General features: G+C 66.1%; 53 protein-coding genes and 1 pseudogene. 20 read left to right on the top strand and 34 right to left on the bottom strand.

Translation table 11 applies throughout. The features are described from left to right. The first annotated feature begins 207 nt into the window (after positions 1-207). Positions 208-549, top strand: a complete 342-nt coding sequence (locus ACSQ27_RS10685; protein WP_436155486.1) for a collagen-like protein — start codon at positions 208-210, stop codon at positions 547-549. 74 nt (positions 550-623) lie between these two features. Here ACSQ27_RS10685 and ACSQ27_RS10680 read toward each other — a convergent pair whose 3' ends face one another. Genes ACSQ27_RS10680 through ACSQ27_RS10660 form a run of 5 tightly spaced genes read right to left on the bottom strand, consistent with a single transcriptional unit; the run spans position 624 to position 3,057 of the window. After that, positions 624-1,253 carry a glutathione S-transferase family protein gene (locus ACSQ27_RS10680; protein WP_436155485.1) on the bottom strand — a complete coding sequence of 210 codons (630 nt, stop codon included), beginning with the start codon at positions 1,251-1,253 and terminating at the stop codon, positions 624-626. Between the two features lie 25 nt (positions 1,254-1,278). Then, entirely contained in the window at positions 1,279-1,626 is a 348-nt protein-coding gene (locus ACSQ27_RS10675) for a YciI family protein (protein WP_436155484.1), read from the bottom strand. Positions 1,627-1,651: 25 nt separating this feature from the next. Next, positions 1,652-2,086, bottom strand: a complete 435-nt coding sequence (locus ACSQ27_RS10670; protein ID WP_436155483.1) for a VOC family protein — start codon at positions 2,084-2,086, stop codon at positions 1,652-1,654. 47 nt (positions 2,087-2,133) lie between these two features. Beyond that, entirely contained in the window at positions 2,134-2,550 is a 417-nt protein-coding gene (locus ACSQ27_RS10665; protein WP_436155482.1) for a nuclear transport factor 2 family protein, read from the bottom strand. 33 nt (positions 2,551-2,583) lie between these two features. Continuing rightward, on the bottom strand, positions 2,584-3,057 hold the full coding sequence (locus tag ACSQ27_RS10660; RefSeq protein WP_436155481.1) for a VOC family protein: 474 nt from the start codon (positions 3,055-3,057) through the stop codon (positions 2,584-2,586). 145 nt (positions 3,058-3,202) lie between these two features. On the opposite strand from ACSQ27_RS10660, the gene ACSQ27_RS10655 reads away from it, so the two are divergent. Next, complete coding sequence (locus ACSQ27_RS10655) at positions 3,203-3,871, top strand: TetR/AcrR family transcriptional regulator (protein WP_436155480.1); 669 nt, start codon at positions 3,203-3,205, stop codon at positions 3,869-3,871. An 8-nt stretch (positions 3,872-3,879) separates the two neighbouring features. On the opposite strand, the gene ACSQ27_RS10650 is transcribed toward ACSQ27_RS10655, so the two are convergent. After that, a complete protein-coding gene (locus tag ACSQ27_RS10650) occupies positions 3,880-4,833 on the bottom strand; it encodes a LysR family transcriptional regulator (RefSeq protein WP_436155479.1) in 954 nt (317 codons plus the stop codon). A 121-nt stretch (positions 4,834-4,954) separates the two neighbouring features. On the opposite strand from ACSQ27_RS10650, the gene ACSQ27_RS10645 reads away from it, so the two are divergent. Further along, positions 4,955-6,163, top strand: a complete 1,209-nt coding sequence (locus tag ACSQ27_RS10645; protein WP_436155478.1) for an MFS transporter — start codon at positions 4,955-4,957, stop codon at positions 6,161-6,163. A 67-nt stretch (positions 6,164-6,230) separates the two neighbouring features. On the opposite strand, the gene ACSQ27_RS10640 is transcribed toward ACSQ27_RS10645, so the two are convergent. Then, positions 6,231-7,097: an oxidoreductase gene (locus ACSQ27_RS10640; RefSeq protein ID WP_436155477.1), complete on the bottom strand. Its 867-nt coding sequence runs from the start codon at positions 7,095-7,097 to the stop codon at positions 6,231-6,233. A gap of 131 nt (positions 7,098-7,228) precedes the next feature. Here ACSQ27_RS10640 and ACSQ27_RS10635 point away from each other — a divergent pair, with 131 nt between their 5' ends. Then, complete coding sequence (locus tag ACSQ27_RS10635; RefSeq protein WP_436155476.1) at positions 7,229-8,203, top strand: LysR family transcriptional regulator; 975 nt, start codon at positions 7,229-7,231, stop codon at positions 8,201-8,203. A 43-nt stretch (positions 8,204-8,246) separates the two neighbouring features. Here the strand turns inward: ACSQ27_RS10635 and ACSQ27_RS10630 are convergent, their stop codons facing one another. Together ACSQ27_RS10630 and ACSQ27_RS10625 are read right to left on the bottom strand one after the other, a co-directional pair. Next, the gene (locus ACSQ27_RS10630) at positions 8,247-9,221 is read right to left on the bottom strand and encodes an alpha/beta fold hydrolase (RefSeq protein ID WP_436155475.1); all 975 of its coding nucleotides are present in this window, start codon (positions 9,219-9,221) and stop codon (positions 8,247-8,249) included. 160 nt (positions 9,222-9,381) lie between these two features. Next, positions 9,382-10,419 carry a zinc-dependent alcohol dehydrogenase family protein gene (locus tag ACSQ27_RS10625; protein ID WP_436155474.1) on the bottom strand — a complete coding sequence of 346 codons (1,038 nt, stop codon included), beginning with the start codon at positions 10,417-10,419 and terminating at the stop codon, positions 9,382-9,384. 274 nt (positions 10,420-10,693) lie between these two features. Between ACSQ27_RS10625 and ACSQ27_RS10620 the strand changes: the two genes are divergently transcribed. Next, positions 10,694-13,162 carry a glucose/quinate/shikimate family membrane-bound PQQ-dependent dehydrogenase gene (locus tag ACSQ27_RS10620; protein ID WP_436155473.1) on the top strand — a complete coding sequence of 823 codons (2,469 nt, stop codon included), beginning with the start codon at positions 10,694-10,696 and terminating at the stop codon, positions 13,160-13,162. A gap of 83 nt (positions 13,163-13,245) precedes the next feature. On the opposite strand, the gene ACSQ27_RS10615 is transcribed toward ACSQ27_RS10620, so the two are convergent. Further along, positions 13,246-14,175 carry a LysR family transcriptional regulator gene (locus tag ACSQ27_RS10615; protein ID WP_436155472.1) on the bottom strand — a complete coding sequence of 310 codons (930 nt, stop codon included), beginning with the start codon at positions 14,173-14,175 and terminating at the stop codon, positions 13,246-13,248. A gap of 142 nt (positions 14,176-14,317) precedes the next feature. On the opposite strand from ACSQ27_RS10615, the gene ACSQ27_RS10610 reads away from it, so the two are divergent. Beyond that, positions 14,318-15,328, top strand: coding sequence for an aldo/keto reductase (locus ACSQ27_RS10610; RefSeq protein ID WP_436155471.1), 1,011 nt, complete (start codon positions 14,318-14,320; stop codon positions 15,326-15,328). 18 nt (positions 15,329-15,346) lie between these two features. Here the strand turns inward: ACSQ27_RS10610 and ACSQ27_RS10605 are convergent, their stop codons facing one another. Further along, positions 15,347-16,543: a Fic family protein gene (locus ACSQ27_RS10605; protein ID WP_436155470.1), complete on the bottom strand. Its 1,197-nt coding sequence runs from the start codon at positions 16,541-16,543 to the stop codon at positions 15,347-15,349. Positions 16,544-16,646: 103 nt separating this feature from the next. After that, a complete protein-coding gene (locus ACSQ27_RS10600; protein ID WP_436155469.1) occupies positions 16,647-17,624 on the bottom strand; it encodes a GlxA family transcriptional regulator in 978 nt (325 codons plus the stop codon). 111 nt (positions 17,625-17,735) lie between these two features. Between ACSQ27_RS10600 and ACSQ27_RS10595 the strand changes: the two genes are divergently transcribed. Beyond that, positions 17,736-18,734, top strand: a complete 999-nt coding sequence (locus ACSQ27_RS10595; protein ID WP_436155468.1) for an SLAC1 anion channel family protein — start codon at positions 17,736-17,738, stop codon at positions 18,732-18,734. Positions 18,735-18,741: 7 nt separating this feature from the next. Here the strand turns inward: ACSQ27_RS10595 and ACSQ27_RS10590 are convergent, their stop codons facing one another. Next, positions 18,742-19,926, bottom strand: a complete 1,185-nt coding sequence (locus ACSQ27_RS10590) for an NAD(P)/FAD-dependent oxidoreductase (protein WP_436155467.1) — start codon at positions 19,924-19,926, stop codon at positions 18,742-18,744. 205 nt (positions 19,927-20,131) lie between these two features. On the opposite strand from ACSQ27_RS10590, the gene ACSQ27_RS10585 reads away from it, so the two are divergent. Next, the gene (locus ACSQ27_RS10585) at positions 20,132-20,641 is read left to right on the top strand and encodes a hypothetical protein (protein ID WP_436155466.1); all 510 of its coding nucleotides are present in this window, start codon (positions 20,132-20,134) and stop codon (positions 20,639-20,641) included. Positions 20,642-20,745: 104 nt separating this feature from the next. Here ACSQ27_RS10585 and ACSQ27_RS10580 read toward each other — a convergent pair whose 3' ends face one another. Then, positions 20,746-23,502: a polysaccharide deacetylase family protein gene (locus tag ACSQ27_RS10580; protein ID WP_436155465.1), complete on the bottom strand. Its 2,757-nt coding sequence runs from the start codon at positions 23,500-23,502 to the stop codon at positions 20,746-20,748. A gap of 395 nt (positions 23,503-23,897) precedes the next feature. Between ACSQ27_RS10580 and ACSQ27_RS10575 the strand changes: the two genes are divergently transcribed. The 4 genes from ACSQ27_RS10575 to ACSQ27_RS10560 all read left to right on the top strand — a co-directional run bounded on the left by ACSQ27_RS10575 (position 23,898) and on the right by ACSQ27_RS10560 (position 26,946). Continuing rightward, on the top strand, positions 23,898-24,254 hold the full coding sequence (locus ACSQ27_RS10575; RefSeq protein ID WP_436155464.1) for a hypothetical protein: 357 nt from the start codon (positions 23,898-23,900) through the stop codon (positions 24,252-24,254). Between the two features lie 114 nt (positions 24,255-24,368). Further along, positions 24,369-25,250 (top strand): NmrA family NAD(P)-binding protein, encoded by an 882-nt coding sequence (locus tag ACSQ27_RS10570; protein ID WP_436155463.1) that lies wholly within the window; start codon positions 24,369-24,371, stop codon positions 25,248-25,250. 53 nt (positions 25,251-25,303) lie between these two features. Next, complete coding sequence (locus ACSQ27_RS10565) at positions 25,304-26,179, top strand: helix-turn-helix domain-containing protein (RefSeq protein WP_436155462.1); 876 nt, start codon at positions 25,304-25,306, stop codon at positions 26,177-26,179. 68 nt (positions 26,180-26,247) lie between these two features. Beyond that, complete coding sequence (locus tag ACSQ27_RS10560; protein ID WP_436155461.1) at positions 26,248-26,946, top strand: B3/B4 domain-containing protein; 699 nt, start codon at positions 26,248-26,250, stop codon at positions 26,944-26,946. Positions 26,947-27,261: 315 nt separating this feature from the next. On the opposite strand, the gene ACSQ27_RS10555 is transcribed toward ACSQ27_RS10560, so the two are convergent. Next, positions 27,262-27,831 (bottom strand): DUF1439 domain-containing protein, encoded by a 570-nt coding sequence (locus ACSQ27_RS10555; protein ID WP_436156222.1) that lies wholly within the window; start codon positions 27,829-27,831, stop codon positions 27,262-27,264. A 129-nt stretch (positions 27,832-27,960) separates the two neighbouring features. Then, entirely contained in the window at positions 27,961-28,212 is a 252-nt protein-coding gene (locus ACSQ27_RS10550) for a hypothetical protein (RefSeq protein ID WP_436155460.1), read from the bottom strand. Positions 28,213-28,380: 168 nt separating this feature from the next. On the opposite strand from ACSQ27_RS10550, the gene ACSQ27_RS10545 reads away from it, so the two are divergent. The 3 genes from ACSQ27_RS10545 to ACSQ27_RS10535 all read left to right on the top strand — a co-directional run bounded on the left by ACSQ27_RS10545 (position 28,381) and on the right by ACSQ27_RS10535 (position 30,470). Next, complete coding sequence (locus tag ACSQ27_RS10545; protein ID WP_436155459.1) at positions 28,381-28,818, top strand: universal stress protein; 438 nt, start codon at positions 28,381-28,383, stop codon at positions 28,816-28,818. Between the two features lie 208 nt (positions 28,819-29,026). Continuing rightward, complete coding sequence (locus ACSQ27_RS10540) at positions 29,027-29,422, top strand: MerR family transcriptional regulator (protein WP_436155458.1); 396 nt, start codon at positions 29,027-29,029, stop codon at positions 29,420-29,422. A gap of 49 nt (positions 29,423-29,471) precedes the next feature. Continuing rightward, a complete protein-coding gene (locus ACSQ27_RS10535) occupies positions 29,472-30,470 on the top strand; it encodes an aldo/keto reductase (protein WP_436155457.1) in 999 nt (332 codons plus the stop codon). Positions 30,471-30,484: 14 nt separating this feature from the next. Here the strand turns inward: ACSQ27_RS10535 and ACSQ27_RS10530 are convergent, their stop codons facing one another. The 7 genes from ACSQ27_RS10530 to ACSQ27_RS10500 form a co-directional block, all read right to left on the bottom strand. Continuing rightward, entirely contained in the window at positions 30,485-31,753 is a 1,269-nt protein-coding gene (locus tag ACSQ27_RS10530) for a sensor histidine kinase (RefSeq protein WP_436155456.1), read from the bottom strand. A 7-nt stretch (positions 31,754-31,760) separates the two neighbouring features. Further along, entirely contained in the window at positions 31,761-32,468 is a 708-nt protein-coding gene (locus tag ACSQ27_RS10525) for a response regulator transcription factor (RefSeq protein WP_436155455.1), read from the bottom strand. 31 nt (positions 32,469-32,499) lie between these two features. Then, entirely contained in the window at positions 32,500-33,297 is a 798-nt protein-coding gene (locus tag ACSQ27_RS10520; protein WP_436155454.1) for a MipA/OmpV family protein, read from the bottom strand. Positions 33,298-33,735: 438 nt separating this feature from the next. Beyond that, on the bottom strand, positions 33,736-34,629 hold the full coding sequence (locus tag ACSQ27_RS10515; protein WP_436155453.1) for a hypothetical protein: 894 nt from the start codon (positions 34,627-34,629) through the stop codon (positions 33,736-33,738). A 111-nt stretch (positions 34,630-34,740) separates the two neighbouring features. Next, positions 34,741-35,100: a hypothetical protein gene (locus ACSQ27_RS10510; protein ID WP_436155452.1), complete on the bottom strand. Its 360-nt coding sequence runs from the start codon at positions 35,098-35,100 to the stop codon at positions 34,741-34,743. Then, the gene (locus tag ACSQ27_RS10505; RefSeq protein ID WP_436155451.1) at positions 35,100-35,873 is read right to left on the bottom strand and encodes a tRNA-uridine aminocarboxypropyltransferase; all 774 of its coding nucleotides are present in this window, start codon (positions 35,871-35,873) and stop codon (positions 35,100-35,102) included. The genes ACSQ27_RS10510 and ACSQ27_RS10505 overlap by 1 nt, the downstream gene beginning before the upstream one ends. 80 nt (positions 35,874-35,953) lie before the next feature. After that, positions 35,954-36,355, bottom strand: a complete 402-nt coding sequence (locus ACSQ27_RS10500) for a hypothetical protein (RefSeq protein ID WP_436155450.1) — start codon at positions 36,353-36,355, stop codon at positions 35,954-35,956. Between the two features lie 159 nt (positions 36,356-36,514). Between ACSQ27_RS10500 and ACSQ27_RS10495 the strand changes: the two are divergent. Continuing rightward, positions 36,515-36,772 (top strand): annotated as a pseudogene (locus tag ACSQ27_RS10495) (IS21 family transposase); the annotation flags it as partial. A gap of 5 nt (positions 36,773-36,777) precedes the next feature. Continuing rightward, positions 36,778-37,194, top strand: a complete 417-nt coding sequence (locus ACSQ27_RS10490) for a YybH family protein (RefSeq protein WP_436155449.1) — start codon at positions 36,778-36,780, stop codon at positions 37,192-37,194. 29 nt (positions 37,195-37,223) lie between these two features. Here ACSQ27_RS10490 and ACSQ27_RS10485 read toward each other — a convergent pair whose 3' ends face one another. The 6 genes from ACSQ27_RS10485 to ACSQ27_RS10460 form a co-directional block, all read right to left on the bottom strand. Next, entirely contained in the window at positions 37,224-37,718 is a 495-nt protein-coding gene (locus tag ACSQ27_RS10485) for a YegJ family protein (RefSeq protein ID WP_436155448.1), read from the bottom strand. Between the two features lie 234 nt (positions 37,719-37,952). Further along, positions 37,953-38,198 (bottom strand): GlsB/YeaQ/YmgE family stress response membrane protein, encoded by a 246-nt coding sequence (locus tag ACSQ27_RS10480; RefSeq protein ID WP_436155447.1) that lies wholly within the window; start codon positions 38,196-38,198, stop codon positions 37,953-37,955. Between the two features lie 452 nt (positions 38,199-38,650). Next, positions 38,651-39,130, bottom strand: coding sequence for an Hsp20/alpha crystallin family protein (locus ACSQ27_RS10475; protein ID WP_436155446.1), 480 nt, complete (start codon positions 39,128-39,130; stop codon positions 38,651-38,653). A gap of 34 nt (positions 39,131-39,164) precedes the next feature. Further along, positions 39,165-39,602 (bottom strand): Hsp20/alpha crystallin family protein, encoded by a 438-nt coding sequence (locus tag ACSQ27_RS10470; protein ID WP_436155445.1) that lies wholly within the window; start codon positions 39,600-39,602, stop codon positions 39,165-39,167. A 518-nt stretch (positions 39,603-40,120) separates the two neighbouring features. After that, entirely contained in the window at positions 40,121-40,951 is an 831-nt protein-coding gene (locus ACSQ27_RS10465) for a DUF4189 domain-containing protein (RefSeq protein WP_436155444.1), read from the bottom strand. A 275-nt stretch (positions 40,952-41,226) separates the two neighbouring features. After that, on the bottom strand, positions 41,227-42,354 hold the full coding sequence (locus tag ACSQ27_RS10460) for a threonine synthase (protein WP_436155443.1): 1,128 nt from the start codon (positions 42,352-42,354) through the stop codon (positions 41,227-41,229). A gap of 188 nt (positions 42,355-42,542) precedes the next feature. Here ACSQ27_RS10460 and ACSQ27_RS10455 point away from each other — a divergent pair, with 188 nt between their 5' ends. Beyond that, the gene (locus ACSQ27_RS10455) at positions 42,543-43,187 is read left to right on the top strand and encodes a helix-turn-helix transcriptional regulator (RefSeq protein ID WP_436155442.1); all 645 of its coding nucleotides are present in this window, start codon (positions 42,543-42,545) and stop codon (positions 43,185-43,187) included. 110 nt (positions 43,188-43,297) lie between these two features. Here the strand turns inward: ACSQ27_RS10455 and ACSQ27_RS10450 are convergent, their stop codons facing one another. The 5 genes from ACSQ27_RS10450 to ACSQ27_RS10430 all read right to left on the bottom strand — a co-directional run bounded on the left by ACSQ27_RS10450 (position 43,298) and on the right by ACSQ27_RS10430 (position 49,933). Then, complete coding sequence (locus ACSQ27_RS10450) at positions 43,298-44,620, bottom strand: TRAP transporter large permease (protein WP_436155441.1); 1,323 nt, start codon at positions 44,618-44,620, stop codon at positions 43,298-43,300. Then, positions 44,617-45,147 (bottom strand): TRAP transporter small permease, encoded by a 531-nt coding sequence (locus ACSQ27_RS10445; protein WP_436155440.1) that lies wholly within the window; start codon positions 45,145-45,147, stop codon positions 44,617-44,619. The genes ACSQ27_RS10450 and ACSQ27_RS10445 overlap by 4 nt, the downstream gene beginning before the upstream one ends. A gap of 3 nt (positions 45,148-45,150) precedes the next feature. Next, positions 45,151-46,128 (bottom strand): TRAP transporter substrate-binding protein DctP, encoded by a 978-nt coding sequence (gene dctP, locus ACSQ27_RS10440; RefSeq protein ID WP_436155439.1) that lies wholly within the window; start codon positions 46,126-46,128, stop codon positions 45,151-45,153. A 68-nt stretch (positions 46,129-46,196) separates the two neighbouring features. Next, complete coding sequence (locus ACSQ27_RS10435) at positions 46,197-47,750, bottom strand: indolepyruvate oxidoreductase subunit beta family protein (RefSeq protein ID WP_436155438.1); 1,554 nt, start codon at positions 47,748-47,750, stop codon at positions 46,197-46,199. Then, on the bottom strand, positions 47,747-49,933 hold the full coding sequence (locus ACSQ27_RS10430) for a thiamine pyrophosphate-dependent enzyme (RefSeq protein WP_436155437.1): 2,187 nt from the start codon (positions 49,931-49,933) through the stop codon (positions 47,747-47,749). The genes ACSQ27_RS10435 and ACSQ27_RS10430 overlap by 4 nt, the downstream gene beginning before the upstream one ends. Before the next feature lie 217 nt (positions 49,934-50,150). Between ACSQ27_RS10430 and ACSQ27_RS10425 the strand changes: the two genes are divergently transcribed. Both ACSQ27_RS10425 and ACSQ27_RS10420 read left to right on the top strand, forming a co-directional pair. Next, positions 50,151-51,083 (top strand): LysR family transcriptional regulator, encoded by a 933-nt coding sequence (locus ACSQ27_RS10425; RefSeq protein WP_436155436.1) that lies wholly within the window; start codon positions 50,151-50,153, stop codon positions 51,081-51,083. 116 nt (positions 51,084-51,199) lie between these two features. Beyond that, positions 51,200-53,302: a D-(-)-3-hydroxybutyrate oligomer hydrolase gene (locus ACSQ27_RS10420; protein WP_436155435.1), complete on the top strand. Its 2,103-nt coding sequence runs from the start codon at positions 51,200-51,202 to the stop codon at positions 53,300-53,302. The last annotated feature ends 147 nt before the right edge of the window (positions 53,303-53,449 follow it).

The raw sequence follows: 53,449 nt of genomic DNA, 5'->3' as shown, positions 1-53,449 counted from the left end.
CTCATCCTGTTGTCTGCATCAGAAATGATGCTTTCAAGGCAGCCAGGTATCCGGCAACCGTTCGCGGCCCCGGGTATTTGTCTTCCGGCAAAGCGTTGTGGCTGGTATCGGTTTCATGCACATGATCCGTAAAAAAACAGTTCCCGGTCAAGGCAGGAACGAACTGTTGGCGCACATCTTCGTGCGAATTTTCCCCAAAGGATCCCTATGAAATACCCCCTGCTTTTAGCCGCACTTGCCGGCACCTTGGTCCTGAGCGCCTGTGAGCGCACCGTTGTCGCGCCGCCCGCGGCGGTTGTCACGGTTCCCGGCCCCGCCGGTCCCGCAGGCGCGACCGGTGCGACCGGTACCGATGGCGCCAAAGGCGCCACCGGCGCTGGCGTGGGCATTCCCGGCCCGACCGGCGCCACGGGTGCCACGGGCGCGACCGGTTCCACAGGCTACGAAGGCGCCACGGGTGCCACGGGCGCGACCGGTGCCACCGGCAACACCGGAAGAACCGGCCAGACCGGCGATACGGTCGTGATTGTTCCCGCGCCGGCCCGTTAAGGTCGCAAGGTTCTGAGTCACCCGGGCCGGCGGATGCGCAAGCATCCACCGGCCTTTGTTTTTTCAGCGGTGAATTACGCCGCCTCGGCGGCCTGCAATGCGGGGAAAGGCTCGCGCCAGGCCGGCAGTTCATTGAGCTGCGCATGCCAGCGCCGGATTTCCGGGAAGGCCTGCACTGGCAGCCCGGTCTTCTCCGCGTAGGGCAGCGTGATCGCCACCGCAAAATCCGCGATGCTCAGCGCGTCGCCCAGCAGATAGCGGCGCCCCTTCAGGTGCGCATCCAGCACCTTGGCATAGCGTTGAAAGCCCGGGGTTGCCTTGTCGGTCTCCGCGGCGTCGGGCTCGCCGATGCCAAAGCGCGGCTTGATGATGTGCTCGAAATAAAACACACTGGCCAGCGGCGCGAACTCGGTCGCATCCCACATCAGCCAGCGCATCACATCGATGCGGCGAGCGTCCCGGGGCCAGAGGTCCGACCCGGCCTTTTCCGCCAGGTGGCACATGATGGCGTTGGACTCCCACAGCACCAGGTCGCCGTCCACCAGCACGGGCACCTTGGCGTTCGGGTTCATCGCGCGAAAAGCCGGCGTCAGGTGCTCGCCCTTGCCGAGCTCGACCCGGATGAACTCCACCGGCGACGCCAGGTGCCGCGCCAGGGCGCAGACCTTTCGCGGGTTCAGGGTGTCTGAGTAATACAGCTTCATGCCTTGCCTTTCAATTCTTGAATTCTCATGCCGCCATGCGCGGCAGGTCGGACCACACCGGCCGCACTTCGATCGTCGCCGCGCGGGCCATGGGGTGGCTGGCCGCCACGTCAATGGCTTCCTGGGGGCTTGCGCATTCAATCAGCCCGTAGGCGGCCATCTTTTCACGGCTCTGTGAAAACGGCCCCTTGCTCACAAGGCGCCGGCCTTCCCGCACCCGCACGGTCATGGCTTCGCCCGGCGGGCGCAGCGGGTTGCCGTGCTGGAGGATGCCGCGGCCCTCCATCTTCCGGACCCAGGCGCCTATGTCGGCGACCAGGGCCGGGGTGGGCGCGAAGGCCGCGTCGTGGCAGATGATCAGCAGGTACTGCATGTGATGTGATCTGCAATCTGCCGCATCACGGCATGGGCAGCGGATTGATCACCATCCATGACACGCCGAAGCGGTCGGCCACCACGCCGAAGGCCGAGGCGAAAAAGGTCTTGCCCATCGGCATTTCAACTTTGCCGCCTTCGCCCAGCAGCTTGAACACGCGTTGCGCTTCGGCGTCGGTGGCCACGGACACCGACAGCGAAAAGCCCTTGAACTCCGCCTTGCCGCCGCCCATGCCGTCGGACGCCATCACTTCCGTCTCACCGATCTTGAAGCTGGCGTGCATGACGCTGTTGGGATCGGGGGCGGGGCCGCCGTCGGGGCCGCAGCCGTCCGTCATGGGGTCGGGGTTGTCCTTGAAGCGCATCATCATCGTGACCTGCGCGCCAAGTGCCTTGCGGTAGAACTCGAGGGCCTCTTCGCAGCGGCCGTTAAAAAAGAGGTAGGACTGAACTAGCATGGGAATCTCCTTTGCGGGTGGGTTGGCAGGGAGCCAGGTGTGCGTGCCTAGCGTGGAAACAATGCGGCGGTGGCCGGCCAGTCGGCCATCCGCACGGTGGGAACAAGGGCAGGAACAGGCGTGGCCGGCCGCGTGTCGCGGCCGAAATACACCTGCACCTCGATGAGCTTGCCGCCCTGAAAGCGCAGCCACTCGGTGTTGCAGAATTTCTTGCCCGTGCTGCTTTCGGCCTCGTAGCGTATGAAGGCCTCGTCGCCCTGGTCAAAAATCTTCTCCACCGTGAAGCGGCGCAGCGTGCGGCTGTTGGGCCAGCAGCGCGCGAAGTAGGCAGCGCGGTTGATGCGGTCGTCCAGCGGGCTGCTGAAAGTGAAGCGCTCGTCCAGCAGGTCTTCAAGGACTGTCCGGTCCTGCGTCTCGTACGCCGAAAAATACCGGCGCACCAGGGTGGCGATGGGGCTGTTCATGGCGGCGGCCTTTCTTGCAAATGCTGTCCGGCTTCAGGCCCTGTCGTAGGCCTCTTTGAGGTCCTTGATGCTGATCTTGTGCATCTTCAGCATCGCGCCCATGGCGGCGCCGGCCTTGGCCGGGTTCTTGTCGCCCAGCATTTCGCCGAGCGCCGTCGGGATGATCTGCCAGGACAGGCCGAACTTGTCCTGCACCCAGCCGCACTGGTTGGGCGCGCCGCCGGCCGAGAGCTTGTCCCAGAGATCGTCCACCTCCTCCTGCGTCTTGCAGCTCACGAACAGCGAGATCGCCGGCGTGAAGCTGAAATGCGGGCCGCCGTTGAGCGCCATGAACTCCTGGCCTTCGAGTTCGAAGCTGCCGGTCATGACCGAGCCTTCCGGTCCCGGGCCTTCCTTGCCGTAGCGCCGCAGCAGGGTGATCTTCGAGTTCTTGAAGATCGAAACATAGAAGTTCATGGCTTCTTCGGCCTGGTCGTTGAACCACAGGAAGGGGGTGATTTTCTGCATGGTCGTCCTTGAAAAAAGCGCTTGTCAGAGGGGAAATCCAGGATCCGGGGGCTTGCGCGGTGGCCCAATCAGCAGTATTGTGTACAGCGTCCACAAAAGAATAGCAAAGATAATGAACGCTGTCCACATAAATACGTAACAAGCCATGTCGAGCGCGCCGCAGCCCCCACCACCCCGCAGCACCTACCGCCACGGGGACTTGCGGCGTGCGCTGCTGGAAGCCGCTGTCGAGCTGGCGCGCGCGGGCGGCCCCGGGGCCGTGGTGCTGCGCGAAACCACGCGCCGCGCGGGCGTCGCACCGAATGCCGCCTACCGCCATTTCGAAAGCCGCCAGGCCCTGCTCTATGCGGTGCGCTCCGCCGCGCTGGCGGCCGTGGCCCGCGCCATGGAGGCCGAACTGGCCGCCGTGCCCCCCGATTTACCGCCGGCCGAATTCGCCCGCGCCAACCTGCGCGCGGTCGGCACCGGCTACCTGCGTTTTGCGCAGGCGGAGAGCGGGCTGTTCCGCACGGCCTTCGGGCCCTCGGATGATTTGAAGGAAAGAGCCCAGGGTGCGCCGGGCGATAGCGAGCGCAAGGGGCAAAGCGGGCTGGACCCGTTCGAGCTGCTGGGCGCCGCGATCGACAAACTCGTGGGCGCCGGCGTGATGTCGCCCGAACGCCGCCCCGGCGCCGAGTTCCTCGCCTGGTCGGCCGTGCACGGCCTGGCCATGCTGGTCATCGACGGCCCGCTGGGCCCTGTGCTGGGCCCGCAGATGCTGCAGATCGGCGGGCGCCTGATCGACATGGTCGAAAAAGGCCTGTGCGAGAAGTAGCGGGTTGCTCAGGCCGCGCCGGCCGCTTCCGCCGGGCGCGGCGCCAAGCCCATGCCCGTGGGCAGCCCCTCGCGCAGCGCCTCGATAAAGCGGCGCAGCTTGGCCGGGTAGAAATTCGAATAGGGATAGATCAGGTAGACCGGCAGCGGCGCGGCGCACCACTGGGGCGCCAGGTGCAGCAGCCGGCCTTCGGCCACGTCCTCGGCCACCAGCCAGGTTGAGGCGATGCTCGCGCCCAGGCCCAGCAGCGTGGCATTGCGCAGGGCGAACAGGCTGTCCGTGCCCAGGCGCGGCTGTATCGCGAAGCGGACCTCCTCGATGTCGCGGCCGGCATGGCGGCGGGTCAGCGCCACCTCGTTGCGGTAAAAAGTCTGCAGCGCCAGCCAGGGCAGGGCCTGAAGCTCGGCCGGCTGCAGCGGCGGCGGTTTTCCCTGCAGCAAGGAAGGCGCGGCCACCACGATGCGCCTGACTTCGGCGATCTTCACGGCCACCAGCGAGGGGTCTTCCACCGCGCCCACGTGCACCGCGCAATCAATGCCCTGGGCGATGAAGTCGGGCGTGCCGTCGTGCAGCAGCCATTCCACCGTGACCCGCTCGTGGCGCCGTAAATAATCGACCAGCGGCCCGACCAGCCGCTGCTGGCCCAGCGCATGTGGCACCACCACGCGCAGCGTGCCCTCCGGCACCTCCTGGGTGCCGCGCAGGTCGGCCTCGAAAGCGTCCCAGCTGCCCAGCAACTCCTTGGCGCGGGTGAAACAGCGCTCGCCGTCCTCGGTCAGCTTCATCGCGTGGGTGGAGCGCTGCAGCAGCTTCAGGCCCAGTGAACGCTCCAGCGCCTGCAGGCGCCGGCTCACCGTGGGCTGCGTGGCATTCATCTGCGCGGCGGCGGCCGACAGGCTGCCCGCCTCCACGATGCGCACAAAGGTCTGCATCAGTTCAATCCGGTCCGGCGCGGTTTTCATGGGGTATCCGTTCTTCGATCTTGCATGCGTATTGCGTATGACCATTGTGCCCAATAGCCGCCTTTACAGCGCAAAACCGGGCCCGCATACTCGCATCCTGCCTCAAATCGGGATCTCCAACATGACCACCACCACCAATACGCATGACCAAGCCGCCCCCGGGCTGCCGCTTTCGCTGATTCTCCTGCTCGCCACCGGCGCCGGCCTGGGCGCGGCCTCGCTCTATTACAGCCAGCCCATGCTGGCCCTGCTGGTCGCCGAGTTCAAGGCCACACCCGCCGCCATCGGCCTGGTGCCCACGCTGACCACCCTGGGTTACGCGCTGGGAATCGGCCTGCTCGCGCCGCTGGGCGACCGTTATGACCGGCGCCGCATCATCGTGGGCAAGGCCGCCGCCCTGGTGCTGGCGCTGCTGCTGGCCGCCTGCGCGCATTCGCTGGCGGTGCTTGTGCTGGCCAGCCTCGCCATCGGCCTGGCGGCCACGCTGGCGCAGGACATCGTGCCGGCCGCCGCCACACTCGCGCCCGAGGCGCAACGCGGCAAGACCGTGGGCACCGTGATGACCGGCCTGCTGCTGGGTATCTTGCTCTCGCGCGTGGTGGCCGGCGTGGTCGCCGAGCAGTTCGGCTGGCGCAGCATGTTTGTGGTCGCCGCCCTGGGCATCGCGCTGCTGGGCGCGGCCATGTGGCGCCTGCTGCCGCGCTTTGTGCCGACCACGCAGCTGCCCTACCTGGCGCTGCTGGGCTCGCTGGCCACGCTGTGGAAGCGCCACCCCGCGCTGCGCCGCGCGGCCATCGCCCAGGGACTGGTCAGCATAGGCTTCAGCGCCTTCTGGTCGACGCTGGCCATCATGCTGCACGCCGCGCCCTTCAACCTGGGCAGCGGCGCGGCCGGCGCCTTCGGCCTGGCCGGCGCCGCCGGTGCATTGGCCGCGCCGCTGGCCGGCCGCCTCGCCGACCGCAAGGGCCCGGAAGTCGTCACGCGCCTGGGCGCGGCGCTGGTGGCCGCCGCCTTCATCGCCATGGCGTTCGGCCCCGACCAGCTGTGGCTGATCGCCGTGGGCGCCGTGGTCTTCGACCTGGGCGCGCAGGCGACGCTGATCGCACACCAGACCCTGATCTACGGCATAGAGCCCGCCGCGCGCAGCCGCCTTAACGCCGTGTTGTTCATCGGCATGTTCAGCGGCATGGCCAGCGGCGCCTGGCTGGGCAGCGTGGTGCTGGCCCAGGCCGGCTGGCAGGGCGTGTGCGTGATGGCTGCGGTGTCGGGCGTGGCCGCGCTGGCGGTGCGCATGTGGCCCGCGAAGAAGCTCGCGCCCTGCCCGGCCTGATGCGGACATTGCTGCATCCATAAAAAAGGCCTCTCGCGAGGCCTTTTTTTTCATCGAAACACCCAACTCAGGTGGCCTGCGCTTCCTTCGGGAAATCCGTCGAAGCGGCCAGCGCCTTCCAGGCCTTCACCTCGGCTTCCACAAATGCGTGTTTGTCCGCAATCACTTTCAGCGTGTCGGTGCCCATTGGCAGGCGCAGCGGCGGCGCGGCCGAATCCACCAGCGCCAGCATGGCCTGTGCCAGCCGCAGCGGGTCGCCGGCCTGCTTGTGGTTGATCTCTTTGGCGGCTTCGCGCACCTTGCCTGCGCTTTGGGCGTAGTCGTCCAGGATGCGCGGCGATACCGACAGCGAGGCCTTGTCCAGGAAGTCGGTGCGGAAGTAGCCCGGCTCCACCACCGTCACGTGGATGCCCAGCGGCGCCAGTTCGCCGTGCAGCGCTTCGCTCAGGCCTTCCACCGCGAACTTGGTCGAGCAGTACACGCCAAAGCCCGGGCCCGACTGGTAGCCGCCCAGTGACGAGATGTTGATGACGTGGCCGCTGCGGCGCTCGCGCATGGACGGCAGCACGGCGCGCGTCACATTCAGCAGGCCGAACACATTGGTTTCGTAAAGGCGCCGCACTTCGTCAGCCGTGGCCTCTTCCACCGCGCCCAGCAGGCCATAGCCCGCGTTATTGACCAGCACGTCGATGCGGCCGAAACGCGCCAGCGCGGCTTGCACCGCGGTGGCCGCCTGCGCCTCGTCCGTCACGTCCAGCGGCAAGGCCAGCAGCGCGTCGCCCGCGGGGAATCTCTTCTGCACCGAAGCCGCGTCGCGCGAGGTCGCTACCACCGCCTCGCCGCGGGCCAGCGCCGCTTCGGCGATGCGGGCGCCAATGCCGCGCGCCGCGCCGGTGATCATCCAGACACGTTTGAAATCCGTCTTTGCATTCATGGCCAGGTCCTTCAAAAAAGTTGTTGAGGAGGGCAATGTAGGATTTCCATTAGGTGTTGAATAGCCAGGAGTCGCTGGGTTCATAATCAAGCAAATCGTGATAATCACCCTCCAGCCCCGGGAGAAGCACCATGGCCTTGAATGAATTGCGCGCCATTGCCACCTTCGTCAAGGCCGCCGAACTCGGCAGCCTGCGCCAGGCCGCCGCGGCGCAGGCCATCACGCCGCAGGCTGCCAGCCAGGCGCTGGTGCAGCTGGAGCGCCACCTGGGCGTGCGCCTGTTCCACCGCACCACCCGCAGCCTGAGCCTGACCGAAGAGGGCGAGCAGTTCCTGCAGGCCGCGCAGCCCGGGCTCTCCACCCTGACGCGCGCGCTGCACGGCGCGCGCCGCGGCCGCGAAGAGATCGCCGGGCCGCTGCGCATCGCCGCGCCGCGCTCCATCATGCTCGAGGTGCTGTGGCCGGTGCTGGAAGAATATTGCCGCCGCCACCCGCAGGTCGACCCCGACATCCAGATGGACGACCGCATCGGCAACTGGGTCGAAGACCGCGTCGACGTCGGCTTTCGCGCCGGCTCACCGCCCGGGGGCGGCGTCATCTCGCGGCGCATCCTGCCGCTGCAGCTCATCGTCTGCGCCTCGCCGGCCTACATCGCGCAGCACGGCGCGCCGGCCACGATAGACGAGCTGGCGCACCACCGCTGCACCGGTTTTCACAACACCGGCACCGGCAAAACCATGCCCTGGGAGTTCAAGGTCGGCGAAGAGGTTGTGGGGCGCATGATCGCCTCTTCCTTCCTGGCCAACGACGTGGACCTCGAAGCCCGCGCCGTCGTCGCCGGCCAGGCCATAGGCCAGCTGATAGGCGTGACCGCCGCGCCGCTGGTGCGCGCCGGCTTGCTGGTGCCGCTGCTCACGCAACACGTCACCGACCACCTGGGCCTGCACGTCTATTACGGAAGCCGCAGCGCGCAACCGGCGCGGGCGCGCGCCTTCATCGACCTGGTCGTCAAGCGGCTGGTGGGCAACACGCAGTTTTTCCTGGAGCCGCATGAACTCACGCCCGTAAAACCCAAAGCCGGGCGCAAGCGGCCGGCCGCCAAATAAAAAAGCCGCGCATCGCGCGGCCTTTTTGTCCAGGGGCTCCGGCTCAGTTCAGGAATTGCAGCAGCTCAGGAATGACCTGGTCAGGCGCCTCTTCCATCAACCAGTGGCCAGAGCCCTTCACGACCACGCCCTTGACGTCATTCGCCACCAGCTTGCCCTGGTCGATCAGGAAGGTGCCGCCGGCTTTTTCGCCGGAGAGCACCAGCATGGGCATGGTGAGCTTGGTGGCGCCCAGCGCGGCGAAGTCGGCCGCGTCTTTTTCAAAGTTCTTGAAGTACTCAAAGCCCGCGCGCATGCCGCCCTCTTGCGCATAGGCCGTGGCGTAGATGCGCCTGTCGGCTTCGGGCAGCGAGTGTTTGGCGTCGGCCGCGAAGTCGTTCCAGAAGTGCTCGAAGTAAGTGCGTTCGCGGCCCTTCACGAGCGCCAGTGGTGTCTTGCCGTGGAAATGGAAGTGCCACAGGTCGCGCAGCAGCCACACATGGGTCCAGTCGCCGATGCCGGGCAGGAAGGCGTCCATCAGCACCACGCGGCTGGTCTCGGCGGGGAATTGCGCGGCGTAGGCATAGGCCACCATCAGGCCGATGTCGTGGCCCACGATGGCCACGCTGTTGATGCCCAGCGACTTCACGAGTTCGTGGATGTCGACGGCCATGTTCTTCTTGTCGTAACCGCCTTCGGGCTTGGCCGATCCGCCGGCGCCGCGCAGGTCCGGCACGATGACCGTGTGGGTCTTGGCCAGCAGCGGCATCAGCGGGTTCCACATATGGCTGGTTTCGGCATAACCGTGCAGCAGCACCACGGCCGGCCCTTTGCCGCCCACGCGGTAGTGGATGGTCGTGCCGTTCACGTCGGCATTGCGCGCCGTGAAACCGGGCACCCGGCCTTCATTGCCGACGGGTGCGGCGGCCAAGGCGGGTGTGGCGGCAGCCAGCAGGCCGGCGGCGGCCGCGCCAAGGGTAGCGGTGCTCGCCAGCAGTTGGCGGCGGGTGGCAAGCAGTTCGGAAGCAGTGGTGTTCATGGCGGTTCCTTGAGGGTGACGATAAAAGTTGAAGAAGAGCCTTCAATGTAGGGTTCATCTTCTATTTAAGGAATATCACCAGAATGGTTTAGTCATTCATGTTTTATGAATGATGAAGTCTTACTGCGAGAGGCCTCGCATCAACGCGTGAACAGCCGCATCATGCCTCGATGATCACCTTGAGCGCCTGGGTGTCCGAGGCCTTGCTGAAGGTCTCATAGGCCTGCAGGATGTCGTCCAGCTTGAAGCGGTGGGTGATCAGCCGCGCGGCGTTGATGCCTTTGGACTGCACAGTCTTGAGCAGCATGGGGATGGACAGCGTATCGACCAGCCCCGTGGTGATGGTGATGTTGTGCGCCCAGAGCTTTTCCAGGTGCAAGTCCACCTTGGCGCCGTGCACGCCCACGTTGGCGATGGTGCCGCCCGGCGCGATGATGTCCTCGCAGAGCTCGAAAGTCGCGGGAATTCCCACCGCCTCGATGGCCGTGTCCACGCCGCGGCCGTCCGTCAGCGCCATCACTTGCTTTGCAGCGTCGCCGTCCTTGCTGTTGACCGTGTCGCTGGCGCCGAAGCGTTTGGCCACGGCCAGCCGGTGTTCGTCCAGGTCCACCATGATGATGCGCGCCGGCGTGTAGAACTGCGCGGTCAGCAGCGCCGCCAGGCCTATGGGCCCCGAACCCACGATGGCCACGCAGGAGCCCGGCACCACCTTGCCGTTGAGCACGCCGCACTCAAAACCCGTGGGCAGGATGTCGCTGAGCATCACCAGCGCTTCTTCGTCCGCGCCGGCCGGGATCGGGTACAGGCTGGTGTCGGCATGCGGTGTGCGCACGTATTCGGCCTGCGTGCCGTCGATCTGGTTGCCCAGGATCCAGCCGCCCGTGGTGCAGTGCGAATACATGCTGAGGCGGCAGTACTCGCACTTGCCGCAGGACGAGATGCAGGAGATCAGCACCCGGTCGCCGGGGCGAAAAGCGGTCACGCCCGCCCCCACCGAATCGATCACGCCGACACCCTCATGCCCGAGGATGCGCCCCGGCGCGCAGGTCGGGACGTCGCCCTTGAGGATGTGCAGGTCGGTGCCGCAAATCGTGGTTTTGGTGATCCTCACCACCGCGTCGCCGGGCGCCTGGATTTCCGGTTTGGGGCGGTCTTCCAGGGCCTTCAGGCCCGGCCCGCCGTAAACAAGTGCTTTCATCGATTTCCCTGGGTTGGCCGCCATGCGATCCGCAGGACTCCACGATGGCGCATGCCGTGACCCCCAGCAGGCGCGCATTCGGCGCGCGGGTCTGTGCGCCGGCGCACGGAGCGGGCTTTGCCGCCAGGGCCGGTCGCCTCACCTACAGCCGCTTTAGCCGCAGGCTGACGCCGGGGGCGCGGAGCGCGGACTAGATTGGCTGCTCAGCCGCTGCGGTTTTTTAACTTCCCGGTGCGGTGTGCCATGGCTGAACCGCGCCCGCCAAAGAACAACAATGCCGTCCTACAACACCGCTCCTCCCGTCCCGCCGCCTCCCAACCCTGTCGACCCCCTCAAACGCCGCACGGCCTGGGCCGCGGGCCTGGTGTTGCTCGTGCTGGGCGTGCCCCTGCTGCTGGCCGGGTTCTGGCTTGTGGTGCTGGGCGGCTCTTCCTACTACCTGCTGGCGGGCCTGGGCTTTGTGCTGGCGGGCGTGCTGCTGGCGCGCCGCAGCCCGGCCGGGCTGTGGATATTTGCCCTGCTGGTCGGCGGCACGCTGGCCTGGGCGCTGTGGGAGGCCGGGCTGGACTGGTGGCCGCTGGCCGCGCGCGGCGGCGTGGTGTTTGTTATCGGCCTTTTCCTGATGACGCGCTGGGTCACCCGCACCTGGCCCATCAACTCGATCGGCCATGAAGGCTTTTTGGGTGCGCGCGGCGGCCGCTGGGCACTGGGCTCGGTGCTGGGCGCGTTTCTCATCGCCGCCGTCGTCGCCGGCTTCCATGACGACAACCGCCTGGTGGGCATGCAGCCCCTGCCGCCCATGGGCGCCGCCGCGGCCGTGCCGGGCGACGGCGTGCCGCCCGATGAATGGCACGCCTACGGCCGCACCGGCCACGGCCAGCGCTATTCGCCGCTGGCACAGATCACCCCGGCCAACGTCAAGAGCCTGGCGCTGGCCTGGGAATACCGCACCGGCGACATGCGCGGCCGCCCCGGCGACCCGCAGGAAACGACGTTTGAAGTCACGCCGCTCAAGGTCGGCAACCGGCTGTTCTTCTGCACGCCGCACCAGTCGGTGATCGCGCTCGACGCGACCACCGGCGCCGAGATCTGGCGCTTCAACCCCGAGATCCAGGGCCAGCTCGCGCTGCAGCACCTGACCTGCCGCGGCCTGTCTTACCAGCCGCCGGCCACCATGCCCGTGCCGGCCACCAGCGACGGCTGCACGGCCAAGCTCTTCATGCCCACGGCCGACGGGCGCGTGATCGCGCTGAGCCCCGACAGCGGCAAACCCTGCACGGCCTTCGGCGGCGGCAAGGGGCAGATCGACCTCTGGGCCGGCATGCCCAACCTCAAGCCCGGCGCCTACTATTCGACCTCCCCCGTGGTGGTGAGCTCGCGCCTCATCATCGTCGGCGGCACCGTGCTCGACAACGTGTCCACCAAGGAGCAGTCCGGCGTCATACGCGCTTTCGACATCAACACCGGCGCCCTGGTGTGGGCCTGGGATTCGGGCCGGCCCGACAGCAGCGCGCCGCTCAAGCCCGGTGAAAGCTACACCGCCAACTCGCCCAACAGCTGGTCGATTTCCAGCGTCGACGAAGCGCTGGGCATGGTCTATGTGCCCCTGGGCAACCAGCCGCCCGACCAGTGGGGCGGCAATCGCAGCCCCGCGGTGGAAACCTATTCGTCCTCCGTCGTCGCGCTGGACCTGGCCACCGGCAAGGTGCGCTGGAATTTCCAGACGGTGCACCACGACCTCTGGGACTATGACGTGCCGGCCCAGCCCAGCCTGCTGGACCTCAACATAGGCGGCAACAAAGTACCCGCGCTCGTGCAGCCCACCAAGCAGGGCGAGATCTTTGTGCTGGACCGCCGCACCGGCACGCCGCTGCTGCCCGTCACCGAGGTCCCCGCGCCGCAGGGCGCCGCGCAGGGCGACCGCAGCGCGCCCACGCAACCGAAGTCGGCGCTGTCCTTCAACCCGCCGCCGCTGACCGGCCGCGACATGTGGGGCGCCACCATGTTCGACCAGCTGTACTGCCGCATCGCCTTTCACCGCCTGCGCTACGAAGGCCGCTTCACGCCGCCGTCCACGCAAGGCACGCTGGTCTACCCCGGCAACTTCGGTGTCTTCAACTGGGGCGGTGTGGCTGTCGACCCGGTGCGGCAGATGGCCTTCACCACACCGACCTACCTGGCCTTTGTCTCGCAGCTGGTCCCCCGCGCCGACGACACCTCGCTGATGGTGCAGGGCAAGCAGCGGCCCGAAGGCAGCCTGCCTTCGCTCAATGAAAATTTCGGCGCGCCCTTTGCCGTCAAGCTCAGCGCCTTTTTGTCGCCGCTGGGCATCCCTTGCCAGGCGCCGCCCTGGGGCTATGTGGCCGGTGCCGACCTGACCACCGGCACCATCGCCTGGCAGCACAAGAACGGCACGGTGCGCGACTTGTCGCCCCTGCCCTTGCCCTTCCGCATGGGCGTGCCCAGCCTGGGCGGCCCGCTCGCCACCGCCGGGGGCGTCGCCTTTCTCTCCGGCGCGCTGGACGACTATGTGCGCGCGTATGACGTCAACAATGGCAACGAACTCTGGAAGTCACGCCTGCCCGCCGGCGGCCAGGCCACGCCCATGAGCTATGCCGTCGCCGACGGCCGGCAGTTTGTGATCGTGGTGGCTGGCGGGCATGGTTCGCTGGGGACCCGCGCGGGCGACTATGTGCGGGCCTACGCATTGCCGCTGACCGGCGCGAGCCGGCCCGCCCCCTGAGGTCGGCAACCCAGTCCGCAACTACACGGCGGGCGCCATGGTCTCAATGCGGCGTCATCCGTTTTTCAGCGCCAAGGCGGGCTTCAGGGATACAGCTTCGCCCCCGCCGCGAACTCCGCCATGAACACCTCCGCCACCCAGTCGGCGAAGGCGCGCACCTTGGCCGTCAGGTGGCGGTTGCGCGGGTAGAGCACCATCATGGGCAGGTCTTCAGGCTGCCAGTCGGGCAGCACGCGCACCAGCTCGCCGCTGGCCAGCAGCGCGCAGGTGCGGCGCGTGAGTGGCGGCTGCGACAGGCCCAGGCCGGCCAGCACCGCGCCCATGTGGCTGTCGGCGTCGTTGCAGCTGACCCAGTGCGGGCGATGGATTTGCCGCGCGTCGCCGCCTTTGGAAAATTCAAATGGAAACACCTTGCCGGTTTTCGCCGAATGGAAGTTCACGAAGCGGTGCTGTTCGAGGTCCTCCAGCGTCTGCGGCGTGCCGTACTTCGCGAGGTAAGAGGGCGCGGCGCAGGTCACCACGCGCAGCCGGCCCAGCGGCCGCGCCACCAGGGTCTCGTCGTGCACCAGGCCGCCGCGTATCACGCAGTCCACGCCCTCGGCCACCAGGTCCACCGGCCTGTCGGTGCTGCCGAGCTCCAGCACCATGTCGGGGTAGCGCCTGAAAAATTCCGGCAGCGCCGGCGAGATCACATGCCGCCCCACGGCGGCCGGCACGTCCACGCGCAGCCGCCCGGCCGGCGTGGCCACCGCGCGGCGCAGCGTGCCCTCGAGCTCGCCCATGTCCTGCACCATGGCCAGCGCGCGCTGGTGATACAGCGCGCCGTCGTCCGTCAGGCTGAGCCGGCGCGTCGTGCGGTTCAGCAGGCGCACGCCCAGGTGGGCTTCAAGCTCCTGCACCGTGGTGGTCACACGCGCCTTGGGCATGTGCAGGGCCGTGGCCGCCGCGGTAAAGCTGCCCAGCTCCACCACGCGGTTAAACACTTCCATCGCTTTGTAGCGGTCAACGCTCATGCTTGCTGCCTTCTTGCCTTTTGTTCTTGAAATGGGTAACAGTTATTTTGATTTCAGGCAGTTTATTCTTTTATTCGATGCCAATACAGTCCTTCTACCCGCTCACTCAAGCACTGACTCCGAATTCACCGAAAGGCTCCCAATGACCCGCAACATCCTCTCCTCCACCCGCCTGGGCTTCAGCGGCCCGCAATCCGTCTCGGCCATCGGCCTGGGCGCCATGGGCATGTCCGGCATGTATGGCGCCAGCGACGAGGCGCAAAGCATCGCGACGATTCACGCCGCGCTCGATGCCGGCGTCAACCTGATCGACACCGGCGACTTCTACGGCATGGGCCACAACGAGATGTTGATAGGCCGCGCCCTGAAAGGCCGGCGCGACGAAGCGCTGGTCTCGGTCAAGTTCGGCGCGCTGCGCGACCCGAGCGCCGGCTGGATCGGCATGGACGGCCGGCCCGCCGCCGTCAAAAACTTTCTGGCCTACAGCCTGCAGCGCCTGGGCACCGACCACATCGACATCTACCGCATCGCGCGGCTGGACCCGAATGTGCCGATTGAAGACACCATAGGCGCCATCGCCGACATGGTCAAAGCCGGGTTTGTGCGCCACATCGGCCTCAGCGAAGTCGGTGTCGAGACCATCCAGAAAGCCCATGCCGTACACCCGATCACCGACCTGCAGATCGAATACTCGCTGCTCAGCCGCGGGCCAGAGGCCGACATCTTTCCCGTGCTCAAGCGCCTGGGCATAGGCGTCACGGCCTATGGTGTGCTTTCGCGCGGCCTGCTGTCGGGCTCCAAGCCCACGGGCCCCGGCGACTTCCGCGCCCACCTGCCGCGCTTCACCGGCGACAACGCTGTCAAGAACCAGCAACTGGTGGAGGTGCTGCAGCAACTCGCCGCCGGCCTGGGCGCCAGCGCCTCGCAGGTGGCCATCGCCTGGGTGCTCGCGCGCGGCAAGGCCCTGGGCCTGGACATGGTCGCGCTGGCCGGCTCGCGCACGCTCAAACAGCTCGATGAATCCCTGGGCGCGCTCAAGCTCACGCTCAGCGTGGAGGACCTCCAGCGGATTGAGGCTGCACTGCCGGTCGATGCTGTCGCCGGCACGCGCTATGGGGCTGAGCAGATGGCGCACCTGGACAGCGAGAAATAAGAGCGGCTCCAGGTGCGGTCAGGCCGGCGCGTTGCCCGTGCCATTCCAGCCTTCCACATTGACGGCGTAGCGCGTTGCCTTGCCAACGCCGGTCACCATGAGCAAGCCGTGCTGCAGCAACTCCGTGAGGTCGCGGCTTGCCGTCGCTTTGGAGGTACCCGTGATCTTGCTGTATTTGTCGGTCGTCATGCCGCCCAGGAAGCCGCCGTCGCCGGCCTCCAGCAGGCGAGCCAGCACCTTGCTCTGCCGTTCATTCAGGGAGAAACCGGAGGCGCGCAGGCGGAACGCCGTTTTTTGCAGCGCCTGTGTCACCACCGCTTGGGATCTGAGGCAGCAGGCCGTGAAGGCGTGCACAAACCATTGGACCCAGGGCGTGGCGTCCAGGCTGCCCCGTTGTGCCTGGTTCAACGCGTCGTAGTAGGCCTCTCTTGATTCGAACATCTGCCGCGAGAGCCCGAACAGGCGCGCCGATGAGCCGATGTCCTGGGCGATCGCCATGTCGACGATCGCCCGGCCGACCCGGCCGTTACCGTCTTCAAACGGGTGTATCGACTCGAACCACAGGTGCGCGATGGCGGCACGGGCGATGCCATTGATGGAAGGGGCGGCTGGCTGGGCCGCCGTGCGCTGCGCGGGGCGTGTGTCTTCAAACCAGGCCAGGAACAGCTGCATCTGCGCCGCGACGTCGCTGGATGCCGGCGCGATGTAGTGCACCTTTTCCCGGCCCAGCGGGCCGCTGGCGATTTGCATTTCGTCCGCATGGTCGCGGTACCGTCCCACGGCGACTCGGCGCAGGCCCGATGTGCCGCCGGGGAACAGGGCCGACTGCCAGCGGCACAAGCGGTCTTCATCCAGCACGGCCTGATAGCCGTCCGTCGCGTCCTGCATCAGCTCGAGCAGCCCTTCCACATGGCGGTCCTGCGTGGGCAGGTCCGCCAGTCCCAGCCGGCGGCACACGGAAGACCGCACCGCGTCCAGGTTCAGTTTTTCACCTTCAATGGCCGCTGTGGCCATGGCCTCCTGAACCCACAACTCGCCGGTGATCGCCTGCGCCTCCGCCAAGCCTATGGCCTGCATCTGTCCCAGCAGCCGGCCTTGCTCCAGGCGCGCCTGGTTCAGCTCATGCTCAAGCGCGCTGGCGTCAAACACCAGCGCCGGCCAGCCCGGCTGTTGCCATATATAGGCGGGCTTGGAAAACGAGGTTTGGGATGGCATGACGCGCATTTTAGCAAATACGGCTCAAAAAATGAGGTGTATTTCCTCAAATACGCCTCATCCCGGCCTTTCCCCCACGCAAACTGGCAGCCCGGCCACCCATTCAAGCCGCCCCCAGCCCCGCAAAGCGCCTGCGGTAATCCTTGGGGCTCACGCCCAGGCGCCGTGCGAAAGCGCGCCGGAAGCCGTCCACATTGGCATAACCCAGCGAATCGGCCAGCTTCTTGATCGGCACTTCCGAGGCCTCCACCTGCCGCCGCGCTTCGTCGATGCGCGCCGCCTCCACAAAGGCCGCGGGCGTCACGCCGGTGGCCGCGCGGAACACGCGCGCGAAGTTGCGCTCGCTCATCGCGGCGCGTTCGCACAGCGCCGGCACCGAGAGGTCCGCGCCCAGGTGGGCCAGCACATAGTCCTGGATCTCGCGCACCACCGACTTGTCCGCCGTCTGCGCCGCCAGGTGCGCGCTGAACTGCGACTGCCCGCCGGGCCGCTTCAGGAACATCACCATCTTGCGTGCCACCTTCAGCGCGATGTCGCGCCCGTGGTCTTCCTCCACCAGGTGCAGCGCCAGGTCCATGCCCGCCGTCACGCCGGCCGAGGTGTAGGTGTTGCCGTCCCTCACGTAAATCGCATCGGCCTCCACCCGCAGCGCGGGAAAGCAGGCGGCCAGCCGCTCGGTCGAGTTCCAGTGCGTGGCTACACGCTTGCCATCCAGCAAGCCCGCTTCCGCCAGCAAAAAAGCGCCCGTGCAGACCGAGCCCAGGCGCCGCACCGAACGTGCCTGCCGTTGCAGCCAGGCGCTGGTCTCCGCCTTGCCGGCCAGTTCTTCGGGCAGCGGGCTGCCGGCCACCAGCAGGGTGTCGATGCGGCCGCGGTGGTCGTGGATGGTGCTGTCCACCACCATGCGCATGCCGTTGCTGCCCTTGAGCTCGCCGGCCTGCGTGCCTATCAGCTGCAGCCGGTAGGCGCGCGGATTGCCCAGCTGCTGCGCGGCCTCCGCGAAAACGTCGGCCGGCCCGATCACGTCCAGCAGCTGGACGCGCGGGACGGCGAGTATGCAAACCTGGCAGGTGGCGGACATGGGGGCCTCTTTGGCGGGATCGGCTGCTTTTGCGGCCTTGTGAAAAACCAGCATAGCCGAAAATAGCGTACACGACAAATCCAGCCAACTCCGGCAGACCCCAAGGCCTTGATGAACACGACCACCGCCTCCACCGCAAGCTCCCCGGCTTTTCCCGCGGGCGCCTATTCCATACGCCAGCTGCCCATCAACCTCTACGGCGCCGTCATGGGCCTGGCCGGCATGGCGCTGGCCTGGCGGCTCGCCGTGCCGGCCTTCGGCGCGCCCGCCGCCGTCGGCGAGGCCATGGGCTTTTTCGCGCTGGCCGTCTTCATCGCGCACTCGGCCGGCTACCTCACCAAGCTCGCGCTGCATACCGATGCTGTGCGCAAGGAGTTCACCGACCCCGTCTCCGGCAACTTCTTCGGCCAGTTCGCGATTTCCCTGCTGCTGCTGTCCTCGGTGCTCATGCCCTACGGCCAGGCCTTCGCGCAAGGCCTGTGGACGGCCGGCCTTGTGGTGACCTTTGCCCTCGGCCTGCTGACCGGCAGCCGCCTGCTGCAGGGAAAGCTGGCCGCCGCCCACATGCTGCCGGTGTGGATCATCCCCGGCGTCGGCGTGCTCGACATCGGCGTCACCGGCGGCCACATGCCCATGGCCTGGGCCGGTGAAATCAACCTGCTGGCCATGGCCGTCGGCGCCATGGTCGCGCTGGTGCTGTGGACGCTCATCATCCACCGCCTGGCCCACGGCGAGCCGCTGCCCCTGGGCATGCGGCCTTCGCTGATGATTTTGATGGCGCCCTTTGCCGTCGGCTTCCTGGCCTGGGTCAACGTCTTCGGCCAGGTCGACCGCTTCGCCGGTGCGCTGTTCTACTTCGCGCTGTTTGTCTTCGTGGTGGTCTCGCCCAAGGTCTTCCGCCGCGACGTACCCTTCTCACCCGGCTGGTGGGCCGTCAGCTTCCCCATGGCCGCGCTGGCCAGCGCAGCCATCGTCTATTCAGAGGCACACGGCGGCGCGGTGCTGCACGGGTTGGCCGGCGTGCTGCTGGCGGTGCTGACCTTGGCCCTGGCCGTGCTCACGGTGCGCACCTTGCACTGGGTGTTCAGCGGCAAGCTGTTCGCCACTTAAGCAGAGCCTAGATCACGTTCTTCTCAACCAGGCGCTCGCCCCGCAGCAGCCGCTGCGCCGACAGCGGCGACAAGTCCAGGCTGGTGTAGCGGCCTTCGCAAATCCACTCCGCGAGGCCGCGCCCCACGGCCGGCGACTGCTGCAGGCCGTGGCCGCTGAAGCCATTGGCCAGCAATAAATTCGGCAAGGCCGGGTGCGGGCCCAGCAGCGCGTTCTGGTCGTGCGTGTTGTATTCGTAATAGCCGGCCCAGGCGCGCTGCAGGCGCAGTGCCTCAAACTCCGGCACACGGTGCGCGAGGGTCAGCCAGGCCTGGTCGAAGAGCTCATGGTCCACCTCGAGCGGTGCATCGTTGTCGTCATGGCCCTCAGCGGGCGGCAAGCCGCAGATCCAGATCTCGCCCTCGGGCCGGAACCACAGGCCGCTGGTGTCTATCACCAGCGGGCAATCGGGCGTCTTCGCGGGGCTGGCAAACGCATAGACACAGCGCCTGCGCCCATACACCGGCAAGTCCAGGCCCGTGCCCACCAGCAGCGGCCGCGCCCAGGCGCCCGCCGCATTCACCGCCCAGTCGCAGGGCAGCTGCGCGCCGCCTTGCAAAATCACCGCGTTCACGCGGCCCGCGCTGTGCGCAAAGCCCGTGGCCTCCGCCTTCACATACTGCACGCCCAGGCTGCGCGCTTTCTGCTTGAAGGCCATCAGCAAACCATAGCCGTCAAACCAGCCTTCACCGCTGAGGCCCAAAGAGCCCAGCGCGAGGTCGTCCACGTTCAGCCAGGGAAAGCGCTGCCGCAAGGCATCGGGTTCCAGCAGCGCTACCTCCACACCAAGCGCACGCTGCGTCGCATGGTTCTCGCGCAGGGTCGCCGCACCGGCTTGCGTCGCCAGGTACAGATAACCGCGCTCCGCCAGTCCGATCTCAGGCAGGTCGCCGTCCACGGCCAGGTGCTGCTTGATGTTGCGAAGGAATTCAATGCCGAACTGCGAGGCCGCGATGTTCACCGGCTGCGAGAACTGCTGGCGTATCGAACTCGCCGACAGCGCCGACGATGCCTGCGCATAGGTCGGGTCGCGTTCGAGCACTGTGATCTCGCCCGAAAAACGCGGATGGCGCGCGAGGAAGTAGGCGATCGCGCTGCCCATCACGCCGCCGCCCGCGATGACGATTTTTTGTGAATGTGTTGAGTGATGCATGCCGTTCGGTTTTCCCTGACGTCCTCGATGCGCCACATCCTACAGGCAGCGTGCATTTGTCGCCGCACAGCGACAAAAGAGGTAAAGCGCGAGCCCTCAAGTGCAACGGTGTGTGTGACGGGTCAACAGCGTGCACCGCCATGCCGTTGAACACGGGCTAGTGATATCAACGATTCAACCTTCCATCTCCAAAGGACTCTCTCTCATGAACAAACTGCTCGCCACCCTGATCGCCACCCTGTTCGTCGGCATCGCTTCCGCACAAACCCCCGCACCCGTTGCACCGGCTACTTCGGCCCCCACGAAAGCTGAAGTCAAGGCAGAAGCCAAGGCTGACAAGGCTGTCGCCGGCGCCGTGAAGAGCGAAGCCAAGGTTGATGCCAAGGCCGACGCCAAGGTCGCCAAGGCTGAAGCCGCAGCTGCTGCAAAAGCCGCCAAGGCCGATGCCAAGGCCGCCAAGGCAAAAGCCAAGGCCGACGCTAAAGCCGCAAAGGCAGCCAAGGCAGACGCCGGCGACCAGGCCAAGGCCGAAGCCAAAGCTGAAAAGACCAGCGCCAAGGCCGACGCCAAAGCCGCTTCCACCAAGGTTGACGCCAACGCCAAGGTCGACTCCCTGAAAGTCAAGACCGACGCCGACAAAGCCAACGCCAAGCTCGACACCAACGCCACCAAGGCCGAAGTCAAGGCCGACGTGAAAGCCGCCGGTAGCAAGTAATTGCGCAACACGGGCCGCCGGTCATTGATCGGCGAGCCCCACAAAAAACGGGGGGCAGGTGTTGAAACCTGCCCCCCGTTTTGCGTCAGCTCTCAGTTCAGTTCTCAGCCCTTCTCCAGCTGCTGCTTCGCATGGCCCGCGCCCGGCCCCGTGGGCGCCAGCTCCAGGTAGGCGCTAAAGGCCTTCTTCGCTTTCTCGGCGTCACCGGCCTTCGCATGGGCATCGCCCAGGTTCAGGTAGGCGACCGCGCGCGACGGGTCCATCTTCACGGTGTTCTCAAACCAGCGTGCCGCTTCCTTGAACTTGTCCTGCTTGAAGTAGACAAAACCCAGGTTGTTCGCGGCCAGCGCGAAGTCGGGGCGCAGCTTCAGCGCTTCGGTGAACTGCGCTTCGGCCTCGGCATAACGCTTTTCCTTGTAGAGCTGCAGGCCGCGGTCGTTGGCGCGCTGCGCCAGCTGCCGCGCCGAACTCGGCACGGCCAGAGGCGTGACGATCTTCTGCTCGCCGCCCTGCAGGTCCTTCACCACCACCGTGGCCGATGCCGGCAAGGTGGCCGGGCTGTCGCCCGCGGCGGTGGGGGCGGCGGCCACTGCCGGCGGCCGTGTCGCGTCCAGCTTGCTGTTCAGCGCGATCGCGTCCAGCGGCAGCTGGCTGGTCTGCGCGCTCAAAAACTCCGCCTCGGCCGGCAGCGCGAACACAAAGTCGCCGCCTTCAGAGCCCGGCAGGCTGCCGAAGGCCGGCGTCTGGCGCGACACCGAGGCCACCGCCGGCGCCACGTAGGCGGCCAGCTCGGTCGCGGTGATCAGGCCGTCGCCGTTGAGGTCGGCCTTGCCCGTCAGCGCCTGCAGCAGCGTCCAGGTGAACACCGAATGCCCGTTGGGGCCGCCGTCGGCCACCAGCTGGTCGGCGCCGCCCGCCGTCAGCATCTGCCGGCCCATGCGCTTGGCGTTGTCGCGCAGGAAGTTGCCCGAGCCCGCGCCGCGCGTCAGCCCCAGCCCGCTGTAGCAGGCGTCCATCACAAACAGCACGTGTTTGGCCGTCAGGCTCTCGGCGATGTTCTGCAGCTCCGTCATCGGCACCGCGTCGGTCGCCAGCTTGTTCGGGTCCGAATCGGCCGGGACGATGTAGCCCAGGTCGCGGCCCGAACTGAGCTGGCGCGTCGCGCCGTGGCCCGCGAAGAAGACGAACAGCCGGTCGTTCTTTTTCATGCCGCTGCGCGCCAGCTTGTCGTGAAACGCGCCGAGGATGCCGGCCCGCGTCGCTTCGCGGTTCTCCAGCGACAGCACGTGCTCCGCGCTGAAGCCGAAGCGCTGCACCAGCGCCTCGCGGATCGCCCGAGCGTCGCGCACCGCGTACTGCAGCTTGGGCCAGTTCGCGTAGTCGTCGATGCCGATCACGATGGCCCATGAATCGCTGTAGCCCGGGTTGGCCGCCACGGGCGCGGGTGTGGCCGCGTTGTTGTTGCCGCCCTTGGCCACGCTAAAGCCGTTGCCGTCCCAGCCCGCGAACTGGTAGCCCTCGGCCGACAGCCGGTCCAGGATCGCCGGCAAGGCTTTCACCGTGCGCTCGTGGATGTCATGGAACAGGATGATGCCGCGGCCTTCCTTGTCCACCGTGCGCAGCACGCGCTCCACGATGGAGCTCGGCACCGGGTCGGCCCAGTCCAGCGAATCGATGTTCCACATCACCGAGCGCAGCTGTGCGCCCGACAGCAGGTCCAGGCCCTCGTCATTGCGCGCGCCGTAGGGAAAGCGGAACAGCGGCGAACGCCGCGCGTCCACCGCTTTGAGCAGCTCGTCAGTGCCCATCACCTCCGACTTCAAACCGTCGCCCTTGAGTTTCGAAAGCTGCGCATGCGTCATGCTGTGGTTGGCCAGCGTGTGGCCGGCCTCCAGCAGCTTGCGGCTCACGTCGGCGCGCGGGCCCAGCTTGGTCTTGCCGTCCGCCGCCACCGTGCCCAGGTTGCTGCCCACCTGGAAGAAGATGCCCGGCGCGCCGTACTGCTTGAGGATGGCCGCGATCTCCGCCGTGTACACGCCGTGCGGGCCGTCGTCGAAGGTCAGCACGATGGTCTTGGGCGGCAGGCTGTAGCCGAAGACCTCGCCCTCTTCCTCGCCCTTGGCCTTGCGCGTCGGCGCCTTGGGCGCCGGGTAGGGCATCACCACGCCGAAGTCCTTCAGGATCTGCGCGCGCGTGTACAGCTTCTTGAGGCTAGCCACATAGTCTTCCCAGCGCTCACGTTTCAGTTCAATCGCGCGCGGCTCAAAGCGGCCGAAGACCAGGCGGATTTCTTTTTCGTAGTTGCGCTCGATTTCCTGCAGCGCGTCCAGGTCCTCGCCGATGCGCTTGTGCAGCTTGATGGCCGGCAGCGAAGAGTCCGCCGCCACCGCGGCCTGCAGGCTGCGCAGCAGTTCGCGAAACGCCAGCCGGTCCGCATCAAAGAGGTTCTTGTCGCTCTCGATGTAATCGAGCAGGCCCGCCACCGCATCAAAACGCTGCGCGTTGCCCGAAGCCGCCAGCGCCGCCATCTGCGTTTCCAGCGCGGCCACGCGCGCACGGTTTTCATGGAACAGGCCCTGGCCCACCTGGTTGGCCATGGCGCGCTCGTTCACGCCCAGGGCTTTTTCGTCGGCGAACAGCACGATGATCTTGCGGTAGCTGGCCAGCACCTCCTGCATGCCCGCCAGCAGCTTGCTCGTGTCCAGCGGTTCGGCTGTCACCGTGGCCACCGCGGCAACCACCGCCTTGTCCTGCTTGCCGCGCCAGGCCCGGCTGTCCAGGCCGATCACGACGGCCGTGCCCACGGCCAGCAGCAGCACGGTCCCCGCGGCCGCCAGGGCCAGTTTTGTTTTTGGTGTCATGGTGTTGTCGTTGTCATGGCAAGCCCGGCCGCGCCGGGTGTTGGTTCAATCGCCCTGCGGCGCGCTCCCTCAGCGATCGATCATAACTTTGCGCCCGCGCTCGGGCGTGTGTCAGCGCGGCGGCAGCGGCGCGGCGCGCAAGGCCACCGAGTGTGGTGGTGCGGGGGCAGGTGCCGGGAGTAGGCGGGATGCCCGGTGTGGGGCTGATCGTGGTGGGTGTGGGATTGCATCGGGCTTCGTAGTGTTTTGCAGGTTGTTATGCCTGCGCACCCACCCCCTATGATCGGGCCAGCTTATGTCATCAAAAGATAATTTGCAAAATCAGGTGCCGTCTTGTCCGGCAGCTTCCCAAGCTCGTCCGCACTCTGCGGGGCTATGAAGGAAAAGGGGTACTCATGAACAAGGAACTTGACCCACTCGGCGAACTGCTCATGTTGAAGCTGAGAGACGTATCCCTTGAACTATGCGAAGGCTTGCTTGAAGGGCGTTTCGAGTCACCCGGCCACCGAGCCATGCAGCGCGATCTGGAGAATCTGCCGCCAGAAGCAAAGCAGTTCCTGCTCCGGTTCGTCGCTTACTGCGTCGACGGTGGATTGAACGATTTTCTGGCCTCTGTTGACCGGGAATCCAGGCGCATGGGAGCCGTACAGCTTTCTGTCGGCGGGGTGTTGGCGACGGATCGAACCGACGGGTTGCACAAGGAACTCCATGGTGACGACGGCTGGAAAAAGCGGTTCAGCAAGTACAAATGATTTGCCTCCTGTGAGAGCCCTTGTCAGCGCATTCCCACCTTTCAGGGCTACACCGGCTGTCACTGAGCCACCCCGCCCGCCACGAGCATGGAAGTTTTCAAACAGGAGATTCCCATGCACATCATTCTTGGTGGAACCGGGCACGTCGGCTCGGCACTTGTTAAACGCCTGGTCGACGCGGGCGAACCCGTCACCCTTGTCACACACGACCCCGATAAGTCCGGCAGGGCCGGCAAGGCCAAACACGAAGTACCCCAACGGGCCAAGGTGGCGCTGGCTGACGTCCACGATGTACCGGCCTTGCGCAAGGTCTTCCAGCAGGGCACGCGCCTGTTCCTGCTCAACCCGCCCGCTGCGCCCGCCACCGACACCGACGCCGAAGAGCGCGCCACGGCCAAGTCCATCATCGAAGCGCTGCAAGGCACGCGCCTTGAGAAGATCGTGGCCGAGTCGACCTACGGCGCGCAACCCGTCGAGCGCGCGGGCGACCTGGGCATTCTTTACGACATGGAAAAAGCCCTCGAGGCCCAGGCCATTCCTTTCAGCGTGATACGTGCGGCTTATTACATGAGCAACTGGGATGCGTCGCTGAAGACAGCCCGCGATGAAGGCGTGATCGATTCCATGTACCCGGCCGACTTCAAACTGCCCATGGTCGCACCGCAAGACCTGGGTGAGTTCGCCGCACGGCTGATGACGGAGCCGGCCGAAAAAACCGGCATCTTTTATGCCGAGGGCCCCGAGCAATACAGCCCCGGCGACGTGGCTGCGGCTTTTTCGGAGGCGCTGGGTAAACCGGTCTCGGTGCGTGTCACGCCCCGCGAGCAATGGGTGGCGACTTTCCAGGCCCTGGGCTTCTCGCCCGCCGCGGCAAAGTCTTATGCCGAGATGACACGCCTCACGCGGGACCGGCCCTACACCGCCGATGCCCCGGTGCGCGGCCGCACGACGCTGCGCGCTTATATGCAGGCGCTGGTGGACCGGCAAGGCGCTTAGCTTCGGGGCCTTGCGTCATGGCGCAGCGGCCCAAGGGCTGGCATCATCCACCCATGCCCGCTTCGCCCCCGCACCAATGCCGCGTCCTGGCCACGCCCTGGGACGGCGTGTACGGCACGCACATTGAGAGCGCCCGCCACTACCGCCGCCATTCGCATGCCGTCTTCGGCATCGGCCTGATGGAACGGGGCGCGCAAAAATCCGCCAGCGGCCGCGGCCAGGTCGAGGCCTATGCCGGCGACGTGATCATGTGCAACCCCGGCGAGGTGCACGACGGCCAGCCGCTGGGCAGCCCCTCGCGCCGCTGGCGCATGTTGTACCTGGAGCCAGCCGCCATGGCCGCCGTGATGGGCGAGCCCGGCTCCGCAGCCGGGCTTGAGCTTACCCAGCCCGTCGCGCAGGACCCGCGCCTTCGCCTGGCCTTGCATGAGCTGCTGGATCGGCTTCAACACCGGAGCGGCGGGCGCGGCCCGGTTGTCGCCGCTCACACGCTCGCCTGCGACGAGGCACTCGCGCAGGTCTTCGCCCTGCTGCCGGGCCGCCACGCCCTCGCCCCGAAGGCCACGCATTCCGCGGCGCCATCCGCCACCGCGCGGATACAGCAGGTGCGCGATCACCTGGCTGCCGACCTGCTCGCGCCGCCCACGCTGGGCGAGCTGGCGCTCGCAGCCGGCCTCAGCAAATTCCAGCTGTTGCGGCATTTTGAAAAATCCTTCGGCCTCACGCCCCATGCCTGGCTGTTGCAGCAGCGCGCCGAGCGTGCGCGCGGCCTGATACGCGGCGGCGCCGGCCTGGCGCAGGCGTCCGCCGCCTGCGGTTTCGCCGACCAGAGCCACATGACGCGGCTGTTCACACGCCAGTTCGGTTTCACGCCCGGCGCCTGGCAGCAGGCGGCGGCGCGCAACACCGCCAAGGGCGCGCTGCAATAACGTTCAAGACGCGGGCCGGCCGCAAGGGCAGACTGCGGTGTTTTACCCAGACCCCCGGAGCGCCGCCCATGTTCTTTCGCCATTCAGAAGCCTTGTGGGCCGAGCACCCCGAACTCGTGCCCGGCGTGCTATATGCCGACGGCATCAGTGCCCCTGCCGACGTCAATCCGCAAGTCGCCCGCTTCAACGCGATTGCCGCATCGCGGCTGGCCCAGGGCCCTGAAGGCGAGTTCCCCGAGGTGCAGGCCTGGCGCCGCACGTTTTCAAAAATGGGCCTCAAGCCCACGCAATACCGCTGCGCATCCGAGTCGCTGCTGCGCCGCTTCCGCAAGGAAAACGCCCTGCCGCCGCTGCATCCGCTGGTGGATTTGTGCAATGCCGTTTCACTCGCCTTCGCGATCCCGATTGCCGTGTTCGACGTCGACAAAGTGGCGCAACAGCTCGAGGTGCGCCACGCCACCGGCGCTGAAAATTACCGGAGTTTCAGTGGAGAGATCGAACATCCCGAACCGGGCGAGGTGATATTCGCCGATGCCGCCGAACCGCCCAAGGCCCATGCACGCCGCTGGACCCACCGGCAAAGCGGCCTGTCTGCCGTCAGCGCCGGCACGCGCACTGTGCTTATCGTGGCCGAAGCGCTGCACGCCTCGGCCGCTGAAGACGTGGGCCGGCTGGTCGGCACTCTTGCTGAGGCACTGGCGGCCGCCTGGCCCACGCAGCCCAGGACCCAGCTGCTGAGCCGAGCCTCGCCACGCTTCGAGTTTTAAAGCGCGCCGCTTCTTTCCTACTCCCTCTCCCACTGGGAGAGGGTTGGGGGTGAGGGCTAGCGGCCTTCAAAACACGTGCAGCGAAATATCAAGAGCCGTCGGCCCTCATCCCTGCCTTCTCCCAAACGGGAGAAGGAGCAAAACCAAGAAACAAGATTGCAGCGCGCAGCTTCTTCTTACTCCCTCTCCCTCTGGGAGAGGGCGGGGGTGAGGGCTAGCGGCCTTCAACACTGCGCGGCGACGCTTCGAGCGCCGCGGGCCCCCATCCCAACCTTCCCCCAGCGGGGGAAGGAGAAACACCCTGAGCAAGACCCTTCAAGGCTGCTGCTTGTTCACAAACCCAATCACCAGGCCCCTGGCCGTCACGGCGATGCTGCCCGGCTGCACGCCCATGCTGTCGGGCAGCGCCAGGTCTTGCTGGGTGAGGGTGTGCAGCACCGCGCCCTGCAGCGCCTGCTCCGCCAGTTGCGGCCCGTAGCTGGCCAGCAGCATCGAGGCCTCGGGCGGCAGGCCCTCAAATTGCAGTGCGTTCACGCGCAGCTCGTGCGCGCGTATCGTCATGTCGCTGGCCTCATAACGCAGCGCGAAGTCCAGGTCGAAGCTGCCGGGGTAGGCGCGCCGCAGCGCCTGGCCGCCGGCTTCCACCGCCATCACGGCGCCCAGCCGGTTCTGTTCGGGCATCATGCGCAGCCGCGGCGCCTGCACCGTGAGGTCCATGATGCCCTGGGCGCGTTTGCGCAGCGGAAAGCGTTTGGCAACTGCCTCCTGCAACTGGGCGGTGGTGACGGTGTAGCTGGGTTGGGCCTGCGCGCCGAACAGTGCCAGCCAGGCCGCGCCGCCCAGGGCCAGGCGGCTGGAAGCGGCCAATAGCCGCCGCCGTTGCATCAAGGGGTGTGGGTTCATCATCATGGCTTTGATGGTGCATCGGGGGATTGGTTTCCCGCGTCAGCCAATGCCGCCATCCAATGGAAGTGCGCGTAAAGTTCACGCGCCCGGACGTAACAAAACCGTTGCTTAGCGCCCCACCACCGACCAGCCGGCCTTCTGGTTGGTCTTGTCGTTCTCGTATTCCCAGGCCGTGCCGCAGCGGTCGCATTTGTAGCGCGTGATGGTGACCAGGCCGTGGCGGCGCGTTTCATGGCGCGGGTCGCCCTGCACCAGCTCGGGGTGGCCCGGCGCCTTGCGCCAGTTGCGCTGTATGCCCGCGCAGGAGTCGCAAAGCTCCATCTTCTTGAGTTCCTGTTCGCGCTGGGGGTCTTGGGTCATGAGGTGCTTTGTTAAATCTTGTGGAATCGGGTGCAGTCCCCGATTGTCGCCTGTGCTTTTCCCCGCCGCCAGGGCGGCGACCACGTTGGCGCAGGGGCGATCATTTGACCGGCTCCCGCGGCGGGCCTATTCTGGAATCGCCCAGTCTTTTCATTCGGGAGATGCACCATGTACAAGCGAATTTTGCTGGCGTACGACGGCTCCGAATCCGGCCAGAAGGCCCTGCTGGACTGCCGCGAGATCGCGCAGTGGAGCGGGGCCGCCTTGACGCTGATCGCCGTCACGCCGCTGCAGCGGCAGGTGGTCGCCGCCGAAGGCGTGATCTACGAACAAGGCATCGCCGACCAGGAAAGGGAACGCTACAGGGGCATCCTCAACGACGGCTTGCGCCGGCTCATCGAAACCGGCCACGAGGCCAGCGGCGAAGTGCTGTACGGCGAAACCGTCGATGAAATCGCCCGCTATGCCAAACAGACGGACGCCGACCTGATCGTGGTCGGCCACAAGCACCTCGAAGGCTGGGCCGCCCGCTGGTGGCGCGGCTCGGTCTCCAAATCGCTGATCGCGCAGGCGCCCTGCAGTGTGCTGGTGGTGATCACCCGCTGAGAGCCCGGGCCTTGCAAGGTAGAGGACCATCAAGTCTTTCCCTGTATTTATCTGCGCTAATCTGCGTCATCTGCGGATAAATTCAGTATCCGCAGATGACGCAGATGAACGCAGATTGAAAACCCGGTAGGGCAAAGCAATAAGGTCAGATGGGTTTTCTGAGGATCCCCCTTGACTTCGAGCGCACTCGAAGTTTTAAAGTCCTCACATGTCTGACGCACCCACCCTTTCTTTAAGCATCGCCGAAGCCGCGGAAGCCTCCGGCCTGAGCGCCTACACCCTGCGCTATTACGAGCAGATAGGCCTGATCGCCCCCATAGGCCGGCGCAGCGGCGCGCGCCGCTACAGCGAGGCCGACATGCGCTGGCTGGATTTTTTGGTGCGCCTGCGCGCCACCGGCATGTCCATGCGCGACATGCAGCGCTACGCCCAGTTGCTGCGCCAGGGCAATGCCGCCGCCAGCGTGGCCGAGCGGCAAACCCTGCTGGAGGCGCATGCCGAGCGCCTGGAAACCGAGATACGCGCCCAGCGCGAAACCCTGGCCTACATCCGCAAAAAAATCCGCGGCTATGAAGAGATGCGCACCGAACCCAAACGCGCCTGAGCCCTTCCGGAACCGCTTTCACCCCTCCATTTCAAAGGACCAACACACCATGATCAAAACCCGCACCCTGGGCCGCAACGGCCCGCAAGTCTCCGCCATCGGCCTCGGCTGCATGGGCATGAGCGATTTTTATGCGAACCGCGACGACGCCGAATCCATTGCCACCCTCCACCATGCACTCGACCAGGGCCTCAACTTCCTCGACACCGCCGACATCTACGGCCCCCACACCAATGAGCTGCTGATCGCCAAGGCCATCGCCGGCCGCCGCAAGGACGTGTTCATCGCCACCAAGTTCGGCATCACCCGCGACCCCGCCGACGAAAAAGCCCGCGGCGTCAACGGCCGGCCCGACTACGTCAAGGCCAGCTGCGACGCCAGCCTCAAACGCCTGGGCATTGAGCAGATAGACCTTTATTACCAGCACCGCGTCGACAAGACCGTGCCCATCGAAGACACCGTGGGTGCCATGGCCGAGCTGGTGAAAGCCGGCAAGGTACGCTTGCTCGGTTTGTCCGAGGCCTCGGCCGCCACCCTCGCGCGCGCCTGCAAGGTGCATCCCATCGCCGCGCTGCAGAGTGAATATTCGCTGTGGACACGCGACCCGGAATCCACCGGCGCCCTGGCCGCCTGCCGCGAGCACGGCGTGGCCCTGGTCCCCTATTCGCCGCTGGGCCGCGGCTTTCTCACCGGCGCCTTCAGCAAACCCGAAGACCTGCCCGCCGACGACTACCGCCGCAAGTTCTCACCGCGTTTTGCGGAAGAGAACTTCCAGCGCAACCTGGCCCTGGTGGATGCCGTCAAGGACCTGGCCGCGGCCAAGGGCGTCACCGCCTCGCAAGTGGCGCTGGCCTGGGTGCTGGCCCAGGGCGAGGACATCATCCCGATTCCCGGCACCAAGCGCCGCAGCTACCTGGACCAGAACATAGGCGCGCTGGATGTGGTGCTGAGCCCGGCCGAGTTGGCAGAGCTCGACAAGGCCTTCCCGCCCGGCGCCGCCGCCGGCCTGCGCTACCCGGAATCCTTTCTGGGCACGGTGAATGCCTGACGCTGGATCGAAGCTTAGAAGCGGATCTCCACCACCGAGCCTTTGCTCACCGCCGACGAAATCGCCAGCGACCATTTGAAGCGCTCGCAGATCCGCTTCGTCAGGAACAGCCCCAGCCCCCGGCCGCCGCCGGGTTTCATCGACGTCTGCAAGGCCGCGCTGTAGCTGCGCGCGGCCTCCACCGCGTCGAAGCCTTCGCCGGAGTCACTTACCCGCAGCCTTTGCGGCGTGAGGCTGACCGTGACGTCCCCCTTCTGCGTGTTCTCGGCGGCGTTCCTCAGGAGGTTGGCAATGACGATCCTGACCATCGCTTCCGGCGCATCGACGCAAAGGCTCACACACTCGACCAGCACAAAGCGCGCGGGCTTGAAGGCCAGCAGGTGCTCATGGTCCTGCATCAGCTCCTGCAAAATCAGGTCGACCCGGGTGGTCTCCACCCTCGTGTTGCCGTCCGGCTCGCGCGACAGGTAGAGCAGAGCGGCCATGGTTTCGGTCAGGTTGTCGACCGTGCCGCGAATCCGCTCCAGCGGGCCGTTTGCCTGCGCGGGCAGTGCCTGTTTCGCCAGCACGTCCACCGCGCCGCTGATCACGGCGACCGGCGTGCGGAACTCATGGCTGGCCTGGTCCAGCAGGCTGCGTTCCCGCTCGATGAAGCGCTCCACCCTCTCCAGGTGGCGGTTGGCCTGCACCGCGATGTCGTGCAGCTCCGCCTGTGGATAGTCGACCGACAGCCGCTGCGAGGGCTGCTCCGGGTCCAGCGCTTCCATGCGCTGCGCCAGCGCCCTGGCCGGCTTGCGCAGGCTGCCGTGAAGCCACAGCAGCGTGGCGCCCACCAGCGCCAGGTTGACCAGCACAAAGACCAGGCCGCCGATGCCGACCTTGTTCTGCAGGGTCTCGATGTCGGTCATGTCGATGACGGTGACCACGCGGCCGTCCGCGACCGGCGTGACCAGGGCCGCGTAGTCGTGCTCGTCAAACCGGTCCAGGTCCTGTTCGCTGTAGAAGCCGGCGGGCAGCGTGGCCAGGTAGGGCGGCATGTCGGCGGGCAAGGCCGCGCCGCTCTTGAGGTGCCATCCCTTGTAGGCGCCCTGTGTCGGCAAGGGCACGGGCGTGTTGCCCGTGCTGCCGGCGATGTAGTGCTGGGTGGTCGAGCGCAGTATCTGCTCCCACACCGGGTGCGTGATCATCACCTGGCCGAAGCCCACCGAGACGCTGACGCCCACGGCCAGCAGCAGCCCGAACGCGACAAACAGCGCGCTGATGCGCCAGTGCAGGTCGAACATGCGCGGTTTATTCGCCATCCTGCACCCGCAAGCTGTAGCCCTGCCCGAGCACGGTGTGCAGGATTTTCGGGGCACCCTCGCCATCCACCTCTTTGCGCAGCAGGTGCATGTGCGACCGCAGGATGTCCTTGTCCAGCGTCCGCTCGCCCCAGATCTGCGACTCCAGGTGTTCGCGGCTCACGATGTGCGGCGAGCGGCGCATCAAGACCTCCAGAATCTGCCGCCTGATCGGTGACAGCGACAGCTCGCGGTCTCCCCGGGTCACGACCAGCGACTGCAGGTTGAAGCGCAGGTCGCCGACTTCCAGCACCTGCCCCGGGGCCTGCGCCGCATGGCTGCGCGTCACCAGCACGCGCAGCCGCATTTCGAGTTCCGGCAGGGCAATCGGCTTGACGAGGTAGTCGTCGGCCCCCGCCTCAAAGCCCTGCAGCTTGCTGCCCAGCTGGTCTTTGGCCGTCAGCATGATCACCGGCGTCCTGGACTTGAGTTCGTCCCGCAGCTGCGTCAGCATGGTCAGGCCGTCCATGCGCGGCATCATCCAGTCCAGCACGATCGCGTCGTAGTGATTCGCCTGCACCATGCCCAGGCCTGATTTGCCGTCGGGCGCCGCGTCGGGCTTGTGGCCGCAGGCTTCCAGGTAGTCGTAGATGTTCGCCGCCATGGGCGCGTTGTCCTCGACGATCAGGATGCTCAAGGGGCCTTCAATCATGTCCATCTCGGTCCTTTCGCGTTGTCACGCGGCGGGGTCAGAATTTCCGGGAAACCCCGACAAAAACCGAAGTTACCCCATTTGCGTCCCTGTCCACCAAGGGGCTGTTGCGGATCTTGCCAGGCAGCGCGCTGTAAGACAGGCCGCCCGCCAGAATCCACTTGTCGGCGAAGGGCCGCATCAGCTCAACACCGACACGCGGGATCACCGCGCTGCCCGGCTTGTAGTTCACCACACCGCGCGCGACTTCCGCGTCCAGCGTGCCGTAGTAGTAGTTGGCCAGCTTGCTCGAGTAATGGCTGACCGCGATGTTGGGCGTGATCGTGGTCGATCCCCACTGCAGCGGATAGCCGTATTTGGCCGAGGCCTCGTAACCCTTGCTCGCGCCCGACACATCGGCCTTCAGCGCCAGTTCCACCACGCCCATGCCGCCTTTGAAGGACCCGGCAATCCCCAGGTCCAGGCCGATGTCGCGGTCTTCCAGCAGGTTGCGGTTGATGCCCCGGGCCGCAAGCTCGGCCACACCGAAATCCTCTTTCTTGATGCCGGCCAGCCGCGCGCCCAGCGTGGCATCGAAGGTGAAACCGTCGCGGCTGAGCACGTGGTAACCCCCGCTGATCCCGCGCCAGAAGAACTTCTCGCCCTGGTAGCTGATCAGCGGCACCGCGCGCAGCTTGGCGCTTTCCCCCGCGTAAATGTCGGTCCTGGCCGCCACGCCCAGGCCCAGGCCCCAGGGTGAGGCCCCGGGCTCGGGCTTGGGCTGCGCATAAGCGCCTGTGAACGCCGACAGCAACACCGCACCGGCGGCGGGAACAACAACAGATGTGCGCTTCATAGGGAACTCCTCTTGGACGGTTTTTGGAAAGGGCCGCCGGCGGACCGCCGGGCTGGACGCACTGTGCCGCGCCGCTGTCGCGGAGATGTCGCGGCCGGGGCGCGGGGGTGGAAGCACGCATCGCGACATCCCGGCGACAGCCGGCGCCCACCATCAGCGCCTTGCTTTCCCTTTTCTAAATTGGACACACCAGGATGACCAAACCTCAAGCCCGCCCTTGCGCAGCCTCTTCCCCGGCCGCGAAGCCCGCCTCCCTGGCCCGCGCCGAAAGCCCGCGCCCGCCCGGACACGACCCTTCCATCACGGCACCACTGCCGCTTCTTTCGATGTTTTTCCTGGGCGCATGGGCCGGCAAGCCCGGCGCGGGGCGCGGGCGCAAGCGATGAATGGGGCCGCGCGCAAAAAAAAGCCAGGCAAGCAGCCTGGCCGATCGCTTGTTTACTTCTCCGTGTCTGGAAAGTACGGCGCGCCCTGTATCGCCGTCAGTGGCAGGTAAAAAGTTTTCACCGGCACCAGTGGCGGCGGTTTCACGGACGTCGCGCGTCCGGCCGCTATCTCTGCGGCTTCTTCATCGCTGGGGCGTTTGGCCTCGGCCAGCGCTGGCTGTATACAGGCGGTGCGAATCCTTTCCAGCGCTTTTTCCGGCAGTTCCTTGCGCACGCCAAAGCGGCGGCCGTCCACATGCAGCACCTCGTCGTCTTTCAGTGCGGCAGACAGGTTCAGCGGCGGGCTGCCAAACGCCCGGTTGTAGCCCACGCGCAGCATGTTCACATCGCCACGCCGGTACTGCACCACGCGCAGCCGCTTGGGCTGGCGCATGTCATCGCCTTCCACGTCGCCCATATAGAAGTAGCGTACCTGCGCCGCCGGCATGGGCGGCAGCTTGTAGCTTGAAGACCAGCCGTTGTGGTCGGCGTTGAACAGCGGACGCATCGTGGTGGGCAGCGCCTCGTCGCCCGAGGTGGCAAACACCGGTGACGTTGCGCCAGAAAGCGAGCTGCCATGAAAGTCAAACGCCACGCTCGCCTTCTGCTCAGCCGCCGCGCGGCCAAAGGCGGGGAAGACGGAGCCGATTTGCCGCACTTCCTCCAGGCGCACACCGTTGCCCTCGGCCTTCCAGCGCCCGCCGGCCAGCATGTCGAGCGAGCCGCCCATAAAGCTGAAGCAAAAGGTGTTGTCGTCCAGCAGCATCAGCTGCGCACGCGAATCCACCGAGCCCTGGGTGTAGCCGCCCACATAAGGTTTCTCGGCCGCGGTCAGCGCCTGCGCGGCAGTGAACGGCAGCAGGCTGAGGGTGAAGGCGGCAGAAAGCGCGTGGAAGCTTGGGCGCATGGGCAGTCCGATGGTGGTGAATCAATCAGGTAAATGTATGCCAGCGCCGGCTTGCACGACCCTGAGTCTTTTCTGGGCCCGGTCAACGCCTGAGAGCATCCACGCGCTTGCCTAGAGAAGGCCAAGGCAAGCGCGGTAGGTGGCTGTGGAGACCCGGTCTTGAACAAAAATCAAGGTCACAGCGCTGCCGAGAAAAAGCGCAGCCCACAGCCAGCCTGTGAAAACCATGGAATTGAGCTTCGCGTCCTGGAGGTTTTTATGCTCACCACGCCACAGGTACCGCTGCATGGCAGCGGTCTGCATGTCACCCTCCACAAACATGATCTTGCGATGGCGAAGGTCCGCCCACACCTCGGGATGCTTTTGCTGGAGATGGGATGCCAGCCTTCCCTCGTGGAGCCCTCCTCCAATAAAGGCGCCCACCAGGCCGATGATGGACAAGGCATGCAGCAGGGCCAAATGGCTGCACATCAGGACGCACCAGCGGAAGGCAACGGGTCTGCCTCTGTTCGCAACCCGCGCAACCGTTGGTGCACCGCGTCTTCTAAATCGAGCGGCTGCTGCTGCTTGGCCTTTAAATAGTGGTTGGTGAACACGTCAAGGTAAGCCTCCAGCGTCTCGGCCACCTGCACCTCCCCGGCCAGCGCCAGGCACAAGGCCGCCACTTCCGAGGTGCAGAAATGCTCATCCCGCTGCGAGCGCCTTAACTTGTAGCGTGAGAGCTGCTCGCTCTGCAAACTCAGCACCGGCAGCTTGTCGAGGTAAGGACTTTTGCGAAACATCTTTCGCGCCTCGGGCCAGGTCGCGTCCAGCAGCACAAACAGCGGGCGTTTGGACGGCTTACCGTCGCTTGAGACTGAGGAGGGCAACACCTCCGTCACCACCCGCTCCGCCGCCACAAACTCGCCGGGGAAAACCAGGTAAGGCTGCCACTGCGGGTCCGCCAGCAAAGCCAACAGGCCAGGGTCCACCACGGTGCGCGCCCACTCAAACGCAAAGGTCTCCGCCACCACATCGGCAATCAGCCAGCCCGTGTTGCTGGGCTTGAGGGCTTCGATATCCGCCATCACCAGGCACACACCGGCTCGCACACCCGGCACGGCCGGCCGCAGCGCACACATGCAATGGCTGGGAATCAGCCGGCAAGCGGCACAACGTTCATTGCGCGGGCCGCCGCGAGCGAGAAAGGGCTTGGAGGCGCGCGCCAGGCGGGCTGTGCGCAGGCGGGAGACGGCGTGGGGCATGGGGAGGCAGCTTTAGCGGGCTTGGCGCAGGCGTGAGTGCCGCGCATTTATACCGATGCTAACCTGCGCGTTAGCAAGAGCTACAGCTCGCCAATGACTTTGACGGTAGCGCCGTCAATGGCAACACGCCGAACATCACCTGTGCGTGGGTCATAAAGCATGACCGCGCTGGATGTCGCGAAAACCACCCGTCCGCGATCCACCTCTTCCTTTGCTCGAATGATGGCGATGCAGTTTGCTCCATAGACTACCGGTGCGCCGGGGTTGGGTGTTCTAACGGCCTTATCCATTCGGGCATCACGAGTTCTAAGCGCAATGCAGACCTGGGGCCGGATGACCCAGTCATCGATATAAGTTTTCCCCATGGCCAATCCCACTTGAGGAATCAGCGCCAGCACGGCACACAGAAATACCAGTGCGATCAAACCCAGTGCTATCACGAGCGGGGTACCGACGATCATTCCGCCGGAAACCACCATCACGGCCGCTATCTTTCCGGCGTAGCGATGATCGCGCAGAAAATCTAAAACGCTCGTTGTTGAATTCCGTCGAAATCTGATCCAGTTAGCGCAGTAATTTCCATCCAAATCTGACCCACGTAGGCACTACCCTGCTTGTTTTAAAAGCAGGGGAATTCAGGAGTGATAGACGTGGCGACATTGAATGTCATCAGACGTTGGGCATTGAGGGATCAGATGTCCATCCGCGAGATCTCAAGGCGTACAGGCCTGGCTCGCAACACAGTGAAGAAGCACCTGCGATCGGAAGAGAGCGAGCCCAAGTACCCAAGACGGGTCAGCTCAAGCAAGCTCGATCCCTACGCCGAGAAGCTGGCCACCTGGCTGGTAATCGAGGCAACAAAATCGCGGAAACAGCGGCGCACTTTGAGGCAGATCCACACACCATGAGCCAACAGCAGCAGGATTTCAAAACCTTTATGAAAGAGCGCCAGCAGGTCGCGGCCGCTTATGTGAGCGGCGATGCGGAGCCGCTGGGGCGCATCGTGGCGCAGCAGTCACCGGCCAGTTTTATGAGCCCGGGCGGCGGTGTGGTGAAGGGCACGCAGGCCGTGTGGTCGCGCTATGAAAAAGATGCCGGCCGGTTCGAGCCGGGCAGCACGACCGAGCTTGAGATCATCGACATGGCGGCGGGCGATACCGTCGCCTACTGGACGGGTATCCAACAGGCGCAGGCGCGCATGAAGGGCCAGGCCGAACCGGTGGCGAACAAGCTGCGGGTGACGGAGGTGTTCAGGCGCGAAGGGGATTCGTGGAAGCTGGTGCACCGGCACGCTGACCCCTTGGTTGAAGCCAAGCGATAGCCCGATCAGGAAATCGGCCAGGGCCTTGTTCAGCAGTCGAAGCCGTGGTTCTTCCGGTAGTACTCGGCCTGCTCTTTGGGCGCGTGCTTGAACATGGCGCATACCGTGAAGCTGCCGACCTGGCGGCCGTTTTTGACGTAGCCCCAATCTGTGATGTCCGCCCGCGTGAAGGTCAAGAGTTGCCCGTACTGGACGGACTTCACGATCCGGGGCTCGTTCCCCAAAGTGCCTTCAAAGCCGGTGGCTGTGGGTTTGAAGGGGGCGACCCAGAAGTGCTCGGTGCCGTTGGAATCCTTGACCATGACCTTAAGTCTCAGGCCCGAGACCTCGGGCGGCGGGTTCCGGGCCAGCGCCAGAAAAGTGTCCAGGGTGCTTCGGGCCTTTTGTATGGCGGCCATCATCTCCTTGTCCTGGGCGCTGACCATGATGATTTCGTTGTCGTCGCGTTTTTGCGCGAAGGCGGTGCCTGCAACAACGACAACAAAAGACAGGGCCAGCGTGAGGCGTGGAAGGAATGGGCGCATGTGAAGCTTCCGGGAATGGGGCGTGAGGGGCGGAGCGTGGCTTTGCACTATATCGCCACGCCGGGCGCGGAGCCCAAAAAAACCGCTCCTGCCTTGTCCTGCGCCGCGGCCCGCGCGCCGGTCTTACCGCGGCTTTTTGACAAGGCTCAGCAAGATGGTCTCACCCCCTCAGCAGGCCGCGGCCACTGATGTGAACGGAATGCCGCTGGCGGTGTGCGGCATGCCCGTTCGGGCTTAGCGTTTGGTCAGCAGGCGGTACAGCAAGAGCAGCACGATGGAGCCGAGCACGGCGGCGATAAAACCGGCTGTTTCGCCGTTGCGGTACCAGCCCATGGCCGCGCCCACATAGCTGGCGATGAAGGAGCCGGCAATGCCGATCAGCACGGTGATGATGAAGCCACCGGGATCGCGGCCAGGCATCAAAAACTTGGCGACGAAGCCGATGATGAAGCCGATGAGGATGGTCCAGAGGATGGTCATGGTGTGGTTCGTGGGGAGTTGCTGGTAGGTGGTGGCAGGCGGGTTTGCCTGCCTTTGCCAGCGTGCCGGGGGCGGTGGGTGCGGCCTATCGGCGGGGAATCCGCAGGGATGTAGGAGAAGGCGGACGCGGCTTTCCCTTTCTCTGTGGAAGAGGCGTCAGGCACCTTCCCCCGCTGGGGGAAGGTGAGGATGGGGGCTGTCGGCGCTGGAAATTCCGCTGGGCTGTTCAAAGGCCGCTGGCCCCCACCCCAGCCCTCCCCAGCGGGGGAGGGAGTGATTCAGGAGAAGCGCTGCGGTTGCGGCTTGCTCCTTCCCCCGCTGGGGGAAGGTTGGGATGGGGGCTGTTGGCGCTTGAAGTTGCGCTGGATGTTCAACGGCCGCTAGCCCCCACCCCTGCCCTCCCCCAGCGGGGGAGGGAGTAAATACCCAGAGGGGGAGGGAGTTGAAGGCGCTCAGGCCACCTTGACGTTGATGCGGCGCGGTTGCGCGTGCGCGGCTTTGGGGATGCGCAGCTTGAGCACGCCGTGGGTGAGCTCGGCCGTCACGTTCTCGGTGTCCAGCTCCTTGCTGAGGCTGAAGACGCGGTGAAAACGTCCCAGGCCCACCTCGGTGTGGCTGGACTGCAGGCCTTCGGGCGCGGCCAGGGCGGACTCGGCTTCGATGGTCAGGGTGTCGGCCTCGACCTGGAGCTTGAGGTTCTCTTTGGGCACGCCGGGAAGGTCGGCATACAGGGTGATGCCGGTGCTGTCTTCGAGCACGTCGACGGGCGGTGTGAGTGTGGCATTGGCGTAGCGGGCAGATCGCCCTTGCTGCTGCTGTTGCCGCGTGACCTCGGCGGATGGCGATGCGCCGTTTTGCGTGGCGTTGTTGCTGTTGTTGAAGTTGCCGACATTGCGGCCGGTGTCGTTGGTTTGGGTGGATTTACCGAACATGGTTGACCTCCTTGTCTGTCTTCAAGTCCTGTCGTCAGTGGATGGTGATACGGCGTGGCTGGGCGGCCGCGCGGCGCTGGATGCTGATGTGGACCAGGCCGTCCTTGAAGCTGGCCTCGACGGCGTCGGGGTCGGCATCCTCGGGCAGGCTGATCACGCGGCGGAAGCTGCCGGCGAAGCGCTCGTTGATGTGCAGCGTGGATTGCGCGCCCTCATCCGGCAGCTGCGAGGTGCGCTGGCCGGCGATGGTGAGCATGCCGCGCTCCAGGTCGATCTCAAGTGTCTTGGGGTCGACGCCGGGGGCGAAGGCATAGACCTCCACCGTCTGCGGCGTGCCGCCTATGTTGAGGGCGGGAAAGCCGCCGCGGCCGAAACCGCGGATGTTGGGAGACAACTCGAGGGCCTGCTGGATCTCACGTTGCAGGCGGTCCATCTCCCCGAACATGTCGTAGGGAAACAGCGATCGAAACATGGCGATTTACCTCCATTCAGGTTGATCAATGGTCATTCAATGAAGGGGCGCCGGACCGGCGGCTCAGCGCCCGGATGGAGGAATTAGGAGTTCGCCGGAAAATTTCAAGGGGGGGGTGTTTGCGGCTTTTGCGTTTGCCTGCATTTGAAGCGGCTTGTTGCAGGCGCGGCCTGGTTTTTCTCCTTCCCCCCGCTGGGGGAAGGTTGGGATGGGGGCCGGCGGCGCGTGAAGTGTTGCGGTGGGTGTTTGACGGCCGCTGGCCCCCACCCCCGCCCTCCCCCAGCGGGGGAGGGAGCAAGACTTCTTAATCCAGCCGGGGCCGCGGAACTGGCTTTGCCGGGCCGCAGGCGCAGCGGCCCCATGCGTAAGGAAAGGGGCAGCGTGCCGCAGGCTCGCAGTGGGGAGCGTGGGGGTCCCATCTTCACCAGCCGGGGCCGCGGAACCGGCTTTGCCGGGCCGCAGGCGCAGCGCCCCCTCGGGGGGCAGCGACCCACACGCAGTGGGGGAGCGTGGGGGCTCTACTTCCGGCTAATGACCACAGCGCCGCCCACGCCCTTGGTGTCGCTGTTTTTTCCGCGCAGCAGGTTGGCGCTGCTGACGGTCAGGAAGTAGTTGTCGGCGTTGTATTTGCCGGTGCCCAGCAGGTAGACCGGGTTGCTGGCGTTGACGGTCACGCTGTCGCCCTGCACGGTGATGATGGCGTCCTGCTGCACGCGCTTGGATTCGCCCTCGGTGTTGGTAAAGCCCAGCACCAGCACGCCGCGGTAGCTGCCGCCGCCCAGGTTCTGGCTCACGCGCAGGCTGCCGTTGGCGGTGTAGCCGGTGGGTGAGACGTAATCCACCAGCCATTCACCCATCATGGGGAAGCCGGCCGCCGCCTTGTTGTTATTGCTGTTGTTTGGGGTGGCTTGCGGGCGGGCCTGGTCGAACTGCTGCGTGCCTTGCGGTGCTGCTGCAGACGTCTTGGTGGCGTCGCAGCCCCAGGCGCGTACCTTGCAGCTGGAGCCGCCCCGGGTGCGGCATTCGGACATGGCGCGCGCCTGGCTGTTGGAGCTGTTGGCTGCCGTGCCCCAGCCGTAGGCGTTGGAGCCCTTGGCCTGGTCGGCCGCGTAGGCGCCGCATTCGCCACCGCCAAAGCGCAGTACGACGGCGCAGTCGCTGCCGCATTCGCGCATGGCGCGCGCGTCGGCCTGGTCGGTGCTGGGGTGGTTGAAAGAGAAGCCGTATTTTTCGCCCTGCAGCGAGTCGATGGCCAGCGAGCCCGCGGCCATGGCCTGGCTGCCCGCAAAACCCAGCAACATGCACACGGCAAGCCTGGCGGCAAGCGCCTTCAGTCCGGAAATCATCATGGTTGTTTTCCCTCCAAGGAAATGGTGTTGTCGTTGCCGCGCGGGCTGGGCCTGCGCGTGCGTTTGTAGTCCTTTAGTAGACATTGAAATTATGAGCGGACTTCGGACGAGTGCCTAGGGGGGATTTACTCCTTCCCCCGCTGGGGGAAGGTGGGGATGGGGGCTGGCAGCGTTTGGTGTTTCACGGGGGGTGATTTGACGGCCGCTGGCCCCCACCCCACCCTCCCCCAGCGGGGGAGGGAGTTCAATCAGGGAGAGGGAAAAGAGGGGTGTGCCTAGCCGCCAAACAGCTCGGTCATGAACTGCGTCGACTTCAGCCCGGTCCCGGTCAGCAGCACCACCGTGGTTTCCTTCGCCTGGATGGCGCCGGACGCGTGCAGGACGTCGAGCGCGGCGGCGGCCGAGGAGCTGGTGGGTTCGGCGTACAGGCCGGTGGCGGCCAGGCGGCGTACCGCGGCGGCGATCTGGTCTTCGGTCAGTGCCACGGTGCCGCCGCCGGATTCGCGCAGCGCTTTCAGCAGCTCGGCCAGGCGTATCGGCCGCTTGATGGCCGTGCCTTCGGCAATCGTCGGTTTGACGATGCGCTCCACGGGCCCCTCGCTGCCGGCCGCAAAACTCGCGTCTATCGGCGAGCAGTTGAGCGGCTGGGCCGCGAAGAGTTTGGGCAGCTTTTTGATCTGGCCCGAGGCCAGCAGCTCGCTGAAGCCGATGTGGCAGCCCAGCACATTGCTGCCGGCGCCGCAGGGGATGATGATGTTGTCGGGCGCCTTGAAACCCAGGTCTTCCCACAATTCATAGGCGATGGATTTGGTGCCCTGCAGGAAGAAGGGGTGCCAGTTGTGGCTGGCGTAAAAGATGCTCTCGGACTGGCGGATGGCTTCGTATTCGGATTCCTCGCGCGGGCCTTCGACGAGCTGCACCTCGGCGCCGAAAGCGCGTATCTGCGCGACCTTGGGCAGGGGCGTGTAGCTGGGCGCGAGGATCTTGACCTTGATGCTGGCCGAGGCGCCGGCAGCGGCAATCGCCGCGCCGCCGTTGCCCGAGCTGTCTTCCAGGATGTGGCCCACGCCCAGCTGCTTCAGGAAGGACACCATGACACTCGCGCCGCGGTCCTTGAAGCTGCTGGTGGGGTTGAACCACTCGAGCTTGAAGTGTGGCCGCAGCCCGCCCCAGGATTTTTCGACCAGGGGCGTGCAGCCTTCGCCCATGCTGGCGCTGCTGTCGATTGCCAGCGGCAGCGCAGCACGGTAGCGCCAGATCGAGCGCTCGCGCGTGTCTATGTCATCGCGGCCGATGCCGGGCAGCGCGCTGAGCATCAGCGGGTTGCCGTCGTCGGAGCGCCAGCGGCGGTCGGTGAGCGGGTAAAGTTTGCCGGTGCGGGGATCTATGTAGTGCGGCTGCATGGGGGCTTGGTTGAAAGTCCAGAACTTGGATAATATATCCAGTACTAGATAAATCGTCAAATCACTACTCCGGTCCAATTCCCTCCCCCGCTGGGGGAGGGTTAGGGTGGGGGCCCACGGCCTCCAGATCCACACACTGCGATACGATGGCTAACCAGACAATTTGTCTGAATTCCGAAATCACCGCCATGCCCAAGCCATCCGCCAAGCCACCCGCCCCGCCCAGTAACAAACACCTGCTCGCCGAGCTCAAGAACATCGCCGAAGGCCTGGGCAAAACGTTTGCGCCGTTTTGCGAGGTGGTGGTGCACGACCTCACGCACCCGAAAAACGCCATCCTCGCGATCGAGAACAACCTGAGCGGCCGGCGCGTGGGCCAGCCCGCAACCGAGCTGGGCCTGGCGCGCATCCAGGACCCCGACTATCCGGCGGTGATCGCCAACTACGCCAACCAGTTCGCCGACGGCCGCAAGGTCAAGAGCACCTCGGTGGGCATACGCAATGAAGCCGGCGAGTATGTGGCGGCCATCTGCCTCAATGTGGACCTGACGCTGTTCAACGGCTTCCAGGCCGCGATGTCGCAGTTCACCGCGATTGAAAGCAGCGCCGTGACCGAGACGCTGGACGCGGCGAACGCCGACCGCATCCACCAGTGCATAGACGAGTTCGCGGCCGCACGCGCCACCACCTCACGCTCGCTGCGGCCTTCGGACCGCAAGCAGCTGGTGCAGGACTTGAAGAAGGCCGGCTACCTGGAGATACGGCGTGGGGCGGAGATTGCGGCGGCGCATATGGGAGTGTCTAGAGCTACGGTGTACAGCGACGCGAAGTAGGGATGTTGAGGCCGCCGGCCCTCACCCCTGCCCTCTCCCAGGGGGAGAGGGAGTAAAACCTCTCAGTCCCCTCTCCCCCTGGGAGAGGGTTAGGGTGAGGGCCAGCAGCCTTAGCCAATCAGCCGCGGCAACCACGTGGCAATCGCCGGAATCCAGAACACGGCGGCCAGCAGGACCAGGCTCATCACCACATAAGGGATGACGGCCATGAAGATGTGGGCCATGCTGACCGAAGGCGGCGCCACGCCGCGCATGGTCATCAGCAGCAGGCCGTGCGGCGGCAGCAAGAGGCCCAGCTGCATGCAGATCAAAAACATCACGCCGAACCAGACCGGGTCTATGCCCAGGGCCTGCACCACGGGCATGAAGATGGGCAGGGTGATCATCATCATGCTGACCTGGTCGACGAAGATGCCTAAAAAGATCAGCATCAGCATCATGCCGACCACGATCATGTTGGTCGACAGGCCCTGGCCGGTGATGTACTGCACCAGGCCGCTGCTGGCGCCCGAAAACGAGAGGATTTGCGCGAAGGTGGTGGCGCCCAGGATGATGAACAGAATCATGCCGGAGATGCCGGCCGTGCCTTTCAGGGCCTTGAGCACCGCGTCCACCGTCAGCGCGCGGTAGCAGAGCGCCAGCAGCATGGTGGCGAAGGCGCCCAGGGCCGCGCATTCGGTGGGCGTGGCCCAGCCGGCGGCCAGCGCGCCCACCACCACGCCGAAGATGGACAGCGTGGGCAGCACGTAGCCGAAGAAGGGTTTCCAGCGCGCCCAGCCGCGGTGCTGCACTTCGCCGTCCTTGTCGGGCGGGGCCAGTTCGGGGCTGATGCTGACGCGCAAGACAATCCACAGCACAAAGGCGATCGAGAGGATCACGCCGGGCAGCACGCCGCCTATCAGCAGCTTGGAAATCGAGATGCCCGAGAGCGAGCCCAGCAGCACGGTGAGCGCCGAGGGCGGGATCAGCATGTCGACCGCGCCTATGGCCATGATGGGGCCGGCGGCAATCGTGGGGTGGTAGCCGCGCGACAGCATCACGGGCAGCATCAGCGAGCCCAGCATGGCGGTGGTGGCAATCGTCGAGCCGGAGATGGCCGAGAACACCGTGCCGGCCACGACGGCGACCACGGCCAGGCGGCCGGGCACGCGCTTGATCAGGCGCTCCACGCCCTCGATCACCTTGAGCGCCAGGCCGGTGTGAAACAGGATCTCGCCCATCAGCACAAACAGCGGGATGGGCGTGAGCGAAAACGCGGTGACCGAGCTCACGCTGCTGCGCGCGAGCTGCGCGAGGCCGGCCTCGCCGCCCATGTACAGCCAGGCGCCGACGATGTTGATCGCGATAAAGGTCAATGCCACCGGCATGCCGATGAACAGCAGCACGGTGGAACCGCCCAGCATCAGCCAGGCGGCGATGCCCCACGAGCTCATGCCGCGCTCACCGCGTCATGGCGCGGGCCGCGCTCGCCGCGCTGCAGCCGGGCCATGCGGAACACCATCTCGATGGCCAGCAACACGAACACCAGCGGCAGCGGCGCCAGCGCCCACCATTCGGGCGTGACGAGGGTCTTGATGTTGACGGCGCCCGACAGGTAGCTGGACCAGGCCGCCTGCGTGCCGTACCAGGCAATCACCACGCAGCAGGCCAGGCCTATCAGGTCGCCCAGCCATTCGAAATACCAGGCGAGCTGCGGCGGCAGGGCCTGCAGCACGATGTCGACGCGGATGTGCTGGCCCTGGCGCAGCAGCCAGGGCGCGACGCACATGGTGATCAGGTAGAGCATGAGTTCGGAGATTTCATTGCTCCACGCCAGGCCTTGCGGCAGGCCGGGAATGGCCAGGTTGCGCAGGGCCACATCGGCCACGATGATGAACATCATGGCCAGCAGGATGGCGCAGCCCAGCAGGGCCAGGCCCGCGAGGAAGCGGCCGTAGGCGTTAGAGAAACGGTCTATCACGGCTTACTTGGAGAAGAGGGCTTTGAAGCGCGGCGCGATCTCGGGGCTTTGTTTGATGGCGCCGGCCCAGCCCACGTCATAGGCCTTGTCGCGGAAGGCCTTGGAGGTGGCCGCGTCGAACTTGATGGTTTGTATGCCGGCTTTTTCCTGGCGCGCGGTTTCGTCCGTCGTGTATTTGGCCCAGAAGGTGTTCTCGGCTTCCAGCGCGAGCAGCTGCTTCTGCAGGTAGTTGCGCTGCGCGTCTGTGAGCTTTTTATAGGCCGGCAGGTTCATGATCAGCGAGACCTCGGCGTCGTAAAAGCCGGGGTCTATGCGGTACTTGGTTTTTTCGTGCCAGTTCAGGTCGAAGATGCCGCCGATGGGCCAGCCGTAGCCGTCGACCACACCGCGCTCGAGCGCGGTGTAGACCTCGCCGGGCGGCGTGGTGATGACGTTGGCGTTGAGCGCCTGGAAGAAGTCGCGGTAGACCGGCGTGATGCGGATCTTCTGGCCGGTCAGGTCGGGCTTGTCGACCTTTTTGTTGGTGTAGATGTGGAAGGGCTGGTTCTCGACCATGCGGGCCAGGTACTGCATATTGCCCTTCTCGTTCCAGACCTTGTTGATCGCGTCGAAGGCGCCGTTCTTGCGCTGCTCGGCGACCGGGATCTGCGTGAGCTTGAGGAAGTCGGCCTCGGGCATGACGTTGGTGTAGAAGGCGCCGGTGTTCAGCGCCATGTCGACCACGCCGGTTTTCACCGCATTGCCGGCCTCGAAGGTCGGAATGGCCTTGGGCCCGCCCAGGAAGTTGATCTGCAGCACGCCCTTGCCTTCGGCGTTGACCTTGGCGATCCAGGGCTGCAGGCGCTGCACGTAGATGCCGTTTTCGGCAAAGGCGCTGACCAGGCGCAGCGTGACCTCCTGCGCCAGCGCGCCGGCGGAAAAACCGGCGGCCAGCAGCAGGGCCAGCGTGGGCTTGAGGGTTTTCATCGTGGGGCGTTTCATGGTGTTGTCTCCTGTTTGTGGTTTTAGCAAGCGATGATCGGTGCGTGGCGGTGGTGCGTCAATGCGGCTTACACGGTGGCCGCGAGCAAGGTGTCCAGTGCCTGGCCGCTGTCGTCGGCCAGCGCGGCTTGCACCAGGGCCTTGAGCTGGGCGGGGCCTTGCGGCATGGCGCGCAGCTGCGGCAGCTTGGCCATGATTTTCTGGAAGTTGCCCCAGCCGCGCGCATGCGTGTCGCCATACCCCTTGACCAGGCGCTGGGCGCGCGCGATCTCGAGCGCCAGCGCGGGTTGCATGGCCGCCAGCCGAACGATGGTCGCCAGCCAGTCGGCGATGCGCTGGTGCTCAATTTCAAAGCGCAGCGACTTCGGCCGCAGCGGCCGCAGGGAGGCAATCACGTAAAGCAGCAGGTAGCCGCGTATCGAGCTGGTCTGCACCACGCGGCCCTTGCGCGTGAAAGGCTCCACGCAGGCGCGCGCCCAGCGCGTGGCCAGCAGCCAGCGGCCCAGGCCCGCGGGCAGGGTGTCGGCAATCTCCTCGATGCGCGGGTGCAGGAATTCGTTGATGCCGAGGTGCTGCGCGCCGCTGAGCTTGACCTCGCCGCCCACACGGCTGAAGCGCGAGCGCCGGGTCTTGAGGTCGGCCACGCGCACCGTGTCTTCATACGACATCCACAGCGCGAGGTGGCGCGCGGTTTCGTCCATCAACTCGGCGGCGACCGCGGCATCGGCGGGCAAGGCATTCGCCAGCGGCTCGAGCAGGTCCAGGTAGCGGGCCGCGTAGTCCACATCCTGGTAGTCGGCCAGGCGCAGGATGCCGGCCGTCAGGGTGGCGTGGTTAGTGGGCGCGAAACCTGAATGGATGCGCGCGCTGAGCGCGGCCAGTTTGGGGCCCACGGCCGGCACCGGCATGGCGGGCGCGGCGACGGCCACGGGCGGCGGTGAAAACAAAGCCGTCTGGGCGGCGTCAAAGCCCACCGCGAAGGCCTTGAGGCTGGAGCTCACGCCCACGCCGCCGCGTGAGATGGTGGCCTCGAACTGCGCGCGGCTGAAAGGCAGGCGGCTGGTGGCGGCCAGCGCGCCATAGAGCGCGGGGCTGATCAGGCTGCCGGCGGCCTCGGCCAGCTGGGCGAAGTCGGCGCTGATGAACTGTTTCGCCGCCGCCCGGCCGCCGGCCAGCAGTTTCTCGGCACTGACACGGCCGTCGCCCATGGCCGTGCGTTCGGTCATGGAATACACGCGGTGCGTCGAGGCGACAAAGGTGGTGCGGTCGGCCGTGACCAGGCCGCGCTGCAGCGCGCGGCCGGCTTCCATGAGCTCGGAGGCGATCACCACGTCGACGTCGCCGGGCACCGGGCTGAGCGCCATCACGGGCATGCGGCCGGCGGGCGTGGCGGCCTCGGGAAACATCTCGAGGTAATACACCGTGGCGCCGGTGCGCTGCGCGACGCCGGGCACCGAGGTGGTCTGCGCGTAGTAGCCGTTCTGCTCGGCCAGGTCCACCAGCCAGTCGGCCAGCACACCGCCGCCCTCGCCGCCCATGGCGAGGATGGCAATCGTGATGCCGTGCTTGGTGGAGGCGGCCTGTGCTGCGGCAGGCGTGGTCTTTTCGAGGACGGCGCTCATGCGGCAATCCCTTCCAGCCGGCGTTCAATGCGGTTCTGCAGCCAGCCGATTACCCGGGTACGCAGGCCCAGCTTGAAGCGGTCCCAGGCGCTCGGGTTGTTGATGATCTCGGCGCGGTAAAACGACGGGCAGAGCACGGCCGCATGCGCGACCTCGCCGCACAGGCCGCAGCCCACGCAGCTGTCGATCACGGTGGCAATCGGGTCGCGGCGCAGCGGGTCGGGGTTGGGCTTGATGGTCAGCGAGGGGCAACCCGACAGGCGTATGCAGGAATGGTCGCCGGTGCAGGTGTCGGGGTCTATGCCGAAGCGCTCGCGCACCACACGCTCGCCGCCGGCGATGCGTTTTTTGATCTGCGGCTTGATGCGGCGCTGGCGGTTGAGCTGGCATTCGCTTTGCGCGACGATGACTTTCGGGCCCTTCTCTTTGGTCGTCAGGGCCTCGCGCAGCACGTCGCGCATCTGCGTGAGGCTGTAAGTGTTGGTCACCGTTTTTGCCCATTTCACGCCGACGCCGCGCACGGCTTTTTCAATCGGGTTGTTGGTGCTGCGGATGGCGTTGGCGGCTTTCGATGACAGCACGTCCTGCCCGCCGGTGGCGGCCGAGTAACCGTTGTCGACGACCAGCAGCAGGTTGTCGGTCTGGTTGAAGACGGCATTGCCGACGCCGCTGGTCAGGCCGTTGTGCCAGAAGCCGCCGTCGCCCATCATGGCGATGGTGCGTTTTTGCGTCTCGGGCGTGTTGAAGGCCGAGGCGCCGGCCCAGCCCAGGCCGTAGCCCATGGTGGTCGCGCCTATGTTGAAGGGCGGCAGCACCGAGAACAGGTGGCAGCCGATGTCGCAGCTGATGTGGTGCTGGCCGAGTTCGCGCTCCAGCAGCTTCATCGCGGTGAAGATGGGGCGCTCGGGGCAGCCGGTACAGAAGGAGGGCGGGCGGCCCTGCACTTCGTCGGACGCGGCCTTGATCGCGAAGGCCTTGGGGTTGCCCTCCATCAGGGCCAGGCCGGTGGAGGCCTTTTGCGCGGAGGCGGGCAATTCGCGGCCCTCCAGCAGCTGGGGCGCATAAATCTCAATAAAACGCGCCACGCCCTTGAGCACCACGCCGCCGGTGTATTCGCCGGCCATGGGCAGAACGTCCTTGCCGTGGACCTTGGTCTGCACGTCGGCCTTGCGCAGCAGCGAGTTGAGGCTTTGCTCGATGAAGTCGGGCTGGCCTTCCTCGACCAGCAGGATGCCGCGCTTGCCCAGGCAAAAGCGCTTGAACTCGTCGTCTATCAGCGGGTAGGTGATGTTGAGCACGTAGAGCGGCACCCGCGACTGGCCGAAGGCGTCGGCCAGGCCCAGCATTTCGAGCGAGCGCAGCACGCTGTTGTAAAGCCCGCCCTGCATGACGATGCCGAAGTCCTGGGCGTCCTCGGCGAAAAATTCATTGAAGCCGCGCGCCTGGATGAACTTCACGGCGGCGGGCCAGCGGTCGGTGATCTTCTCCTGCTCCTGCGCATAGCTGGCCGGCGGCAGCACCACGCGGCTGGTGTCGCGCCGCGGGTTTTCGATCGCGTCCTTGAGCGTGAAGGACGGCCGCAGGTTGGCCTTGGTCTTGAAGCGGCCGTGCACGTGGCAGGCGCGTATGCGCAGCTCCAGCATCACCGGTGTGCGGCTGGCTTCCGAGAGCTCAAACCCCAGCTCGACCGCGCGGACGATGCTTTCCAGGTTGGGGCGCGGGTCTATCAGCCAGACCTGGGACTTCATCGCGAAGGCGTGCGAACGCTCCTGCATGATGCTGGAGCCCTCGCCGTAGTCCTCGCCGACGATCAGCATGGCGCCGCCCATGACGCCGCCCGAGGCCAGGTTGGCCAGCGCGTCCGACGCGACGTTGGTGCCGACCGTGGACTTGAAGGTGACGGCGCCGCGCAGCGGGTAGTGGACGGAGGCGGCCAGCGTGGCGGCGGCCGTGGCCTCGGAGGCGCTGTGCTCGAAGTGCACGCCGAGTTCGCGCAGGATGTCGTTGGCGTCGGTCAGCACGTCCATCAGGTGCGAGATCGGCGCGCCCTGGTAGCCGGCGACGTAGGACACGCCGGCCTGCAGCAAGGCCTTGGTCACGGCCAGGATGCCTTCGCCGCGAAACTCGTCGCCCTCGCCCAGGCGCAGCTTTTCAACCTCTTGCGTGAAGGAACGCTCAGCCATGGCGCGGGCCCCGGCGGCGGCATTGCAGTCTGGATGTCATCGTGTGGTCTCTGGTGCGGGCCGCGGGTTCGGAGGGTGCGGCGCCTTGTTCTGCAGGCAATTTACGCAGCCGCAAGGCATACGGCAAATGGATTTTTTGGATGAGGCACATCCATCTGGTGAATAATTGGTAACAACCCTGAGGCCTGGTGAAGGCCCCGGGAACGGAGACAAAACCATGAACTTCCGCCAGCTGGACCTCAATCTTTTGCGCGTGCTCGCGGCCATCCACCGCACCGGCTCGGTCACGCTGGCCGGCAAGGCGCTGTCGCTGTCGCAGCCGGCCACCAGCAACGCGCTGTCGCGGCTGCGCGACTACTTTGGGGACGAGCTGTTTGTGCGCGCGCCCACGGGCCTCACGCCGACCCGGCTGTGCGAGCAGCTGGCGCCGGCCGTGCTGGCGCAGCTGCTGGCGCTGGAGACGGTGGTCACCGGCCATGAGGACTTCAAGCCCGCGCACAGCGACATGCACTGGCGGCTGTCGCTGTCCGACCTGGGCGAGATGCTGTTTTTACCCGGGCTGGCCGGCGCGCTGCGCAGCCAGGCGCCGGGCGCCCGGCTGTCCAACATCTCGGTGGCGGCCGGCGACGTGGCGGCGGCGCTGGAGGCGCGCGAGATCGACCTGGCCATCGGCATCCTGCAGCCCAAACACCGCGGCATACGCACCGAGCTGCTGTTCCGCGAAAACTATGTGGCCATGGCTTCGCCGCAGTGGCGGCCGGCCTCGGGTAAAAGCGGCCGCACGCTGACCCCGCAGCAGCTGGCGCAGGCGTCCTTTGTGGTGGCTTCGCCCACGGCGACTTTCCATGGCAGCGTCGAGCAGATGCTGGTGCGCATGAAGCTCGAAGACCGCATCGTGCTGCGCGCCCGGCACTTCGGCGCCCTGCCCGACCTGGCGCTGACGACGGACCTGCTGTCCATCGTGCCTGAGATGTACGTGCGCAACCTGCGCGAGCGCTACGACTTCCGCGTCTGGGGCATCCCGGGCGTGCCGGCCTATGAGGTGCGCCTGGTGTGGCACAGCAGCACCGACAAGGACCCGGCCCACCAGTGGATGCGCGCCCTGGTGCACAAGCTGTTCAAACGGCCAGTAAGGGCGGAGGCGGCCTGACCGCCGGGTGAGGCAAAACCCTTACAAATCAAACCGCCAAAACCGCGCAGACGGGCGTGGCTGGCCCGATGATGATGGGCGCTCCAGCCAGCGCAACAACACCCACGGAGGACGCCATGAAAAACACCCCCATCACTACAAGCCTGGGCCTGCTCACGGCGGCCGCGCTGCTGGCCGGTTGCGGCAGCGGCGCGGGCGAGCCGAAAAACATCAAGCCCGCCTACCTGGGCCCCATCAGCGTCGGGGTTTATGACGGCGGCAACGACGACCTGCTGACGGCGGGCCTGGGCAAGACCGGCCTGGGCGGCACCGCGCCGCAGCCGGTGGACCCGCTCAACCCCAGCGCCGCCGAGCTGCGGCGCATCGCGATCTACAACAACTACCGCGCCATCCTCGATATCTCGCCGGCCGGCGGCTACGGCACGCTCTACGGCCCGAATGTGGATGCGCGCGGTGTCATCACGGCCGGCGAGGGCAAGATCGCCGGCACCGAATTCATCGCCTACTCGGACGACGGCAGCGGCCGCCACAATGTGACCATGATGGTGCAGGTGCCGGCCAGCTTCAACCCGGCGAATGCCTGCATCGTGACCGGTACCTCCAGCGGCTCGCGCGGCATTTACGGCGCCATCGGCTCCTCGGGCGAATGGGGTTTGAAGAACGGCTGTGCCGTGGCCTATACCGACAAGGGCACGGGCAGCGGCATGCACGACCTGCAGAACAACACGGTGCACCTGCAGAACGGCCTGCGCGCCGACGCCACGGCGGCCGGCACGGCCTCCAACTTCACGGCGGCCTTGAGCCCGGCCCAGCGCACGGCCTTCAACGCGGCCACGCCGAACCGTTTTGCCGTCAAGCACGCGCATTCGCAGCAGAACTCCGAAAAAGACTGGGGCCGCTTCACGCTGCAGGCGGTGGAGTTCGCCTACTTTGTGCTCAACGAACGTTATGGCGCGCCGTCACGCGACGGCAGCGCGCGCCTCATGACGCTGAACCCGTCCAACACCATCGTGATCGCCTCCAGCGTCTCCAACGGCGCCGGCGCGGCGCTGGCGGCGGCCGAGCTCGACACGCGCGGTCTGATCAGCGGTGTGGCGGTCGGCGAGCCGCAGGTGCAGCTGGTGCCCGATGCGCGGCTCAGCGTGCGGCGCGGCAGCACGGTGCTGGCCGGCACCGGCAAGCCGCTGTACGACTACACCACGCTGGCCAACCTGCTGCAGCCCTGCGCCGCGCTGCTGTCGCCAGCCACCAACGTCTTCAACACCATCAACCCGGCCATCGCCGCGAACCGCTGCGCCGCGCTCAAGGCCCAGGGCCTCATCAACGGCAACACGGCCGCCGAGCAGGCGGCGAGCGCGATGTCGGTCTTGCAGGCCGCGGGTTGGCAGCCCGAAAGCAACGACCTGCAGGCTTCGCACTATTCGTTTGCCACGCTGCCGGTGGCGCTGACCTATGCCAACGCCTACGGCCGCGCCGGCGTGCAGGACAACCTCTGTGGCTACAGCTTTGCCGCCACGGCCCCGGCCACCGCGCCTGTGCCCAACGTACCGGTGCCCGCACCGGCCGCCGCGCTGGCAACTTCTTTCGGCACCGGCAACGGCGTGCCGCCCACGTCAGGTGTCAACATCGTCAACAACCTGAGCGTGGGCGGCCCGTTGCTCGACGCGGCCTCGGTGTCGGCCGGCAACGTGCAGGACTACAACAGCGCCGGCGCGCTGTGCCTGCGCTCACTGGTCACCACCAGCAGCCCCGACGCCCTGCGCGTTCGCGAGGGCATACAGCAGGTGCTGCGCAACGCCAACCTGCAGGGCAAGCCGGCGCTGATCGTGCACGGCCGTTCCGACACGCTGGTGCCCGTGGCCTTCAGCTCGCGTCCCTACTTCGGCCTGAACAAGATGGTCGAGGGCCGTAGCAGCAAACTCTCTTACATCGAGGTCACCAACGCCCAGCACTTCGACGCCTTCCTCGGCTTCCCGGGCTATGGTGCGCGGCTGGTGCCGCTGCACCGGTATTTCATCCAGGCCATGGACATGATGTATGCCCACCTCAAGACTGGGGCGCCGCTGCCCGGCAGCCAGGTGGTGCGGACTGTGCCGCGGGGGCAGGTTGGCGCGGTGGTCAACCCGATCACACCGGGGAATGTGCCGGCTATCAAGGTGGTGCCCGACGTGGGCGATCGGATCACCTTTGCCAACAATGTGGTGACGGTTGCGGATTGAGGGCCGGGTCTTGCGCCGGCGGGTGCGCTCCCTCTGTTCTCTCTGCTGAGGGCGGCTGGCCGGGAGTGGCCCGGCGGCCAGTAACTTTCTTTTGCTTCGCCAAAAGAAAGTCACCAAAGAAAAGGCGACCCGCAGTCTGGGTCCCTA

This window comes from Polaromonas sp. LjRoot131, from assembly GCF_964252805.1.
Classification (GTDB): Bacteria; Pseudomonadota; Gammaproteobacteria; order Burkholderiales; family Burkholderiaceae_C; genus Polaromonas.
The sequence above is the reverse complement of the archived record's forward strand: the minus strand, read 5'-3'. Positions and strand labels throughout refer to the sequence as shown.

What these genes read in the sequence shown, in the direction of transcription:
- ACSQ27_RS10525 (WP_436155455.1), bottom strand. Translation starts at nt 32,468, where the DNA reads ATGGACATGATTGAAGGCCCCTTGAGCATCCTGATCGTCGAGGACAAC.
- ACSQ27_RS10660 (WP_436155481.1), bottom strand. Translation starts at nt 3,057, where the DNA reads ATGCAGAAAATCACCCCCTTCCTGTGGTTCAACGACCAGGCCGAAGAA.
- ACSQ27_RS10555 (WP_436156222.1), bottom strand. Translation starts at nt 27,831, where the DNA reads ATGCAACGGCGGCGGCTATTGGCCGCTTCCAGCCGCCTGGCCCTGGGC.
- ACSQ27_RS10565 (WP_436155462.1), top strand. Translation starts at nt 25,304, where the DNA reads ATGCCCGCTTCGCCCCCGCACCAATGCCGCGTCCTGGCCACGCCCTGG.
- ACSQ27_RS10675 (WP_436155484.1), bottom strand. Translation starts at nt 1,626, where the DNA reads ATGCAGTACCTGCTGATCATCTGCCACGACGCGGCCTTCGCGCCCACC.
- ACSQ27_RS10550 (WP_436155460.1), bottom strand. Translation starts at nt 28,212, where the DNA reads ATGACCCAAGACCCCCAGCGCGAACAGGAACTCAAGAAGATGGAGCTT.
- ACSQ27_RS10560 (WP_436155461.1), top strand. Translation starts at nt 26,248, where the DNA reads ATGTTCTTTCGCCATTCAGAAGCCTTGTGGGCCGAGCACCCCGAACTC.
- ACSQ27_RS10455 (WP_436155442.1), top strand. Translation starts at nt 42,543, where the DNA reads ATGCCCAAGCCATCCGCCAAGCCACCCGCCCCGCCCAGTAACAAACAC.
- dctP (WP_436155439.1), bottom strand. Translation starts at nt 46,128, where the DNA reads ATGAAACGCCCCACGATGAAAACCCTCAAGCCCACGCTGGCCCTGCTG.
- ACSQ27_RS10645 (WP_436155478.1), top strand. Translation starts at nt 4,955, where the DNA reads ATGACCACCACCACCAATACGCATGACCAAGCCGCCCCCGGGCTGCCG.
- ACSQ27_RS10575 (WP_436155464.1), top strand. Translation starts at nt 23,898, where the DNA reads ATGAACAAGGAACTTGACCCACTCGGCGAACTGCTCATGTTGAAGCTG.
- ACSQ27_RS10435 (WP_436155438.1), bottom strand. Translation starts at nt 47,750, where the DNA reads ATGAGCGCCGTCCTCGAAAAGACCACGCCTGCCGCAGCACAGGCCGCC.
- ACSQ27_RS10610 (WP_436155471.1), top strand. Translation starts at nt 14,318, where the DNA reads ATGACCCGCAACATCCTCTCCTCCACCCGCCTGGGCTTCAGCGGCCCG.
- ACSQ27_RS10515 (WP_436155453.1), bottom strand. Translation starts at nt 34,629, where the DNA reads ATGCGCCCAAGCTTCCACGCGCTTTCTGCCGCCTTCACCCTCAGCCTG.
- ACSQ27_RS10685 (WP_436155486.1), top strand. Translation starts at nt 208, where the DNA reads ATGAAATACCCCCTGCTTTTAGCCGCACTTGCCGGCACCTTGGTCCTG.
- ACSQ27_RS10540 (WP_436155458.1), top strand. Translation starts at nt 29,027, where the DNA reads ATGTCTGACGCACCCACCCTTTCTTTAAGCATCGCCGAAGCCGCGGAA.
- ACSQ27_RS10605 (WP_436155470.1), bottom strand. Translation starts at nt 16,543, where the DNA reads ATGCCATCCCAAACCTCGTTTTCCAAGCCCGCCTATATATGGCAACAG.
- ACSQ27_RS10480 (WP_436155447.1), bottom strand. Translation starts at nt 38,198, where the DNA reads ATGACCATCCTCTGGACCATCCTCATCGGCTTCATCATCGGCTTCGTC.
- ACSQ27_RS10665 (WP_436155482.1), bottom strand. Translation starts at nt 2,550, where the DNA reads ATGAACAGCCCCATCGCCACCCTGGTGCGCCGGTATTTTTCGGCGTAC.
- ACSQ27_RS10625 (WP_436155474.1), bottom strand. Translation starts at nt 10,419, where the DNA reads ATGAAAGCACTTGTTTACGGCGGGCCGGGCCTGAAGGCCCTGGAAGAC.
- ACSQ27_RS10520 (WP_436155454.1), bottom strand. Translation starts at nt 33,297, where the DNA reads ATGAAGCGCACATCTGTTGTTGTTCCCGCCGCCGGTGCGGTGTTGCTG.
- ACSQ27_RS10510 (WP_436155452.1), bottom strand. Translation starts at nt 35,100, where the DNA reads ATGTGCAGCCATTTGGCCCTGCTGCATGCCTTGTCCATCATCGGCCTG.
- ACSQ27_RS10485 (WP_436155448.1), bottom strand. Translation starts at nt 37,718, where the DNA reads ATGCGCCCATTCCTTCCACGCCTCACGCTGGCCCTGTCTTTTGTTGTC.
- ACSQ27_RS10465 (WP_436155444.1), bottom strand. Translation starts at nt 40,951, where the DNA reads ATGATGATTTCCGGACTGAAGGCGCTTGCCGCCAGGCTTGCCGTGTGC.
- ACSQ27_RS10670 (WP_436155483.1), bottom strand. Translation starts at nt 2,086, where the DNA reads ATGCTAGTTCAGTCCTACCTCTTTTTTAACGGCCGCTGCGAAGAGGCC.
- ACSQ27_RS10545 (WP_436155459.1), top strand. Translation starts at nt 28,381, where the DNA reads ATGTACAAGCGAATTTTGCTGGCGTACGACGGCTCCGAATCCGGCCAG.
- ACSQ27_RS10475 (WP_436155446.1), bottom strand. Translation starts at nt 39,130, where the DNA reads ATGTTCGGTAAATCCACCCAAACCAACGACACCGGCCGCAATGTCGGC.
- ACSQ27_RS10680 (WP_436155485.1), bottom strand. Translation starts at nt 1,253, where the DNA reads ATGAAGCTGTATTACTCAGACACCCTGAACCCGCGAAAGGTCTGCGCC.
- ACSQ27_RS10620 (WP_436155473.1), top strand. Translation starts at nt 10,694, where the DNA reads ATGCCGTCCTACAACACCGCTCCTCCCGTCCCGCCGCCTCCCAACCCT.
- ACSQ27_RS10585 (WP_436155466.1), top strand. Translation starts at nt 20,132, where the DNA reads ATGAACAAACTGCTCGCCACCCTGATCGCCACCCTGTTCGTCGGCATC.
- ACSQ27_RS10420 (WP_436155435.1), top strand. Translation starts at nt 51,200, where the DNA reads ATGAAAAACACCCCCATCACTACAAGCCTGGGCCTGCTCACGGCGGCC.
- ACSQ27_RS10640 (WP_436155477.1), bottom strand. Translation starts at nt 7,097, where the DNA reads ATGAATGCAAAGACGGATTTCAAACGTGTCTGGATGATCACCGGCGCG.
- ACSQ27_RS10650 (WP_436155479.1), bottom strand. Translation starts at nt 4,833, where the DNA reads ATGAAAACCGCGCCGGACCGGATTGAACTGATGCAGACCTTTGTGCGC.
- ACSQ27_RS10570 (WP_436155463.1), top strand. Translation starts at nt 24,369, where the DNA reads ATGCACATCATTCTTGGTGGAACCGGGCACGTCGGCTCGGCACTTGTT.
- ACSQ27_RS10470 (WP_436155445.1), bottom strand. Translation starts at nt 39,602, where the DNA reads ATGTTTCGATCGCTGTTTCCCTACGACATGTTCGGGGAGATGGACCGC.
- ACSQ27_RS10590 (WP_436155467.1), bottom strand. Translation starts at nt 19,926, where the DNA reads ATGCATCACTCAACACATTCACAAAAAATCGTCATCGCGGGCGGCGGC.
- ACSQ27_RS10505 (WP_436155451.1), bottom strand. Translation starts at nt 35,873, where the DNA reads ATGCCCCACGCCGTCTCCCGCCTGCGCACAGCCCGCCTGGCGCGCGCC.
- ACSQ27_RS10460 (WP_436155443.1), bottom strand. Translation starts at nt 42,354, where the DNA reads ATGCAGCCGCACTACATAGATCCCCGCACCGGCAAACTTTACCCGCTC.
- ACSQ27_RS10615 (WP_436155472.1), bottom strand. Translation starts at nt 14,175, where the DNA reads ATGAGCGTTGACCGCTACAAAGCGATGGAAGTGTTTAACCGCGTGGTG.
- ACSQ27_RS10580 (WP_436155465.1), bottom strand. Translation starts at nt 23,502, where the DNA reads ATGACACCAAAAACAAAACTGGCCCTGGCGGCCGCGGGGACCGTGCTG.
- ACSQ27_RS10655 (WP_436155480.1), top strand. Translation starts at nt 3,203, where the DNA reads ATGTCGAGCGCGCCGCAGCCCCCACCACCCCGCAGCACCTACCGCCAC.
- ACSQ27_RS10490 (WP_436155449.1), top strand. Translation starts at nt 36,778, where the DNA reads ATGAGCCAACAGCAGCAGGATTTCAAAACCTTTATGAAAGAGCGCCAG.
- ACSQ27_RS10450 (WP_436155441.1), bottom strand. Translation starts at nt 44,620, where the DNA reads ATGAGCTCGTGGGGCATCGCCGCCTGGCTGATGCTGGGCGGTTCCACC.
- ACSQ27_RS10600 (WP_436155469.1), bottom strand. Translation starts at nt 17,624, where the DNA reads ATGTCCGCCACCTGCCAGGTTTGCATACTCGCCGTCCCGCGCGTCCAG.
- ACSQ27_RS10425 (WP_436155436.1), top strand. Translation starts at nt 50,151, where the DNA reads ATGAACTTCCGCCAGCTGGACCTCAATCTTTTGCGCGTGCTCGCGGCC.
- ACSQ27_RS10595 (WP_436155468.1), top strand. Translation starts at nt 17,736, where the DNA reads ATGAACACGACCACCGCCTCCACCGCAAGCTCCCCGGCTTTTCCCGCG.
- ACSQ27_RS10635 (WP_436155476.1), top strand. Translation starts at nt 7,229, where the DNA reads ATGGCCTTGAATGAATTGCGCGCCATTGCCACCTTCGTCAAGGCCGCC.
- ACSQ27_RS10535 (WP_436155457.1), top strand. Translation starts at nt 29,472, where the DNA reads ATGATCAAAACCCGCACCCTGGGCCGCAACGGCCCGCAAGTCTCCGCC.
- ACSQ27_RS10430 (WP_436155437.1), bottom strand. Translation starts at nt 49,933, where the DNA reads ATGGCTGAGCGTTCCTTCACGCAAGAGGTTGAAAAGCTGCGCCTGGGC.
- ACSQ27_RS10530 (WP_436155456.1), bottom strand. Translation starts at nt 31,753, where the DNA reads ATGTTCGACCTGCACTGGCGCATCAGCGCGCTGTTTGTCGCGTTCGGG.
- ACSQ27_RS10630 (WP_436155475.1), bottom strand. Translation starts at nt 9,221, where the DNA reads ATGAACACCACTGCTTCCGAACTGCTTGCCACCCGCCGCCAACTGCTG.